A 57,671-nucleotide genomic window follows, 5' to 3' on the forward strand; every position below is an offset into this window, starting at 1 on the left:
AAACGAAAAAATTCAGGATAAAGCTAAAATCCAAATACAAACTGTATTACAATCACTAACAGAAGATCAGTTAAACGCCACAAATGCGTATGAAAATATCGCACGTCAGTGCCAAACTATTTTTCAGCAAGTTGCTAAGGAACACGTAGGAATCAGTGATAAACTTTACGTCGTTTATTTAACTACTTTACATAAAAAACCTGCCGTTGCTTGTTTTTTACTTGAGGAAAATGGAACGTTACACAATATTGACAGAGAACAAGATGGAGAGATTATAAGCTACACAAGATAACCGCTTATTTTACACCCTTCTTAGCTAAAAACTGCCTTGCGCTATCCGTAAGCCGGTAATAATAAACATGCTCATCATCTTTCGTGAATTGCTCCAATAGACCTAACTGAGAGAGTTGTCCCAGCCACGTATCAAACTGCGTAGTAGGGATTTCTCCTCCTGCCTGGTGCATCGCTCGTAAGATTGCTTCCGAACCTTTCACTCTATACCTCGTAATTTTACGATTTCCAGTGCTTGTTGCTCCGTAAAACCTTCCGAAACAAGTGCATCATAACGTGCTTTATATAATTTAGACATTTCACGCTGCATACGCATTTGCATCGGTAACGCCTTTACAAAATTGTCTAAAATCATTTCCAGTTCGATATTTGTATATTGCTTATTCGGTTCGCTCATTTTATCGCCCCTTCAAACGTGCTTCGATTTCCGCTAATACCTGATCAATCCCTTTAGGACTTAGCACGAGTTTCCCACTAGCTAGTTCAATATTTCCTTCTGAAACCTCGCCTGTAATTTGGCAAGAGTTATTAGGATTATATTTTTGTAGAATAATAGATTCACCATCTACGAAAATCTCCATCGGATCCTTTACCTGGATACCTAATGTACGGCGTAATTCCATTGGAACCACAATTCGTCCTAATGGATCAATGTTACGAATAATACCTGTCGATTTCATTTCTCTTTAGCCCCCTTTTTCGTTGCTGGTACTATCTTGAGTTTCGCGTTACATTTATGGCATTTCGTAAACCGCTTCATGAAGTACGTTTTTCATTTCTTCTTCATGCTTTGTTACATTATCTGAAATCTTGATATGTTGTTCGTGATACGTTATTTCAGCAATTCTTACCTCAACCTTTTCCTTTTCTTCAATCTAACTTTTAGTTATTTCCACATCATAAGGAACACTGCCAATCATTAAGCGTTTTGGTATATTCATATAAAATTATCCTCCTTCAATTTGGAAATTTGGTAAATCTACGATTAAACTCTTATAAATTTTCATTTCGATAAATAGATTATTAGATTCTTCCACCTATATACCGTATAATTGTCACGAAAGGGGTTATATAATGTATAAGTTTTTAGAAGAAAATTGGTCGTCTTTACTTAGATTTGGATTACCTATTGTTATCTCAATGGCATCATTCATCATCTCATTTATTACATATCGTGCTAACAAAAAATCCTTAGATGTTACTTTTGAAAAAGAACTATTTATTATCGATTCTATTAGCACGAAAAATTTTGCTATAGAAAATAAAGATGGTATTTATGTCTGCTTTTTAAAGGTAGTAAATCCTTCCCCCTCAGATATTGCTTACTTCGATTTAGTTGTGATTGATAAACATAAACCTAGCAATAGTATCGGTATTTATAATCAATTAAGTTTAAAAATTTACGATGAAGATATGTCTTACTATAAGTACGAAACACCATATGGTATTGCTAACTTAAATGTACCCCCCTCGAATTATGGCGTATTTAAATCTAATAGCTTTACTCGTTTGGATATCGCATTTACACCCGCACCAGACACTAAAGAGGTTATAATTACGTTTAAAGTAGCTATTAATTCAAGCCGCGTAAATCCGTACGCTAATTATCGTCAAAATTTTAAATATTATGCAATGAAATACCAAATTAGAGATGAGCATATGCATGTTAAACAGATAACTATTTAGCCTTTCTAAACTGGAAGGCTTTTTTACTTATTCTCCACTTCAGCTTTCAATTTATCTCGTAACCACTTATACTCTAAATCCTTTTTATCGATTTTCGCTTGGATCACTTTTGCCTGGTCCTTTGTATAACATTTACGGAAACCGTTGTATAATTTCGAAATTTCTTTCTGCAGCTGTCTCATTTCACGGTTCGAATAATAACTTACAAATTCTGTTTTACAGCTTGGACAAATGAAATAGTGCTTGTCCACACGGTTTGATAATCGCGCTACGAGCATCTGGACACGAAACACGTGCTCACATACTTCACATTTCGCTTTTACGGGTTTCATAGTTTTGGATGCTCCTTTCTTTCAAAGGATTTTTTGTTTGGTTTCTAACAAACTTCATCTTTAATTTTTCTGGTTCTAATGAACCTCTAGACGAATACACCATATACTAATTTAAATACGTTCTAGGAAAGCAGGTGTGTACTATGCCTTCTGTCGTTGGAAATCTTGTCGTTCAAAACAGTAATGGTGCTTTCAATTTAGGGGATTTTTATAACGTATCTCCAAAAGAGAATACAAAATCTTATAATGGTTCAGGGGCATCAAATGTTTCTTTTGTTGTTAATACCTTTAACGGTGTTAGTGCAACGAATACATTTGATTCTGATGTTGCTGATCAAGATCAAGTTATATCAAGTTAAAATTATTTTTTCCCTCTCCCCCTTGAATAAAACTCGATATTCCGTCAATACTGTGCATAGGCGATAGCCAAAACTCATATTAATGAACCTCTATCAGCAGTAGTTCCCTGACCTAAGCAGTTAGCTTTTGCTAGCTGCTCTTTTAATTACACATTTTTGTCTTAACACTCATATATTATTGAGAATTAAAAAATCATTTCATGTATAAAGGGAAAGTATTCTTTTTCATTACTCCACTCCCTCTTTAAATACCACTGTTTGAATAAGGTTTTTAAAGAGGGAATACATTAAAAAAATCTTGGTTACACTGTAAACAGGCTCATGAATAGCCAATTTTACTAATACCCATTCTATGTCTATTACCTTGGGCCGAGCAGTTAGCTTTTGCTAACTGCTCTTTAATTGTAAATAGCACTCAATTAACTGGCCTTACATATAATATTCTGAGTTCCTTTCTTTATAAAATAGTCGTTATAAAATGGATCTCGTCACGAGAGCACTTTACTAAGTGCTCTTTTTGTGTTCCGAATTAATATAAAATGAAATTTTCATTTAATTTTCTTATCTGCTTAATATTTTGATATCTGTTTATACTATAATTGTAACTTTTGGTTACAGCATATATCGGCTACTTCTAAAATTGTACAACGGAGCAGTTAGCTACTTCAGCTAGCTGCTTTGTTGCGTTTAATGGATTTTTTGACTATTTTTGCATATCATTTTTAAAACTGTCTATAATATAGCTGTAACTTGTGGTTACAATTTGCGTTTTCATGTGGGTTACTATGTACAACAGGCAGTTAGCTGATTCAGCTAGCTGCTTTGTTGTGCTTAATAAAGTTTTTATTTAGCTTTCTTGCATAACATTTTCAATTCTGTTCATATTATGAGTTGTAACTTGTAGTTACAACTCATAATATGTACGCTTAGTAAAATTCCTCAGCGCATTACAATGGAGCGGTTAGCTAGATTAGCTAGCTGCTTTGTTGTGTAAAATGAAGTTTTATATAAAGTTTTCTCAACACCTACTATCTGGAAAATAATTACCTTTTATGGTAACGTATTGGTAATCCCATAAAGTTCTATTGTTCCATTAAAAGGGCCCGCACCCCTAATCGGGTCCTTTTTAATGTTTTCTACTCAAATAGCGTTTTTGTTCAAATACTTCACGTCCATAAAAAAATTACATTTGGTATCACATACTCTTTTACATTAAGAGTTTTAGTCAGAAGAGCACTTATATATGGTGCTCTTTTTTGTATGGAATGTGAAATAGAGGCTTACTCTTAAAACCTTTCATGTAATTTTTATAGTTTTTCCTTACACCCATATGTCTGCTTGCTCATAAGTTGTTAAAGTATAAATATGAATTGGCTAGTTAGTTTAAAACGGAGGTGTAAAAATGAGTGAATTTAAAAAGAAATGTCACATCCCCTTTCCATGTGCCTTTCCGTTGCCTCAAATCGGGTCTACTGGATTAACAGGTGCTACTGGGCCTTCGGGACCTACTGGAGCTACCGGACCTTCAGGTGGACCTCCGGGACCTCCAGGACCTCCGGGACCTCCAGGACCTACTGGAATTCAAGGTAATCTGGGACCTACTGGGCCTCAAGGTATTTCTGGACCTCAAGGGATTCCTGGGATTTCTGGATCTATTGGTCCAACTGGACCTACTGGAATTCAAGGTATCCAAGGCATCCAAGGCATTCCTGGCATTCAAGGTCCTATTGGACCGACTGGAATAACGGGGGTCACTGGCATTCAAGGGATTCAAGGCATTCAAGGGATTCCTGGCATTCAAGGCATTCAAGGGATTCCTGGCCCGACCGGCCCTCAAGGGATTCCTGGCATTCCTGGTTCTGTCGGTCCAACTGGACCTTCTGGAGCTGTTGGACCGACCGGCCCTTCCGGTGGACCACCAGGACCAACGGGCCCGACTGGACCTTCCGGGGGACCACCAGGACCAACCGGAGTGACTGGCCCCACTGGACCTACTGGATCACCAGGACCAACCGGACTTCAAGGTATCCAAGGTATCCAAGGCATTCCTGGCCCCACTGGACCTCAAGGAAGTCAAGGGATTCAGGGGATTCAAGGTAATCCAGGGCCTATTGGTCCTATTGGACCCACTGGAATAACTGGGGCGACTGGAATTCAGGGCATCCAAGGTATTCAAGGTAATCCAGGACTTATTGGACCTATCGGCCCGACTGGCCCAACTGGGCTTCAAGGTATCCAAGGTATCCAAGGTATCCAAGGCATTCCTGGGCCTACTGGATTACCAGGAACCGCTGGAACTACCGGACCTACTGGGCCTACCGGTCTTACAGTATCTGGATTATCTCAATACGCTTATATTTTCAATACAGCAGCTCAAGTTGTTGCCTTAGAAGCACCTATTCTTTTTAATTCGAATGGTTTAATGACACCTGGTTTTACTCATACTCCTGGAACTTCTCAGATTATGGTTATTAATGCAGGAGATTATAAGATTTCTTTTTCTGTATCAGGAGTTGAACCTAATCAATTTACGCTCTTTTTAAATGGTGCTCCAGTTACCAACGCAGTTTATGGATCAGGTGCAGGTACTCAGCAAAACAATGGGCAAACAATCCTCTCTTTAGCCGCAGGTGATGTTCTTACCCTTCACAATCATACTTCAGCTGCTGCGGTCACTTTGCAAACTTTGGCAGGTGGAACACAAACAAATGTAAATGCTTCAATTGTAATTGAAAAGTTAGATTAATTTAATCATTTGTTTCTTGAAACTCTGACAGTAAATAACCTGGTGTAGATTCCTTTTTTCAATGAGCAGTTAGTTTTTGCTAGCTGCTTTTTTATATTGATTTAATAATAAAATTTAGGTCTTATTTCTTTTTTTTTTACACCATATACTTCTAACCTAGCCTCAGCTCAAAGTGTTACCTCCTATCTTAAAGAGCACTTATGCATGGTGCTCTTTTTTATTTTGTTTTCTTTTATTTCCGAATAACATTTTCAACTCTGTTCATACTATTTCTGTAACTTAAAGTTACAAACTATTTCTGTAAGCGCAGCTTTTCTTTTGTACAACAAGCAGTTAGTTTTATTAACTAGCTGCTTTGTTGTGCAAAAAAGATTTTGTTTTAAAACAGCACCTATCTAAAAAACATACATAAAATATCTTGGGTATCCTTTTTCAATATTAGTTTTGGTCAGAGAGCACTGTCAAAAGTGCTCTTTTAGTGTATTGCAATGTATCACGTCTTACATACAATAAACATAGATTGTAATGAGCACGCAAGACATAATTTTTATATAATCGCGTACATTTTTTGTACGCGATTTTTATTAAATAAGAATTTTGTTTAATTACTATTAACGTTTTAGACTTCCTTGAATACATTAATATCACAAGAAATTCTATATGGTGCTCTGGTCCAGTTACCTTGAGTTTCTTGCAGACCTTGTGTGAAGAATCCGTTTATAACAAACGGGTTCTTTTATTTTGGGTTATAAAATAACTATTTTATTAAAAATCTTTAATGAGCTAATCCTTACAATTTTGTAATACTAATGTCACTGAAATCAATTTTTTCACTATAAACTCTTTACTATAATTTTCCTTATAAAGTTATAAACACACAGTAAGGAGCGACTTAAAAATGTCTTTTTCTCAATTAAATATTGATACTTTTCGAGCAATCAATGATTTAGGGAAGTCATATTCATCCCTAAACTCAACTATGGTATTTGTGGCGGAATATATGGTGTATTTTTTAGGTTTAATTATTATGGCTTATTGGTTTACTCAATCTAGAAAAAACAAAATGATGATTATTCAAGCGATGGTTGCTTTCGTAACTGCTGAAATAATTGGAAAATTAGCAGGGAATTTGCATTTGAATTATCAACCATTTGCAGTATTACCTAATGTTAATAAACTTGTCGATCATGCAGTAGATAATTCATTTCCTAGCGACCATACGATTCTATTTTTTTCAATTTGTTTTTCATTCTGGCTTATTCGTAAAAAGGCTAGATGGTTATGGCTTGTACTTGCATTCTGCGTAGCTATTTCTCGTATTTGGGTAGGAGTTCATTATCCTTTCGATGTCATAACAGGAGCTTTAATAGGAATTATTTCAGCGCTATTTTCATATTGGTTAACACCGAAAATTACATTCATTAAACAATTGCTTAATCTTTACGAAAAAATAGAACAAAATGTAATACCATCCAAAAACAAGTCAAAAAACTTTTGATTAATCTCACAAAGCTAAAAAGATTACATATATTACCGAGTATTTTTCAATATTGTCTTGATCGAAGAGCGCTCCCCTGGGTGCTCTTTAATTTTAAAATAACGCTTTTATTAAAAAACGAACATTCAACTTAAATCGCAGCTGACAATCCAATCCAAATTCCGAACATTAATACTCTTCACTAATATTGTTTGCTTCCATCCAGTTTTCACGTTCTGCGCATGCAATCATCTCTTGCTCCGCTTCAATTTCTAGGCGTTCTTGTTCGTTCCATTCTCTCACCATATTTCTTACCTACTTTTCTTATAAAATTCAAATTTGATCTCTATCAAAATCTTCAATACCATGTAAAGTTTACGTAAAGATTGCTATGATTCAGCCTGTCAACCTCAGAAACGTTATATAATGAATTTGCAAACACCTGGTTTGCGCACAAGTACCTTTCTGTACGACATAACTCTTTTGCTAGGAGAAATCCTAGCCTTTTTTATTTGAGATCTAAAACATGGGGTTCTCAGGCTTTATCACCATTTTCGCTCTAAATCGATACCCCTTACTTTCTAAGTAACCAACAAGTGTTAATGCGCTTTTCCCAAACCTTTCTGCAATTGCATCTACCGTGTAACCTTTTTCAAATAGGTCTAAACTAATTTGTATTTCATTTTCTGTATAAGATGCTTGGCTTTCTACAGGTCTCTCGAAGATTCCAAGCTCCTCCAGTTTTTTCTTTATTGCACTTTCTGTTCGCTGGAGACGTTTCGCGATATACAAATACGTATAACAATTCGCTTTGACCATACTTTTTAGTAACAATTCATCTTGTTTGGTCCAAGGCTCCCTTTCTTTTTTCCTTCTATACGCATCCGCATCACGTTTCTCTTTCATCCATTCTGGTTCAGGTCCTAAAATCCCATATTCAACCTTTGAAAAATCAACTACCTGCTTATGTCGTTTTAACCAGTCCCAGAAATCCTTATAGTAAACAACTTTTACTTTTTGTGTTTTTACAAACAACTTTAGCCTTATAGGAAATGCGAACCTTTTATACCACGATTCAATTGTTTTATAACTTACTTGTAATACATCTGCTAGTTGGAGCACTGTAAGCCCATTGAAGTGTAGGCGGGGATCACTTAACCCTATACGATTCGCTTTTAGTTTTATGGCATTTACAGTGCGATCTAACTTCTTTGCAATACTTTTAATGCTATATGTCCCCCAGGAATCCTCGAGATACGCTACCTCTTCTTTTGTCCAAAGAATAACTTTCCCCACCATTTCGCCTCCTTTTAGTACCCGGATGCCTGACGATCATGATTGATTTTATTTTTTTCGATATATGCGTTGTAAATTTCAATAGCCGAAAATCCAAGCGCTGCACCTAAGTAAGCCAGGTCATTCATCAAGGTCATGTAATGTGCTGCAGTCCATAATTTGTTTTCATATAAATCGTTAAACACATCGATAATTTCTGTTTTTGTATTTCCTTTGCTATTACGCACTACAAAGGCATCGATATATTTATTCCATTCACGTTCTAATCCAATCGATAAAGCAAAGTGAAGTGCGTCAACAAATTCGTCTAATAACGGATTGTAGTACTCCTTATCTTCTTCCATCATTTGACCCTTGTTACGTACACCTTTTGTAATCGGCTTGTTATTTTCACTCCAAAACTTATGACCGCGCCACACATGAAGTAACTCACTTAACTCGTCACGAAATGATAATTTCTTTTCTTGAAACAAGGACACGTTTTGCAAGCTACGTTTTTCTACAATCTTGTTATCAAGATCTTTTTGAAGCTGGAATAAATGAATGATGTTCATTGTTTTGCACGCTCCCCTTTTTTAAACAAATCTATAAAACTTCTCACCATTCTTTCTACACTGGCACCAGTTAAGGAATTAACAAAGGGTGCAGTTTCTGCAAATTTTAAAGAGTCCTTTTCAGGTATTCCCGCACAAATCAACTTTTCTTTTACAGCTTCAATGATTTTTACTCTTTTCTCGTTCTTACTATTGAACTGAGCCTCCACGACCTTTACAGCCTCATCCTTATAGCAACCATGCTTTTCCATGTAGTAATACACTTCTTTCCAGAACTCGTTGTCTTTTACTACTGTCATCTCAATCGCCCCCTTCTTATCTAACAATTACAAAGCTAACAATGACCGCTACCAACATATAAGAAACAAATAACGAAATAGACTTTTTACGTGAATTTTTAAACTGTTCCCGTAATTCGTTATTTTCTTTCAATACACGTTTTGCGTAATTGTCTTTCACTTTCACCTGAGACTTGTATAAGTCAACTTCTAACTGTAAATCACGATTCTCTTGCATCACATCTTTTAATTGTTGCTCCGAATTGTCCAAGTACACTACCGCCTTTCGTAGCTCACCTTTTGCTACTTTCCTTTTTTGCCTAACCATTTCACGTTTTAATTTTTCTAGTTTCCGATCACTTTTCCGATTTTCGTACCCCTTCCCTTGCTGTCTACCACCCACAATCGCACATCCTTCCTACAGCTTTTTATTTTCTTAAATGCTCTAAAAATAGTTCATTAAAATTCTCGTTTTCTAGTTCCTCCAATCGCTTCTGTACACGTTCTAAACGTACTGGCCCCAAACCTAAGACCTCTTTTACTGCACGTAATGCTAATGTTCGACCATCTTTATACGATAAAAGGGATACTTGCTGTACTTCACCCCTGTGAAAACTTTGCCGCTCCCTTGTTCTCTTTCTCTCACGTTCACTCGCTCGGCGTTGTTGACGGTTCAAGGCGTTCATCGTCTTCCCTCCATTTTTTAAAGCAACTGCTGAATAGTAATTCTGCGTATGGATCTTGTGGTACTGGGTCTAGCACACCAGTCTTTTTATCTTTTCTTAATGAACTTACTACCCAAACCATGTTGTACGGTTCTCCAGCAATACTTCCTACAATTCTTGCCGGCTTTACACGTGGTAATGCTGTTGCATGACGCTTCGCAAATAATGATTTACGCGGTCCCTCTCCTCTTCCCACATGCTATTCCTCCCTTTGTTTAAGCCAGGACTCAACACTCATTTTCTCGCCCCATCGATAACCTACACTTCCTTCTGCCTCAATCGGAACTGGAAATCCTGGTACTGGAGGTTGCTCCATAACTTGTTTAATTTGTTTTTCTACTGCAACTACAATTTCCGGATCATCATCTATTTCAAAAATGATTTCATCGTGAATTTGTGCAATCATATCGGCACTACCATGAGCAAGTACACCTTCTTGTTTACCAATAGATTCATAAATTTCATTTTGTACTTTCTTCATAATGTCAGCCGCACTACCTTGCACTGGTGTATTCGCTGCTTGTCTTTCAGCTGAGCCACGATCTCTTCTATTCGCGCTGTTAATGCCAGGTAGTAATCTCATATATCCATAAATCGTTTGTACATAGCCTTGCTCCCGTGCTTCTAAAACAATCTTGCGTTGATACTCTGGTATGCGTTTGTACGCTGTTTTAACAGCATTTACAATCTGCGCACATTCATCTAATGTTTTACGAATCATGTACTTCGTTTTAAATGTGAACTGTAAAGCGTGTTCCGTACCGCCATAAGAAATACCGAAGTTGCCCGCCTTGGCATCTGTACGTTCTTTCTTTACAATTTCAGCCTCAGACTTTCCAGTCATTACAGATGCGGTTCTACGGTGCATATCGCCACCTGTGTTAAATAACTCAATCATGACCTCATCGCCTGATTTCCATGCCATTAAGCGAAGCTCGAACCCTGAGAAGTCAATGAAGAATAATATCTTTCCTGGTTTAGGTACAAAGAAGTTTCTTATCTTAAACTCATCATTATCTGGTCTCGGTACGTTTTGTCCGTTCGGATTAAAGCTGTTTAAGCGTCCTGTTTCTGTGAATGGACTGTACCCTGCATGGATCCGTCCACTCATAAAGTTCAAGTACTTTTCACGTCCTATGATGTGCGAAGAAAGTAATGTCGTGTATTTTTGTATTTTCTTTAGCTGGTCAATAACTTCTAGTGCCTGTTCTTTATAAGGATGCGGTTCACGTTTTGCGATACGAATCGCTCCGCGTTCTAGCTTATCTAAAGTAGGATCCTTTTCCGGATCGATATTCTCCCAATTTTCAGGTAATGAAACACCGAGGTATTTTTCCTCGTCGATATCGTTCAGCTTGTTTTCAAGCATAAATGCCATATCGATAAGCGCCTCTTGATCAAGACTCGCGCCTGTTTTTCCATATTTGGCAATCGGTATTTTTAAGTAATCAAACATTAAGCTTTTCACTTCGTTCGTTTTACCTGATTTACCGGTATTTATATCAATATTGAACGTTTCTTTCGCGATTTGTTTAATACGTTCAGCCGCTTGCTCTTGCATAATTTCCGCTTCTTGTTTCTTTTGCGTTGCAAGGTTTGGATCCCAATTCATTCCCCAATATTCCATAAGGCCGATAGCACGTGTGAATGACATTTCAATCTTATGAAGCCATTCCTCATATCGCGGAATTTGAGCTGCAATTTGAGACCAATATTCGTAATGCTGCACAGCATAATCCGAGTCTTCGGCGGAGTAAAGCAGCCCTTCACCTTTACTCGCATCAATTTCGTCAAAGAAATTGACCTTGTATTTCTTTAAAAGGGCTGAAAAGTCGTTCATCGTTACACCAAAAATGTGTTTCGTAGCTGGTTTTAAACCCCATCCGCTTGTAGGTTTTTTCGGGTTATTAATCTTTTGAGGTGCTGCGATTTGTAAACACCGTACCCACATAATCAATGGATCTGCTACTTTTCCTAAAATGTATTTACCGTACTTCGCTGCATATTTCGTTTCAAAAGACAAATTGACCGCAATCTTTAATACCTTTTCATTTTTAAATAGGTATTCATCAAGCAAATCTAGAACCAATTTCCTAGCTTCATCTCTATCCATACTTGGTTCAAATACTTGGCCAACTTTATGTGAGATTGGAACAACTCTTGACTCGTGTGCCGTCGCTGACAGCGATACCGTACAAATCTCACCTTGCCACGGATCCAATGGTGTTTTTAAATACGCTTTTTCTAAGCTCTCACTTCGGCTTTCCGCTTCTTTATCATCGATAATCCCTGTAGTACGTGCTTCTTCTATATCTTCAAACGCCTTTTTATAATGCACTCTAATTTCTTTGCTTGCTGCAGTCTCCCAGTCGAATCCTACTCTACCTGTTTGTATACAACGTTCTAAGTATTTCTTTAACTCTGAGACTGTAAGAATCGCTTTATAATCTTTCACTTGCTGCGGTTCCACTTTTGGCCAAACAATATCGAATTGTCCCGGCCTCTTCTTTTTTTCCATCTCTACCGCTAACTTTGATTCTTTTACCGGTACCTGTTTTTTACTACTTGCTAATGTTCTCGGTTTCCCGAATAAACTTCCAAGTTTCATATTTTCACTTCCAGTCATATTTATAGAGCTTGTCCATATAATTAGTAGTACTCATCTTGTATATGATCAAAGAGACCTTTCTTCATGCAATACGCAATGTATGCATTAAAGCGCGGCGTTTTGCGATAGCCACCACTTGTTAAAAGGATCATCCTCATTTTCGCTAATTGATTTACGATTGCTTTCGCTTCTTCTTTATCGATAGACAGCATTGCCTCAACATCACCAAGTCGTAAATACTTCTGCTGAGCGAACAGTTTGATAAACTCATAGAATTTCATTTCGCCTGTTAACGTATCGATTTTCTTAAGATCTGCCGTAAACTTCTGGTATCTTTCTTCTGTCATTTCTTCCTCTTTTATTGCTAAACGAGCATAGTAATTTAAGCCGCAACCTGGAGCATTGTATAAAGCTTTTAAATACTCCCCAATAAACTCAACATGTCCCGGCCAAACTTGAATTCTTTCACCTGATTCATCAACTGAATGTGTAAGAGCTGCAAGTGCAACTGCTAATCTTGCTACTTTATTCCGCTGATCTGAAGGAGAAACAAGTGGTATGTCATTCGCATTCCCATATACTTTCGCAAGGTCTGTCGCAACCTCCAGTACTTTATCAATCGTACCGTCTGTAAATAACACGTCCTCCGGCTTACGTGACCAAGCATATAAAATGTTATTTTTCAAAGTATCCTTCTGTATAATCGATGGGTACGTAGCAAGTGTTTGGTTGTACAATTCAGGATCCACATCACTCGCTCTCATAAAGACTGCAAAGTCAAAACGACGTATATCCTCGTTATTAAAAATATCTTTTAAACTTTCTGCGCCTTGAGAGTAATCAGCAAGTCGTTTCCCTTTCGGTACGTTCCCTGACATGATGGCACGTACTCTACAAGGTGTTTCAGCTGTTACAGCTCGTTTTACTTCTAGCTTTCCATCAGAACGGGCAAGTGTCATTTCACCGTAATCGTCTTTTGTAATACCTGTATCTTCATCGATCCAAATCATTTCTTTGTCCGCTAACGGCCACGCACCCCAAACGATATACCATGCGCCTTGAGCACCTGACTGTTCCATCTTGTACGTTAGACCTGTACGAGACGTACTTTCCGCATTCACTCGTGTCCCAAGTCCTGAATATTTCATTACCTTTTCAATGAGCGCCGACTTACCGGTACCTGTATCACCAACAATTTTCAATTCCACCCATCCGCGTAACGGATTTAAATCCCAAGGTACTTTAAAACGTAAAACACTATGAAGTGTTAGCAATACTGCAAGTAATGTCTCATCACGTTCTACGATGTGTGTTACGTTGTACGTTAAATCGTTACAAATTGCTCCTAGTTTTTGTTCAATTGATTCTGCTGTATAATCAGCCGGCTGAAATGTTGCTAAATCTTCTTTCACTTGTTCATTTAGCTCAAAACTTTCAACCACATCCTGAAGTGGTACCGCACTCTTTACAAGTAGTGTTGACTCCTGATTCTTTGGATGTGGGTATACATAACCTGTTAATTCATAGTACTTATTCTCACTTACGTTTAGTCCATTTACGGCGTACACTTTTCGTAGTACATAATTCCCTTTATGCTGCTCTTGCTTTTCGTCATCTTCTTCAGCCATCGGGATTACAAGCAATTCTTCAACGTTCATGTTTTCTAAAATATCGGTATTGTATTTCGGACAATTTGGAATGCCTGATATTTCTCGTAAAATGCCTTTTATATTATCGTCACCTACGCCTGTCATTTGAATAACTTCCCGATCACTTACGCCCAGGTCTTTATATCCTGTATGTGTATGGATGTCGTATAGAGGGCAATGTACCTTTTTACAACTTTCTCTGCCCCAGCAATGGTACTCAATGTTTTTCGGAATGATGTAAGGTGTATGCTTTTTCCCTGCAACCATGACACGTGTTTTTACAAGCTTTCCAGTAAGATCCGCATTGCCTGTCTCTGCTAAATGAAGTAACTTTGCATTTTCTTCTTCCTCAGCATTCTTCTTAATGCAATGACACATATCACCTGCACATGCTACACGTTCATAATCTTTGCTTCCTGGTTTCTTTTCGCCATGTAGTGAACGAATAAACGCGCAACCAAATTTGTATGTATTATCACCGCTGTATACCGCATCGATAACACTTCTCGTATTCGCAACACGTTGTTGCTTACCATACTCGTTATCCTCAGATGTAAATTTAAGCACCCAGTCTTCCAGCTCTTTCATTGTTTCTTCTCTCGTGTAACCAGCGTCTTTGAAGTAACATGCAAGCTGTACTGTTGCCTGGTTCCGGTCACCGTCTTTTTTCCATCCACCATTTAAAATATCAACTACACATGCCGGTGGTTTATCTTTCTTAAACTGGAATTCTTCTTTCGCATACTTACGAGCACTCGTTGCTGCAGCTTGTTCATATTCTTCTGTCTTATTTATTAGTAAATACCCCGTACGGGGTCTGTATTTCATTGCCTTTTTACGTTCTTCTGCCGTATAAGGTAGATCGTCAGCGTGTCTTGGCGATTTCGCTAAATCTTTAATTTCTTCCAGAGTTAATTTGTTTAACTCATTTACACTAATTTCTGTTTTAAATAGGTTTGTTTTTTGATGCATACTGTTCGGTAAACGAATCATCCGCTTTTCTGTATACACCACAAGGTCTAGTGACGTGAGTCCTAGTCTATGTACTAAGTACCCAGCCATATGTTTGAAGATTTTATGAAGGTCGTTTCTCGGTTCAATACCGAGCGCATCGGAGCTTATTAAGATGTGGAACCCTTTTGATCCAGAAAAGTAAATCCACATATCCGATTCACGAATATCCATTTCTTTCGTAAAAAATTCCACCAGCTTTATCGCATCTTTTTGGCTGACTGATGGGTCTTCCGCATGGTCAAGGTCAAAATATAGGGGAGCAATAAATGCCTCCCCCTTTACTTTTGTGTCGTTCGCAAATCGTTGAACTGTAGCAAAACAATTGAAATTGAATGCCTCTCCCGTTTGGAATTGCTTCACTTCAGAGGAAGGGATTCGTTTCCACGGAATGCTTCTACCGTTCTGATTGCTGTACCATGCGTCTACATATTGATACTCACTTGTTTTATCTTTCTTTTTTGCCATTTGTAGACGCCCTCCTTAATTATTCTGAAGCTTGTTCTGTGTCTTCTACGTTAATTCCGTAATCTTCTGGTTTAAATACACCAACAGGTTGGAAGTCGATACCGATCCATTGGTTACTAGCGTTTGTACGACTTTTACGTTCTGTTGTTACTAAGCGTGTAACAATTTTATTGACACCTAATTTAGACGGAACACCTAGAGCTTTATATTTCCCTGTATACACATTCATCGCAAAACGACCGAAAATAATTGTGTCTGTTGGGCTAAAGCTCATTAAGTAGATAAGAGGGAAGTCGTCTGGGCTTAACGTTGATACTGGAACAACTGACGCCATATAGCGAAGTTGAATATCATCTAATTCATAACGTTCTTCTGCTTGAGGGTTTTCAGCTAGCCACTGATTGAATACTACTTCAGCTTCTTCTTTTGTTTTCTCAGCTACAATCAATTGACCATCTTCTGGTGAATTTTCTTTTCCCCATACAGACCAACGTTGTTCACCATATCCAATTACTACGTCAATACTGTCACCATAGATCACATTTTCATCATCTTTTTCAATGAAATTACCTTTCGCATTTATCGTTAACCATTCACCCATACGGACAAAGTCCATATCAAGACCGTTATTCGCTTCAACGAATCCCTGCTTTGTTTCTTCTAAAATTGCTGAAATATAATTGCTACCGCTGTTTGTTTTCGCCACCGCGTTATTTTTTACCACTACTTCATTTTGATTTGTCTCTTGTGTCATGAATTTTTCCTCCCGCGCCCCTGTAGGCCATGTTTTTTCCATGCTTTACGTTTTGCTTGGCTTTTCTTTTTTCGATAAGTTACTTTTCTGTTATACGAAATCTCGTAATCTTTCGAATCGTATTCCGGAACCTCAACTATTATCGGGATTCCTCGTTGAAGGAATACACTTTTACCGGACCCTCTTGCAAACACCCTTATCACTTTTTTAACGATTTTTTGACCTGTTTCTTTCAAACCCACTTACTTCACCTCTTTCGCTGAAGCAATTAGTTCTGTGATTTCATAAAGCTCACCCACATATTCGTACTTTTCCATCGTTATCACCCCTTTCACCAAGGCATATCATTTAAGAAGTCAGCCACTGTATCGCGTTCTGTTTTCGGCTTTCTTGGTACCGTTAACCCGATTCTGCTGTATAGTATACTTTCCTACGGCTGTGATATTGGTCCTTAAATACTCCAACATTGTAGTCAACGTAATCGAACCAGTATGCTTCTTTATCCGGATTGTTCCGATCTGGACGCATGATACGTCCAATTTCTTGCTCTACTGATGAACCACTATTACTCTCACGGGAGTCACCACGTTTCGGCATTACCATGTGACCAACTACTAAATGCTGCATGTCCAGTCCTTCACGCGCTAACTGAGTGGCAAATAAAATATCTACTTCTTTTCGGTCGCAAGCTTCTAAAATGTCTTTACGTTGTTGTTTTGTTACTTGCCATTCACGAATTTCTTTTTCTGAATACTGAGCAACCTTTACCTGCCAACCGTACTTACCTTGCTTTTTATCTACCGCATGACCACTATTGATAAGCTGTTGTGCATGTTTTTCGCTTTTTGCTTTTCTCCAGGTATAACGACTAATACCTCCGTGTACTACAGCTGTTCTAACATCGATACCAAATCTTGCTTTTGCCATTCGTTTTACGAGTTCTTCAAGTACGAAACAGTAGCGAACTGATTCTGTTATAACAATAGATGGCCCTAAACTTGCAGACTCAACAATATTCTCAGCAACTAACTTCGCACGCTTTTTATCAGAAATGAGGTGCCTTATTAGATCTGTGTAATCAAGATCTTCTCCACCAGCATCCACACTATCAATCTCGTTACGGTTACTTGCCGTCTCGTAATTGAACTCGGTATATACGAATTTCACTGTCGGTTTTATCAGTCTCCCAGCTTCATACATTCCGTCTCTGCTAATCTCATACACTTTTGGACCTACACCGTTGTACATATAGATTTCTAATCCATCTTTTCGGGAAGGTGTTGCGGTGAGACCGATCACATTTTCAGCCGTTAACTTCCCAGCCGTTTCAATGAATTGTATTGCCGGAAAGTGATGGGCTTCATCCACTACTACCGTCCCGATAAAATCATTTAGTGCATCGATTATTTGTGGATTTCGCTGCAAGGTTTGCACTGTAGCAACAATTAGTTTACCGTCTCCCCAATCATGTACACCGTCACCGAAAAAGCCGATACGACCGATACCAGGCATTGTATCCTTAGCTCGCTTTGCGGATTGATACATTAAGTCTTTTGTATGCGTAAGCCATAATGCTGCTTTACCCTTTTCGTAAATGTAGCGCATGCCCATTACGGTTTTACCTGAACCAGCCGGTGCTACACCTATTCCGTTTTCTTGCATAAGTGCTTCAACCATCGGTGTCTGGTCCTCTTTTAATACAAACCCGTCATCCCATTCCCCGAAACTAACATCTCGGGCATATGAAATCTGTGAGGTAATAACTTTACTTGGGTCGTAACCTAAGTTTTTCAGTACCTCTTCTAGCTTTGACAAGAAACCTCGAGGCGTAACAATATCGCCTCTGTCATGTACAAACAATTCAAGTTTTGCTTGTACACCCCATGTAGGTCTACGTTGCTTTTTTGCTTTCAAATACGCTGGATTATCAAATGTTAGCGCCTTAGTAATTGCCGCCTTAAGAGGTGTACTAGCACCTCTTATCCGGATGTTGTGTTTTACAAAGATTTGTAGCAAGTGAGCACCTCCGATAGATCGTAAGAAGGTTCATGGTATGTAAGTCTTGGAAGTGGTAAACAGGGAACCGTCTGACTTTGAAATTCTTCAAGTTTTATATGGTTCACGTTTCGTTTTTTCATATGAATAAGAGATGTAATAAGTCTGAACGCATAAGCCTCGTCAAGCCCTTTGCTATCATTTAGAAAACTGATAAACACTAAACCTAAATTTCTATCAATAATTTGATCAAAATCCCGTAGCCCGAGAATCTGATTCGGTCTCATATAATCTAGTGAAAATCTACGACTCTCTGTACGTTTCATTTCAGCTAATATATTTACTTCAGGTGTTATTACAATCTCGTCACCTGGACGAGTTGCACCTGCACCATCTGCAATTCTCATACGCCATACATTCGGAATTTCTCTCCAGCTTCTTCTGATTTCAGCTTGGAAATCATCCCCACGTTGCTGACGTTCACGCTGTTTATTTCTCATTGCTGTTTGTTTTGGATCCATAGCAACCTCCTATGCCAAAAACTTCAGTAGATTCGCTTGTACATAAGCTTTTGCTTTTACAAGATCCGCTGATTCTTTAGCTGTTTCCCAAGCATCTTTTGTTTGATAAATTTTGATATCAATGGACGCTAACTCTTGCTCTACGTCTGTAAGTTGTTGACGTTCTTCTTTGCTGTAATGCAGGCGGTACGCATCACGTAACGTATCATTCGTGAGAGCCACTTTTTGATCATTCACGTAAGCGTATTGGTTACGTCCCTCACCTTGAATTTGCATAAATGCCTCTGCTTCTTTTAGCTCTACTGCAGTTTTCAGCTTCACTTTTTGCTTAATTAGGTCTGCTTTTTTCCCATAAGCTTCTTCACGTGCTTTACCTTTTTCAAGAACATCCTGTACTGCAGCATCAATTTGTTGTAAGGATGCTTGTAATTCAAGTGGATCTAATACTCGAACATAGTCAGTCGGTACTTTCTTACCTAAAATTTTTGTTGCCGCTGCAAGTAGCTTTTCTTTCCCATGCTCCTCTTGTAAACTAAGAATTTCATTATTTAATTCAGTCATTTTCTGGTCCCACCTCACATTGAATTTTTGGTAGTTCTACTACTAACTTTTTAAGCGTCACGTGCTCTTTAACAATTGAGTCAATTGTTATGTTCATCGTTTCTACTCGATCATGTTCCTCTTTGTTGTAACCAGCTACACTTATCATCAACGGTGAAAACTCTATTACTACAGCATTCCAATCACGTTTATTATTACTATAGTTAGGGCGTCTAAACGGGTTACCACTTGTGACCTGTACCGCCGTACCTTCGCCTAGTTCATTCTCATCAAACTGCGGTTTGTTTACAATCATGTTCGTAATCCCTCCTTTGCTTCCGCTATTTTCGTTAACGCTATTTCTACTACATCCGGATTAATACTTTCTGTCTCAGCAATACTCTCAACAATCGTATTAATATCGACTAGCACATCTTCCCCTGTTTCCGTTTGAATTAATGAGGCAAACTCTTCCATCGCATACGCTCGTTTCTTCTCAGCTTCAATCCGGCTACGGTCAAGTACTTCTTCACCAGGTTTTGCACTTTGAAGCGGAATCCGTTCTAAATCAAAAACACCTGGTGATTTTACATCGATAAGAAGAACTTGTATTGGTCTATTAATCTCAGCTTCCGAAGCCGATAAACGTGTGATACTTCCGATATTCGCAAACACTTTTCCATCCGAACGCTCGTAAACACCAAAACCTGTATGATCGTGGCCACACAAAACCAAATCCGCATCTGTTTTTACATCTTGTACTTTTGTGTACCGATCAAAAGGTGGATCATGGTCAAGTAACATACCGTGAGCTACATGTATTTTAGTTGACTCATAATCTTCAGTAACTTCTGGTGAATAACCATAACCAGCTTTATCAATTTGATCACTGTACGGTGTAAATGTTAACTGGACGTGATTACCGTCTTGGTGAAACATATGAGCTTGCCCAGGATCATTAATGACTGTAAGCTGCGGGACGATTAACTCCAGTACTCTAAGGCTTGTTCGTTCATACGTTGCAAGATTGTAGCCGTAAATATCGTGATTACCAGCTGTTGTATAAATTGGAACTGGACTCTCTTTCAATACCTTTGCGAATTCTAGTAACACGCTTGTCGTAACCTCAGGCCTATCAAACGTATCCCCAGGTTGTATAATTGCTGTCACACCTTTGTATTTAGCTAGTGCGAAAATCTCACGGAACTTCGCAATTAAAGCCTCTTTGTAGTTATCCTTACGATTACGAGGGTTTGTACCTCGTATATGTGGATCACCGAAATATAGAAACTTCATACTCTCACCTCTGCTTTTTCGTGCTTCGCGTAACGTTGTATCTAAAGTAATTCCACCTTCAACAATGTGGTGCATCAGTGAAGGTTACTTGATTCTTTTTTCTTGATAACTTGTTTTGTGATTTCACCTGTCTCAGCATCTAACGTCAAATCATCTTTACCGTTAACACCCAATTCAGAATGAATGTCAGCCCATACTGCATCGTGCCATTCCTCTAATCCTTTTGTTGCATTTTCTAATTTCTTTTTATATTTTTCTTTAATTGGTTCAAGTTCAGCCTTTAATTCCTTAGCTACAACTTCCTTAATAGCTTCCGTTTCTTTACGAATTCTACGTAACTCGCGTACTTGTTCTTCAGTTGCTTTACCTACAACTTCCTCTGTCACTTCTACACCTGCTACCGTTGCAGCTAATTCTTTTACAAAGCACTTAATACACATATCCAAATCTCCCTTTCTATAAAGCAGTTACTATGCTTTTTCCTTGTTTTTGAGTCACACCAAGTGCTACGTCACCTATCTCAGCTAAATGAGTACTGTGCGTAATTAAAATGATTTGACGTTTAAATTTCGTACTATACTCCTTCAAGAAATACGCCACATTTGGTGCGTATTCTTGACTCACGTGCTTTCCAACCTCATCTAAGAATAACGGTCCTCTTACACCACTAATTTCTCCAACAGCCAATCTGAGCGCTAAACTAACTACGTCTGCTACACCACCACCGCGATCATAATCAGGTGGCTTTAATTGTGTCCGTACATCCTCAGACTGTAGCCAATACTCTGCTACCGGTTGATTACCTTTTACGGCAATTTCAATTTCGAATCTGTAGTCTTTATCGAATACAACTGTAAGAGCTGACGTAACAATTTCTTCTATACGACGTTTTGCTTGCTGCCTTGCATAATCACTTGTCTTTTGAAGAAGAATTTGTACTAAATCAAACTCCCCAAGTTGCTCCTCAGCTTTTGCTTTTCTTGCTTCTGCGCTTTTTTGTTGCTTAACTAACAAATCACGTTGACCGATTTTCATTTTCAATTTATCGCTTGCCTGACGGATATCCGCTCTTGCTTTTAGAAGCTCGTACATAAAAATAGCCTCCTTATACCTGCGGGATGAGTCGTTCTACATGCTCCAGGTTTTCTTTAACTGATGTATCAAGCTTATTGATTTCTTCCTGGATCGTTTCAGGCGTTACCCCGTACTGCGCCATTTGTTCAGCGATTTCCGTTAATTGCTTTTCAGCTGAAGACTTTTCCGCCTCTGCTTGGATTTTTGCTGTTTCTGCTTTCTTTAAATTTGCTTTTGCAATTTCAATACGTTGTTTTAATTCCATTACTCATTTCCCCCTTCAAGTTGTTTTGATAGTAAATTTTGTAGCTCTGTTTCAAGAAACTTCTTTTGATCTCTTAAACAGGCCAACACAGTTGGTCGGATAGCAAAATCAATACTCTTTTCTCCTATACTTTCTGATTCACTCACTAATAAATTCTCATTAAATTTTTTATGAAATAGTGAGACTTTTAAAACATTAGATGTATCGTCAATAGCTTCAATAACCTCATTAATTTCCATTAATGAATTATTCAGCCTCTCAGCTGTTTGTAAAAACTCGCTCATTTTTTCCGTATCAATCACTACTAATCACCCCTCAATGAGAATGTTCAAAAGACATCGGCGATTCGCATAGCGGACAAACTCCACCAGCCTCGGTCCATGTCTCTTCCAATTCCTTTGTGTAATTTTCAATGTGCTTTTCATATAGTTCCAATGCGCTTGTACTATGACGTACTCTTTGATGCCAGATCATATAGTTTCGTAACAACTCTTTTAATTCAGCTAAATGAGTGACATTGTTCTCAGTATTAGCAATCTGTATTACCACTTCTCTCGGAACATTTAAATGTTCCGCACGACTTGTCCAGCTCATATAATAGTTGTGTATATTCTGGTATTTTTGTAAGAGCACACTTATTTGACTTAGTTGTGTAATACTTGTTTCGCATTCTTGTAGTTGATCTGACGCATTACCAGGTACAGATAACCTTTCTACATCCTTACTTGTTTTTTCGTAGCCTTGTTTAACCACGCTATGTTGTACATAGAGTTTCTTTAACTCATCCGTTTTCTTTACTTCCTCTTCAATCACAGCTACATTAATGTTTTCAATTACAGTCAACCTCTCGACCTGTAATTGAGCTTCTTGTAATACTTGACTATACTTCTTATAGTTTTGTGATAAGATAGAAAGTAAAGAATATATTTCTTCGGATTTAGTAGAATCTTGTAACAAGTTACTTACTTCTACTAATCCATCAAATTGTTTTAATGTTTCAGTCAATGTCTTCTTGGCGGTGGACAGTGACTCGTATCTTTTTTGTAAGTCCAGTAGTGTTTGCAGACGCTGCTGGTCTTTTTCTGTTTCTTCAAGTATTTGTATAAGAACCGGCACTTTTGAGAGTCTCTCATCCTCAACAAACGCTACACGGAATTTTTCAAATGCTATCTGTTGTTGAGTTTGTAGTTGCTGCAGTACATCTTTCTTTTTATGCAATTCTTCTACATGTTCCATCAAACTTTCAGCTGTTTTTAACTGCTGTACTTTATCATCCACATCCAAGTACTCGAGTAAGTTATCTGCTAATCTCTCAATTTCTTTTTCAGCTAGTAACCTCTCTTGCCTTGCTGCGTATGTATCTTTTGAAACACTTTTTACCGCGAGATCGACAGCTTCTGTTCCTGCTAACTTACCTAGAACTTTCGCACCCGATGACGGTGTCTCACTTATTAAGAAAGGTGCTTCAAGCTGGAATGCAAAGTTTAAAGCAGTAACAAAATCCCCAAATGTTTGCTTTGTGATACCAAGTAATTGTTTTACTTCTTCCGGTACCTCTGACTTCTCAAATACACTTCCTGCATCACCTGGATCCGTTTGGATTCTGTACGATGTTTTTCCTTTTCTACGGTGCTTTGAAATAATAATGCCGTTATCCATGTGAATCGCTACAGTAGCCTGTCCCACTGATTCGTTTACGAAAGCCTCACCTTGAGGTTCGTTAAATGCTACCCAGCGAACTGCTCGTATAATGGATGTTTTACCACTATCTGATGGTCCAGTAATTACATTCAGTCCGTTTCCTAAATTAAAGTGGCTATTTGTATGTGACTGGAAACCTTCTACGAAAATCTCGTTAATGTTGGCCAACACATTCACTCCTTTCCGTTAGCTTTAACATGGTGTTTACCGCTTGTTCTTCTGAGCCATTCTTGAAGTAATTTTTACTTTCGCAACATACAGCTTTTACGTCTTTTGCTTTTACTAATCGAGTCGCATAAGTCACGTACCGTTGCATGTGTATCACCTCCTTTCAATTTTTTAACTTGCCTTTACTTCTGTTTTTTTCTTTCTTGTGACCGTTACTTTAACACCTAAATATTTTTCGTATACTTCTTGAAATAGAACTTCCTTTTTCTCTGTACCGTAGTACTCGTTACGGACGTATAAGCCGGATGTCTTTTTCCCCACACTCCTCAGCCCCCTACAGTTTTTTCTACGTAATGAGGATAATGCTCTAAAAATTCTTCTTTTGGTGGAAATCCCAGTTCAAACGATTGTCTAACTTCTTTTTTACTGGCGTTTTGCAAGTAAGTAGGTAAATAAAAATGTTCCATAGGGAACCCAAGTACAATTGCGATTTGCAAGGCTAATTTTCCTCCCGGATCGCGTCTACCAGTCTCTAAATCTGCTATATGACCAGGAGTCACACTAACCTTATCCGCTAGACCGCCTGCGACATACGTTTTTTCCCACGTAAATCCGCTAACCAAGTCCTTTTCATATGTCCACCTCCAGACAACCTTTAATGATTTTTATTATACTGGCGTTTTGCAAGTAAGTAAAGTGATTTTTCAACTTTTTTATGAACACTCATCTAATTTCACTTGCAATATGCGTGTATTTACCATTGTGTAATTGTCCAATAAAGTGTTATCTTATATATAGATAACAACAAAAAAATAAAAAACGTTTTATATATTTTTATAAAATTTATAAAAAATAAAATCGATGAAAAATATAAAAGAGAATTTAACGGGGGTAAAAAGTATGGATATAGGAACTCAATTAAAATTCTTACGAAATAGACGCGGTTGGACAATGCAAGAAGTCGCAGATCGTATTGGTAAAAACGATTCTACGTATAGTGGATATGAGACAAATAAAAGAAAACCAAACGCTGAGGTTCTTGTACAGCTAGCAGACATATTTGATACTACTACAGACTTCATCTTAGGAAGAACAGAAAATCCAAACGGTCTTAACTTTAATGTAAAAGACTTTTTAGATCAAGGCAGACTTCATTCTGATGGGGTAGAAATTACGGATGAGCAAGCTGAAATTGCTAATGTTTTATTAAGACAACTCCTACAAAGAAAGCAGCAATAAGTAAAAAAGGATTAGCCAGATGCTATTCCTTTTTTTGTTGCAATATAGCTGTAATTTGTTTGTACTGTTCCGGAGTAATCTGTCCTTGCTTATACAACTCCTCCATTAGATAATTCATATCACAACTTACTTTTTCAGCTCCGAACAACTCCCTAATTAAGCGTTTTGTTTCTTGTTTGGCCGTCTCTTTTTTCACCTTATTTCCTCCCCTTCATCCTTACCAATTTGTGAAATATGTATCAAGTGGTATATTTTTTCCGAAACCTCCAAAAACGTGACACGCCTATAAAAGACGAAAGACGCTACTATAAGTAGCGTCTTTTTAACTATTCATTTATATTACATCCCACCGGGATCGACCATCATTAATTGTACTTCTTTAGTATGTACAGTAGCTTTTTCTTTACCTAAATCTTTAGTCTGATCTGCACCAGCACCGATAACCCCAATTGATAACGCAAGTGCGCATAATGTAGTGACTAAAATTTTTTTCATTTTACAACACTCCTTCAGTTATTAAAATGCGCTTTGGAAGTTGCGCATATATTATACTTCCCGTTTTTTCAAATTTTTCTAAAGATTCCCTCGCCATAATTGTATCATTTTCAATTCTAGAAAGATAGTACATTTGGAAGGCCGATAGACCTTGATCTTTTAACCTTTCAAAAATTCTATAACCATTTTGCTTATTACCATATAAACACTCATAATAAGCAAGATCACCATCACTAATAAAATCAAAATCAATATTATCTAAATTAAATCCGAACTCAATATATAAAAAGGCAAGAGTCGTTTTAAAAGAATTGTATTTTTGAGTTCCTTTCGGTGAACTTATACCTTCAAGACATTGAATAGCTTTCAAGATATATTTTTCCGCCATTAATGGATTTTCAAAAATATAACTTTCACCTAAACAACAATATGCTGTAGCTTTTACAACTGTGAAATTCAATTCGGAATTTATAATGGCATGGCACGTAGCTCTACAGCTATCAATTTCATTGGCATGCAACTGAGTGTACGCAATTCGTTCCATATGCTGCATGCGTAAACAATCTTTAATATAACCGTTATCCATCTTAGCGACATAAGCTTCTGCCGCGTCCGCGTATGATGACATAGCACTATACCTTTGTCTATCATATTCTGCTGCCATTAGTAATGTATTTAATAATACCTGACATTCCAAATCTGATGAAACACGTGTTTTGTATATTTCCTCCAGAAGACTTTGTCCTTTTTTCCGATTCATATTCCGATGGTTATATAGATTGTATACATTTAAATATTTACGTACATCTTTTTGAAGCTTCTTGAAATCCGGATCTTTTGTTTCCATTTTGAATTTTTCGATTAACATATCTATAAGATCGTATTCTCCTGCTACCTGGCAATAACTCAATGCTTTTCTTACATTCAAGCTAGTTCCACACTTTAAAATAAAATCTTTAATCCTTCTTGTTTGTTCTATGGGACTTTTATACACATGACGAACCAATTTTTCAAAAACATCAAATTTCATTTCTCCAGTTACAAAGGACAGACCATTTGTAATTGTTGTTCTACTAATACCTGTATCTTTCGCTAACTTTCTTGTACTAATATTATTTGACTGAATCGTGTTATTCAGTTCATTCATCAAAGCCCTCATCCGTATCCTCCTAAATAGAACACAAGACACAGCCCCTGATTTTCTCAACAAGAAAACGTTCCATATGGATTTAAAACTATTTGAAGTATGATATACTTGAGGCTGACTCATGGAAAGTTTTACCTACATTCGCTAGGGTAAAACGTCACAGTTGTGTTACCGCACTACTGTAACGCCGTGGGTCTTTTTGCTCTTTTTTTATTATTTTCATCTTATCATAAAATTCAGAACATTCGTTTCACTCTTTTCTCAAACAATGTTGAGAAAGTTTTTTCTAAATTTTTAAGAATCCCAACAAGAAACTTCCCCCATTATACTTCAGGGTAATGGGAGACTATTTGTCTTCTCGGTTTATAATTTTTGTCCCTATAAGCATACCGCAGATGCTGAAATTCGAGAAAAGAGCAAAGTAAAGATGGAGTCATTATTTACTTCAGCACAAGCATAATGAAATTATCTAGTCGTTTACCTACCTTTTTACTTTCAAATAAAGCTAACTGTAATTAATGATAGTTCCACCTCACTGAATATTACCCTTCACCATGAGAGCATAGCAGAATAAATTCCTAAACAAAAGCATTTCTCTTAGCTCTCAAACCGTAAACAAATCGGGAATCAGCACTTGTTCCTAAGTTCTGACTCCCTTTTATTTGTTCTTATATCTATCTGTTATACAGTTGCATGCATTCCCTTATACAAAACTGACATTGCCGCTACTATAAGAATCATACCCATAAAAGCAGGTGCGGCATGACCAAGTGATACATAGATTTGTCCTCCAATAATCGGACCAATCATTCTTGCTAAAGCTTGAATAGATTGGCTTCCACCTTGAATCCTTCCTTGTTCACTAGAACTGACAGACTTTGAAAGCATCCCGTTGAATGAAGGCCCGAAAATTGAATCCCCAAAACCATACATTAGCATTCCAACGATTAGTAGTGGATAGAGTGAAAACAAAGCTGATGCTGCAATAAAACTGTATCCTATAATCTCCGAAACCATCCCAAGAATAGCTATTTGTTTATCACTAAGCTTGATTAAAAGCTTTGGCATTATAAAACTTTGTGAAACAATGTCTTGAAAGCCCAAAATTGAAAACATAAGTCCGATTAATGCAGGTTTCCAACTGAAAGTATCCATTGTAAATTGCGTGAAAATTGCTTGTAAAGATCCGTTAGGTATCCAAAGTAAAAACGCTGAGACAAGTAACCATTTTAAATTTTTCATGGAAAGTATATTTGCTAGCTGTGCAAAAGGATTTAACCTTACAAAAGTAATCTCTTTTAACCTGTTATTTTTGTCAAGACTCTCAGGCATGTATTTCATACCATATAAAACATTTAATAAAGTTATGAACGCTCCAAAGTATAAAGGTACAGAATGACCAAACTTTGCAAGTAAGCCCCCAAGAGTTGGTCCAATAATAGTTCCCGCACCTACCACTGCACTCACCCATCCAAAGTATTTCGTTCTCTGCTCTTTCGGAATGATGTCTGCAAAATATGCGAAGATAGTACTTATGCTCCCACCTGTTATACCTTCTATTATCCGTCCAGCAAATAATACCCATAAAGCTCCTCCTATGCCAAAAACTAAGTACCCAATTGCAGAACCAAATAAGCATATTAAAAGTAATGGACGACGGCCATACTTATCGCTTAAAACCCCGAGTGCTGGAGCAGCTAAAAACACGCAGGCCGCATATACGGAAGTTAGTAGTGTAACAACTAATGCTTGTTCTTCCGGATTACTTGTATATGTCTGTACTAAGAATGGGACTACAGGCATGATGATACTGAAACCTATACCACAAAGAAATACAGAAATAAGTCCGAATAGTAAAGCATGTTTATCTATGCTTTTTTCAGTTTCCCTTTCATTTTGTGATCTAAATATAGACATTTAACTTCTCTCCTTAAAATGTTTTGTTGCTTTGTCAACAAAATGATAACTCCGTTTTGTTGATTAGTCAACAAAGATGAAATAATAAAAAAGCAGCCTATTCTCATATTAGAGTAAGGCTGCCATTTATTCTTAAAATGTTTTACGATTTAATATGTATACCTTGTTTCTTTATTTCTACATCCAAATGTCTACTATACTTTTCCACAAAGCTAATTATACTGTTGAATTCTTCTTCAGTTACTTGTTCAAATACAGCTTTATCCCGCTCTTGAAACTCTTTGTGCAGATCTTCATGGATTTTATAAATTTCTTTCCCTTGTTCGGTAAGCCTAAAATAAATTTCTTTCTTATTTTCTGACTTTTGGTAACTTTCAACAAGGCCTTTTTGTATGAGCTTCTTAGTCATTCTACTTATAGCACCGCGAGTCACATAAAAAGCCTCTGCGAGTTGCGTCACGTTAGAATCTGCATTGTTTTCAATATATTCAATGCAGTGGACTTCAGAAGACTTAAAACCTTTAAGACCTTCTTCCATCTTATCTTTATTAAGCCAAACCAGCTTATTATATAATTCCCTGAAACCGTTCATGACCTGTTCTTCTTTATTCATGACCTGCCCTCCTCACCGCTCATTAGCACATTAAAACTATTATATTAAATTTCTGCTTACGTTTCGACAATATTGAAATAATTATTGTAACATTAAAGATATGTGTAAAAATAGGCGCTTAAATAAAATAATTTTTAAACAGCAAATTTTGCAATTTTATTGCTACTTACAGTAAACAGTAGGCAAAAAGTAAGAGCTAAGACTATTTCTCTTAGCTCTTCTTTTATAAAGCTATTTCACTTCATTAGCGACAAAAAAGTGCTCACATACACTTGATATGCGCTGTAAGTCTACGTTCCCACCAGATATAACCGCTACTACTTTTTTTCCTTTTATATAGCTATCAACTTTTCCTGCAAGAAGTGCAGCAGTTGCTAATGCACCTGCACCTTCTACAACAGCTTTCCCACGTTGTAATAAATCTTTCATCGCTACTTCCAGCTCTTTTTCTGATACAGTTACAATATCATCTACTAATTCTTTTACAATTTCAAATGTTAATTCTCCTGGTATTTTAACTGCGCAACCATCTGCAATAGTAGGCGCCTCATAATGTTCTACGATTGCGCCTTTATCGTAAGATGCCTTCATTCCATGAACATTATCTGCTTGGACACCAATTATATTAATGGATGGATTAAAAGATTTCAATGCTACAGAAATACCAGAAATAATTCCGCCTCCACCTATTGGTACAATGACAGTATCTACATCCCACATATCATCAAGAATGTCTAATCCAATTGTACCTTGACCAGCCATTACCTCTACATCATCATATGGATGTAAGTATGTTTCACCTGTTTCCTTTATAATTTCTTCACATTTTGCCTTTGCATCATCAAAGGTTTCACCATGTAAAATCACTTCAGATCCATATCCTTTTGTTGCTTCAACTTTCGCCTGCGGTGCAGAAATTGGCATAACAATTTTACTCTTAATACCGAGTAAATGAGCAGATAATGCAACTCCTTGTGCATGATTACCTGCTGAACATGCAATTACACCTCTTTCTTTTTCTTGATCCGTGAGCCGCGACATTTTATTAAATGCGCCACGGAATTTAAACGAACCCGTTAATTGCATATTTTCTAATTTCAAATGAATTTCTCCGCCCGTTTTACTAGTCAAGTAAAAAGATTTTACTAATGGCGTTTTACGAGCATTTCTATCTAGAATTTTGTGAGCTTTTTTAATATCGTCTATATGTAATCGTAGTTTTCTAGTTATCATACTGACACCTCTTCCACTGTTCTATTTCTAAGTTTTCGTAAGTCGTAGCTCCTTTATACGAAAAGAAAAAGTCTTTATATATGTACCCCACTCTGAAATAAACACATTTGCAAACAATTTAACATTCTCTTCATATCACGTTCTTTATAATGATTTAAACATGCAATTTGAATCCAATTATTCTTTTGTAAATAAGATGACTCATAATGAACGATGTATCCTTGTAATGCTAATGTATCGCCTACTACTTTAGAAGAATAATCTTCGCTCAATACAATAGTAAGTATAATTGGCGCGGCATGTTTTTTAGGTGAAACAAGCTTTAACCCCATATCAGTAATAACTTCTTCAACATACTCGTATGTCTCTTTAATTTTTACAAATACCTTTTCATCTTCAAATCTCTTCAACGCTTCTTGCAATGCATAAATTAAATTCCATGATTGTGAGTATGGAATGCTTTCATTTTCTTCATACATACCAATGTCCATATAGGCCGGCACAGCCTCGTTTATTTTTACAATGTGGTTATGAAAAACGAAAGAAATTCCTGTATATGATTTAATCGCTTTACCGCTAACACCACTTGCAAAATACACATCCTTCAAGTCTAATGGTATTGCTCCAATTGAGCTTATGCAATCTACACATAGTTTTATTTGATTCTCGTTACAAAGAGTATTTAGCTCGTTTAAATCGTTTAACATTCCAGTAGATGTTTCATGATGAACAAACCAAATCCATTCATAATTTCCAGTTGTCATGATTTCTTCTAATTCGGTATAAATAAATGGATCTCCCATTTCCTTTTTATACGTATCAAAATGTAACCGTGCTCGTTTTGCATGTCCAACTAATCTATTACCAAATTCCCCATTTGTTAATACTAGTCCTTTCCCTTTTAAAGAACGTAATTGTAAAGCAATCGCATCATTTGCTAACGTCCCTGTTCCTAACATAAGCTGTACATGTTTTGCTTTTGTCATGTAAAGTAACCGTTTTTTCACATTGCCCATCATCACTTGAAATGACTTAGAGCGATGCGAAATAGGCCGCGTAGAAAATGCCTTTCGAACGTTCTCTTCAATATCTACTGGACCAGGTAAAAACGTATATTCTTTCGTCATAATCCCCCCAACACTCGACTCTTCAAACATAGCAGGGGTAACATACATTGGCTGGAAGGCTGCTTCTTCTGTACCAACTAACGTATGGAAAGATTTGAATCCCATTTGCTCATATAAAGCTAGTTCACGTGTTGTTGCAGAAATGAGTGCTAATTCATATCCATTTAGAAGCAAATAACGATGTAGAAAACGAATTAATCCTAACAACGCTCTTCCATTTCTATATTCACGTTCTACTGAAAGTAAACGAATTTCATACATTTTTTCTCCATGCTCTTGCAAATAAACATCTAAATTTGAGATTTTATAATCTAACGAGAATGGTCGTTTTCCCCGCACTGCGACCATACCTACTAATCTATCCTCATCTAAACAAATTAAATATGTATTTTCTTTATGAAACCGATCTATACGAAACCGGTCTTTCGTTTCTTCATGTTGTGGTATCTCTTCCACAAAAGTTTTATAATTTAATTTATGTATACTTTCAAATTCCCAATCTTGATCAGCAACTTTATAAATTAACCCCATGCCTTATCTCCTTTATCTATTTAATAAAAAATGATAAGTGGAGATTATCCCCACTTATTAAACATTCATTTTATTCTCGATTCACATATAGAATAAGTACAATAATCATTCCACTTAATATAGTGGTAACAATAGAATAAGAATAAAGAATCATACAAATTGGTAAACAAGCAATTGTAATTAGTCCTGGCTTCGTAAACCCTTTAAATATTAAATAAAATACAATAAAAATGCCTAAGAGGGTAAGCGCTATCAAATAATCAAATGCGATTAGTCCTCCTATAAATGTTGAAATACCTTTACCGCCCTTGCCTTTAAATAAAACTGGATAAATATGTCCAATAATAACGGCCAATAATGTTAACATTACGAATGTAGGATCTTCAAAAAGATATTTTGCAACAGTAACAACGATTGCCCCTTTAATCGCATCACCTAAAAATGTAGCGATGAAATACCCTTTTCCATATACGCGCCCCATATTTCTTGCGCCAGGATTTCCGCTTCCTTCATCCCTAATATCAACGTTATGTCTCAATTTTGTTACTATATAAGCGGTCAATATGTTTCCAATTAAATAAGAAGCCACCAAATATAAAAACTGCATACTATTAATCATGTAATCATTCACTTTCTACATGGGATTACATATACAATATTCAATTACTACGTATATTGTACGTTTTTAACATACATCCCTTTATACATTTTAACATCATATTTTTACAAATCATACAAAAATTCTCATACACTATTTTTAAAAATATATATCCCTCATTAAATAATATGTTCCTTTCACTGCCATTTCTGCTTGTGATACGAATGTAATTTCTTTCATACTATCTTCACAGCATTTCTTAAATACAGCAAATATTTCAGGAACTAAACGTAATATACTGCCACTTACTGCAATTGGCGTTGAGTGCTTAAAGTTCAACTTGTTATAAACACTTACTGTAATCCTTGCCAATTCCTTTCCAGCTTGCATCATAATTTCATGCGCATCATCATTGCCATTTCTCGCTTCCTGAATAACTAATGGCGCGATTGCTGCAATTTTATCTTTAGAAGAAGTATATACTAAGCTTTTTATATGAGACGGTGTCAAAAGTTGAAACTGCCTTTGAATGTTCAAACTCAATGGACAAAGACTGATTCCTTGATCGAACTGAATTGCCATTTTCTTTAAAGCTTGTAATGCAATCCAATATCCGCTCCCCTCATCTCCTAAAATATGTCCCCATCCACCGCTATACTGATATACTTCCCCTTTCTTTCCTATACAAATTGCACCTGTACCACCTATAGTTAATATTCCCTCCTTACCTTTTAAAGCAGCTGCATGTGCGATCATTGCATCATTAAAAATTTCAATTTTTGTTCCGTATTTCTTTTTTAAACGTAATGTTAATTCATTTGTATTCGCTCCGCTTATACCAGCTAACCCTAAACAAATACAAACGCAATGCTCATTTATTAAACTCTTCTGGCATTGATTAATTGCTTCCATAATATGCAAAAGTGCCTGATCAAAATCTATTAATACATTTCCAAATCTGCTCGTACCTCTTACAACTTCATTTCCATCTTGATCAAATGCAATTGCCTCGGTCTTCGTTCCCCCGCCATCTACTCCAATCATATACTTCATATGTTCGCCTCATTTTCATCTGCGTATGGAGGGAATGTTATATTCCCTAAAATTACGGAATTCTTAGCACCTGTTGCGCTCGGCACATTACTCGGATTACGATGATACGTTTCGTTTGCTAAAATAGCAAATGCAATTGCTTCTTTCGCTGCTGAAGAATGACCAATATCTTCTTGTATACATATGCTACATTTCTCTTCTCTTAATCCATTCCGTAACATTTCAACAAGTGTATTATTATAACTTCCACCACCACCTAAAATCACCTCATCAATTTCATAATACGGCAAAATAAACGCCTTATAATGATGAACAATTGAACATGCTGTAAACATCGTGACAGTTGCCAATATATTTTCTTTACTATGCTTTTTAAATCGATTCAATAATTCAGTCACAAACGCTTCTCCAAACTGTTCTCTACCTGTTGATTTTGGTGGTTTCATGTTCAAAAATGGATGGTTCATGCAGTATGTTAAAATTTCATCTACAACTACCCCCTCCTTTGCAATCCAACCATTTTGATCATATGGTACATGAAATAATCTTTGACATACTTCATCGATTACCATGTTGCCTGGTCCAGTATCGAAAGCAATAACACTCTCTTTACTTCGTTTACTTGGAACAACTGTAACATTACCAATCCCGCCAATATTTTGTAGTAGTCTATTTTTAGTTTGATGCCGATATAAAATAACCTCTGAATATGGTACAAGTGGTGCACCTTGTCCCCCTGCCGCCATGTCCATCGTTCGGAAATTCGAGATAACCGTCGTGTTTGTTTCATATGCTATTACTGCTGGTTCCCCAATTTGCAATGTTGAAGAAATAATATTCTCTTCTTGCTTTGACTGATGATAAATCGTTTGTCCGTGAGAGCCTATTAAATCTAATTGTCTCAAAGGAAAATTGGCCTCTTTACAAACTTCCTTTACAGCATTGGCGAAGCATAAACCAAGTTTAAAATTCAAGCTACATATAAGTTGGACATTCGAAGTTTCAATTGATAACGCTTGTTGGATCTCATTTTTCATATCATTACAAAATGGAACAGTAGTAAAATGGATGAGTTCGATTTTAGAATCTACACCACTTCCTTCTATATGAACGAGCGCTACATCTATTCCATCTAATGAAGTACCAGACATTACCCCTGCAATATACATAACGTGCATGACCTCCTATTTACTAAAAAACAATCATGTAAGTAACCAACGTACAACCAATCGAAAACAATATAAATCTAAAAAACAACTGAGCTTTCGATGCAAACGATCCATCAATGAAAGAAACAACTACCGTAAGCAAAACGCTTGCCGCAATACTTGTAACGAGCCAGATACTATGCATTTGTGATAAATTTAGCATGCCTAATAAAGGGACAAAAAGTAAATTTGCACAAATCACTCCAAATAATAATAAAAACACACCTTTATAACTAAATTTTATATTCATTCAATTTCCCCCTTTCTAATTTTAATGTGAAAGAAGTGATAGACAAAAAGTCTATCACTCAAAATAACAGCATGCAGATTAAGGATTAACCGACTCTCCGTCACCATTCTTTTCAATTTCAAGCATATTTTTGTCGTACATTTTAAAGAATGGTAAATAAATAAGGAACGATATTGCTATATTTATAAAAACTAATACAATCGCACGCCAATCTCCACCTGTTGCTAAATATGCACCGATTGGAGCAGGTAATGTCCATGGCGGCATAATATGCGTTGGTGTTACAAATCCCATTGCGGTTGCAGCATACGCTATAGTAGCTGTTACTAACGGTGTAATGACGAAAGGAATAATTAAAATTGGATTTAATACGATCGGCAAACCGAATATAACCGGTTCATTTATATTAAAAATCCCAGGGACAATACATGTTCTCGATAATGCTTTCGAATATTTTGATCGACCAAATACAATCATAGCTAACACAAGCCCTAACGTTGCACCCGAACCACCAATCCAAATAAACCATTGATAAAACGGTTCTGGTGCAATAAACGGAAAATGACTCGCTCCACTTGCTACAGCTTCACCGTTCTTTCCTAAATACACATCCCAAAGTGGCCTTGCCACAGTACCTACAACTGATACTCCGTGTATCCCGAAAGACCAGAAAAACGTAATTAAAAATACAGGTATAATAACGCCAAAGTAACTATCACCAGCTTTTACTAACGGTGCGGCTAGTTTATCTACAACGTAATGTAAATCAACTTTAAAAACGACTGTAATAAGACTCATAATAATAATAACGAATGCTGCAGGTATAAGTGCTTCAAATGAACGTGATACTGACGGTGGTACTTGTTCTGGCATTTTTATCGTTACGTTATTCTTCTTACAAAATCTTAAAATCTCAACTGATAAAATAGAGACGATCATCGTCACAAATAATCCATGACCTCCAAGATTTGTCATCGGAAGCATGAATCCTTTTTTATCAATTAACTCAGGCGTTAATGTTAAAAGTAGTGAACATACCGCAAGCTGTGCTCCTGATAAAGCATCTAATTTATAACTTTTCGCTAAATTATATCCTATTCCAAATGCTATATATAAGGACATAATAAACATAGTTAAACGATATGGTATCAATATACTTGTTTGATTCTTTAATGCCCAAACCGATATGAAACTATCTTTCGGCAGTGGTGGAAATGCTACTATTAAAAAAAAGCTTCCTACTATAATAAATGGTAACGCCGAAATAACTCCATCACGGATTGCTTGTAGATGCCTCTGCTCAGAAAGCCTTGCCATCGGGCCAGATAAGTTTTTATCAAGAAACGTGACAAACTTATTCATAACGCTTCCCCCTAACTAATTAATTCATTTACAGTTTTTAATAAAGTCGGGCCTCCAAGTGGCGTGTACGCTTGCGGTGGAATGATGCCACACGGAATAGATTCCTCCTCTGCAAATTTTTTTACAGAGTCAAATCGGTGTCTTATTTGAGGTGCCACCATTACGACATCCCAGTCATTCTTTACTTCTTCCTCTACCTCATTCGTTCCAATTGCATGCACTTCCATGTTCACACCATTTTTCTCCGCTTCTTTTTTTAAAGCGTTTACAACAATTGCACTGGACATTCCTCCAGAACAGACGAACAAAACTTTCATTTATTAATCCTCCTATACTTATAATTTATTACCCTTCAAATGAAAGGAAGTTTCACTTTACTAACAAGCATATGAAGTAGTAAATGAATTTAGTTATAATGAAAGTAAATTTCATTAAAAATATTTTTCCTATTAAATTAATGTTTCAATATGCAATTTTCTCTATTGCAAAGTCAACCTCGCCTCCTATATTATTTTAAATAATCATATGATAGGGAGGCGTATAAATGATCGTTAAACGTTTATTAATGATATGTTGTATCGTCATCTTGTTCATCCCTTTCTCTTTCATTCCCCCTCACTCTACTTATGCTGAAGTAAATACTGCATACAAAAAACATGAATTACGTGCTGTATGGATTGCATCTGTTCTGAATATTGATTGGCCCTCAAAAACTGGCTTACCCATTGAAAAACAGAAACAAGAATTTATAAGATTATTAGACGATGTAAAAAGCACTGGTATGAATGCAGTTGTTGTACAAATTAAACCAACCGCTGATGCTTTCTATCCTTCAAATTACGGTCCTTGGTCTGAATACATTACAGGAACACAAGGAAAAGATCCTGGTTATGACCCGCTTGCATTTATGATTGAAGAAACTCATAAAAGAAATATAGAATTCCACGCTTGGATTAACCCATACCGAATAACGATGAATCACACCGATATAAATCGATTATCGAATAATCACCCTGCAAGGCAACATCCCAATTGGGTTGTCTCTTATGGCGGAAAGTTATATTACAATCCCGGTATTCCAGAAGTGAAAAAATTTATAACAGAAGGTGCTTTAGAAATCGTGCAAAATTACGATATTGATGCGCTGCATATGGATGATTATTTTTATCCATATAAAGTAGCCGGTGAAGAATTTCCAGATCAGAAAACGTACGAAACATATAATAACGGTAGATTTACAAATATAGAAGATTGGCGACGTAACAATGTAAATGAACTTGTAAAAGATTTAAATACTGCTATAAAACAAGAAAAATCATATGTAAAGTTTGGCATTAGTCCGTTCGGCGTATGGAGAAATATAGCTGACGATCCGACTGGCTCTAACACAACCGCAGGCCAAAGAAACTATGATGACCTTTATGCTGACACACGTGAGTGGATACAAAAAGGATATATTGACTACATTACACCGCAAATATATTGGAATATAGGTTTCACCCCAGCTGCATATGACATATTAGTAGATTGGTGGGTTAAAGAAACAAATAACAAACCGATTCACCTATACATCGGTCAAGCGGCCTATAAAATTAATAATAACTCCGTCCCTGCTTGGTCTGATCCAGAAGAATATCCAAGACAAATTGCATTAAACCGGCTATATCCTGAAATAAAAGGTAGTATGCATTTTAGCTTAAAAGATATTAATAACAATCCACTTGGAGTTAAAGATAGACTCTCAAAAGACATATATAAATATCCTGCATTAATCCCGCCTATGCCTTGGCTTGATCATGATCCACCAAAACAACCGACTTTAAAAGGCGCCATTCCAAGAGATGAAGGTATTGCAATCGGTATCATTGACAATAGAGATAATGATTCTGCTTATTACGCTATTTACCGCGCGAATGGGAAAAATGAAGTGGATATACAAAATCCGAAAAATTTACTTACTACTGTAAGAAAAACAAAACTTGGAGAAATTTATGTAGATAAAACAGTTATTTCTGGAGAAACGTATACGTATGTCGTAACTGCAGTTGATCGATTGCATAATGAAAGTGTGGCTTCTAGTAAATCTACTATTCAAGCAAAATAAAAGTAAAAGCCCCCATTTTTTTGAATGCGGGCTCTTACTTTTATTTTCGTAGTTCACTATATTGAATATGAATTCTATTCTCAGGGTTTTTATCTACTGTGTAAAGTACAAATAAGAAGAACCATTCTAGTGGCTTCATTAAAATATAAACAAAATCAGCCGACCATTTCGTATTAATATGTTTACTAATCGGATAACCGTATTTATCATAAAAATTACGAATAACTTTATGACATTTTGGTACCCGCTCCTCAATTACATTTTCAAAAGCGTTCGCAATTAATAACTGTCGATTAACTGTAATTCTTTCCCCATGCCTAATTCCTGCTCGTAATGGCTTAACGATGTTTTTATGGCCTTTCACAGAAACTGTACATAAATAATGCCCATCGCCGGAGACAATTTGAGGACTTGGGGCAGGAATCTTAGAATAATTAAAACTACTTGTTTCCATAAACACTCTTATAAAACTATCTGGTTTTTGGCCAAACAGTATTAAAATAAATTGAACAATTAACAAGACAGGAAATAAACTTCTCATCCAGACTGTAGCCATTTTTTGATATCCAAAAGAAATACGATACAGCAATAATATAATTCTGTTGCTCTGCGTATAATCTTTCTCATTCTGAGATTGTATGAAATAACCTAATGTATTTCTTAATTTAGCTAAGAATAATAGACTAAAGGCAAGCATTCCAACTTGAATACAAAAGACTGGAATGTATCTCAATCCTCCTAATTCCGTATAAAAGGCAAAGCCTGTATGGGTAATATAGATGAATGTATATACAATGTTTACTATCATTAAAGTACTATAAAAAATATAAAATATTGGTGAAAGTTTTATTAATCCTGTTGTTAATCTCCAATACGAAACTCCACCTAAAATAACTAAGAGAACTACTATCGCAATGTAGTCATGGGCTAAAGAAGCATATTGATCAGACATCATTCCGTTCTTTTCAAATTTATGTAATGGTATTCCTGCTCTTACATCATTTGCATTCCACATAATACCTAAACCAAAGATAAAATAACTCAAACCCATTGATAATATTTCCTGCGGCTCGAACTTTAGTATACTTGAGGAATTCTCCTTCTTCGATTGGAAACTATCCCAAGCTTTACTAATAGGGTAGCCAAGAAATAAAAATAGAATTACAAATAGTATGACTAACTCAAATAGCACAATATCATACCCCTTTTATAATAATTGTTTACACAAAGTATAAAAAAACACTCTATATTTTACCATTTATTAACGTTTGTATATACAATTTCACAAAAGATTACACTCCCTCAATTCAAAAAAAACGCCTAAAAGCTGAAACATTCAACTTTTTAGGCGATCTCTTCTATTTATTCTTAAACTTCTCAGTCGCTGCTCTCATCTTCACATTTAAATCGTGATCAATTGAGTCGCGAATATCTCGCTCTACTACTTCCATTTCTTTTTGGAAATTTTCTAAGTAGATTTTCAGTTCTTCTTCCTTCTCTGGTCTTTGTGAAGGCGGTAATTGTACTACCAACGATAACATAGCCGTTAAATCTTTCAATAAGAACGTTTCAAGTTTATGTTGTTGTTCAAACATGCGTTGCTCTTGATAGTACGGAAGTGCATTCAATACTGAAATTGTAATATCATCAACCGTTCTTTGTAATGAAGGATTTATTGAGCGTTTATACGCTTGAATTGTATTTAATGCGTCTGGATAACGGTCATAAAAATACAATTTGTAAAATGATAAGTCTGTCGGTTTTACAGTTTGCTGTGTTTCTTGTCTTAAGAAATCTTTCACTTTCATCGCAGCTACATCAATATCTTCATTCGTAAGCTTTTTCGTAGTTTTTGCCATTACATGCACTTTTTTCTGCTTTTCTTTCGGTAACATCGAGAAGACTTGTTCTCTCGTACGTTGACCTGATGCACAAAATAGAGTATTTAATGTATTTTGTTCTTTCTTTCCTTCAGTGCGAATCCAACGATAAAACAGTGGATGTTGTGTAAATTCTTGTAGAAACGGTATTGATTTGTTTGATAACTTGTCTAAAGAATCTTGCGCTCTTTTATATGGCTTCGTCCATGAAAAATACAGCTTCCGTCCGAAATATACGACTAAAACAACGACAGTAAATGCTATTAAAAGCAATGTACCGAGTAGTAATAATACTGTTTGAATGAAACTCATTTGTTCACCTCCTCTAATAATCCGTTATTTCCTTGGACGCTGAATGAGTTTCTGCTTCATCTCATCATTAAATGTGTCTAGTTCAATAACGAACTTCTTACTTGACTCGATAATACGTTCTGACGATTTTTCAGATGCTTCAATTGCAGCGAACACATTTTGGAATGATTCACGTAATTTATCCATGCTAATAGCAGGGTTTTCAAGCAATTTTGTCGTTTCTTCTGTATTTTGTTTTAACGCTTGAGAATTACTTAATACCATCGATTCAATTGCTTCATTTGTCGCATTCACTGCATCGATTGTTTTCCGTTGATTTGTTAACGCTAACTGAATAGCAGCTGAAACCGTTACAACGTTTTGCGTCATCGTAATTGCATTACGAATTGCCTCTGTTAACTTTTCATTATTTTTCTTAATAATGTCTACAGATGCGATAGATTGTAATAAAACACTTTTCGCTTGCTGCATATTACGTGTACGTACAAGTATCTTTTCTAACGCATCGTTAATTAATGGAATATCTCTTTGACGTTCTGGATTTTGTTTCTCAGCTTCCAGCATGCCAGCAAGTTTTCTCCCTAAGTATACTTGCTTATCAAGAGCGTGAATTTTATCATGCGATTGCTCTTTAAGCATTTCAAGACCAACTGTATCTTCTTGTAAGTTGTCACGACCAATTAGAAGGGATCTTATAATCTCCTCAATTTGCTTATCTATAGATTGATATTTATGCACGTATGTTTCAAGTGGGTTTTTCTTGAATACTTTAAACATAATTTTCTTCATACCACTTGCTTTTAATGAATTCGGATCAAGTTCTGATACCACTTTTCGTAATTCTAACAATGTATTTGGAATTTCTTCGTTTTTTCCATTCATCATCGCTGTTACAGGACGTTTTAATGCTGACAACGTTTGTCCTGCTGCTTGTTGCTCTTTATCCCCTAAATCTCCTAGCTGAGACAATACTTTTGATAAATCTGTATTTTGCTCGCTATTTAACTTTTGTACATAAAGATCAGCTTCTTTATTTAGTTCCTCTAATTCTTCATCTTTTATAACTGTATCAACTACTACTTCTACATTATTATCTTTCACAATGGATACAGGTTCTTTTTTCTCGAGTTCAGTCAACAAAATCGCTCCTTTATTTATATGTGCGAATTTATATGCACTATATTTCATCAATTATATCGTATTTCATATACATTCTGACTGCTTGAAATCGATTTTTTTAGAAATGCCTGTTTATGCAGTCATTCCCTGTTTCTTACTATAAGTATACCTGTAATCAACATAATTTTCCTCAGACTTAAGACCTAGAGAACGACATGCTGAAGGCGGATTCTTCGTATGTTACTATAAATTATGTTCTTCCTATCCTACTGTACTCAATCTTTTGACATACACCCTTTTTCAATGTGATAATTATATTACGCTATACCCTATTTCTTCTTATGCGCTACAAATGCTCCATTTTGAAATGCCAATAAAACCGTTTCAAACATTTCATCTTCTTCTATCATTTTTATAAACTCATCTAATTCACTCGCATGAGAGGTTGCGTTATCAACAACAAGAAAACCCTTTGGTTGTAAAATGCGTTTTATATGCTCAAGCCACCACATGTATTGCGTACGCTCTGAATCTAGGAAAATAAAATCAAATGAATGATCTAATTGCGCATCTAAAAATGCCCCTGCTTCTTGATTATGAACATCAATCCTTTGTAAAAGGTTTGCCTTTTCAAAATTGACAAGTGCCTCTCCAACTCGTTCTGAAGAAAGCTCTACAGTTGTTACATTTCCATTTGTTTCTTCTACCGCATTAGCTAACCACAATGTAGAATAGCCATTAGAAGTTCCGATTTCTAAAATGTTTTTTGCGCTACACCCTTTTACTAAAATTGATAAAAATTGCCCCATCTCACGAGTAATATTCCGTAATTTTTCTTCCCGTGTTTTTTTATTTCGATCATGCTCTTCTCCATATTGTTCAAGTTGAAATAATAATGAATCTAACGTATCCATTTTTTTCATCGCCTTTCCAAAGCAATATGATGAAAAAGCTCTTGCTGCCCGTCTACTTTTTATTATATGCGAAACAAAAACCTTTTTCCTGTTATATGACAAAGATTTATAATTTTTTATAGCATATTGTTTCGTTTTTTGGTAAAGTTAATTTCTACGTGCAATTATTCCATTCATATTATTTCATATTAAAATTGCAGTTATTAAATTATATAAACCCCATTTAAATGAATCGGTATTTCAAATTCAATTAAGCGCCCTTTTCGGACGCATTTTCTTTGTTTATATATTTCCAGAAGAAAGGATGCTTACAAATGAACGTGATTAGCTTAGATGCTGCTCGAAAACGAAAGCAGCATAAAAAATTAATGATTACTATACCGATTATTACACGTATTTATGAAGAAGACGGGGAAATTAAATTTGAGGTAGCTGGCGAAAAAGATGTACCTCTTGAAATGTTAGAAAAATAATAAAAAAACGCATTTCTGAAGAAATGCGCTTTTTTATATTTTTACATTTAAATGCATAAGTTTTTCAGGGTTAACCATCATATAAATATTTGAAATTTTCTCATCCTCAAATGCAAACGAAAGAACATAAGTTACTTTATTATTTATTGTAACTATAACTCCTGGTATACCATTGACCATTTTGAAATCAACAGTGTACTCTTCTGTCAATCGTTGTGCAATCCCAAAGAACAAACGTATAATTCGATCCGCAGAATAAATCGGGTTAATAGCAGTCGTAACTTTACCACCACCATCAGCTTTGAGTATAGCATCTGTTTTTAATACTTCTAACATACCTTCCGCATCCCCACACTGTAATGATGATACAAACTTTTCAACATAAGAAGCCATTTTCTCCGTGCTTAATTTTGATTGCTTCGGTTTCTCCAACATGCTTTTTCGAGCACGTTGAAAGATTTTCCTGCAGTTCACACTACTCTTATCAACAATTGAAGCTATTTCTTCGTATTCATAACTGAAAACCTCTCTTAATATGAAAACAATCCTTTCTACCTCAGATAATTGTTGTAAAAGTAATAAATATGCGGTGGAAAGGGATTCTTTCATTATAAATGACTTTGATGGCTCATCACTCTCTTCTACAATTGGCTCTGGCAACCACATCCCTACATACACGTTACGTTTATGCGCTGCCGATCGTAATTTATCAATTGAACGATTTGTCGCCATCTTACATAAATATGCTTTCATATTTTCTATAGATTGAGGATCTTCTATATTATTTAGCGAGATAAATACATCCTGAACGATATCCTCAGCATCCATAACACTCCCAAGGATTCTGTATGCTAACGAAAATAATAATGGTTGATACGCTTCATATAACTGCTCCGTTTCCATGATGAACTGCCTCACTTTCATATTGCTTTAAAATGTGTAACGCTGCACGTTTCCCGCTTGCTACCGCAGCATCAGCTAATATTTCATCATGCCCTGCCCAATCTCCTGCAACATAAACACCTGGCATTTCAGGTATATTAGGACCCGGCTTTTCAACACGGTCAATATGAGGAAAATCATGTACTACTGTTATTTTCGGTAAATATTGCTGTGCAACAACTTCTCTTTTCCAATTTGGATGTAACAACTCCATCGTACTTTCCAACTGTTCTTTATCTTCATGAATATGATTCATCTCTAGCATAGGATTATGGTACTTAATTAGACTCACTGCAATTGATCCATCTTCACTTAATTTAGCTGCTCTCGATTGATTTGTGAAAAATATAGGTTGATCTAATCCTAATACAAATTGATGTGTAGGATTGGGTAATTGTCTCAAGCCAATATCTAATGCAGCAACAGTAACCGGTACCGATTGTTCACTCCATCTATGCAAACTTGTTCCTTCTGCACCTTTTATTATTTTACAAGCCTCTTTTGGCGGAGTCGTCACGATGACTGTACCTACTTCAAAAACCTCATCATCAACACAATGTATTCTTTGTTTATCTTCATAATGCTCTATTTCCAAAACATGCTTTTTAGCCAAAAATTTTACCCCGACATCATTCGCTAAATCTCTTAATTTTGTTATTATCGTCTCCCAACCACCATCTACATAAAGCACTCCTGCTTTTATAGAAAGCTGTATTTGCTTTAGTACAGATGATGCTAATTGTATTGTAGGAGCAAACGTATATGTTGTTGTCCGGCATAGCGCATAAAATATATTGCGAACCATTGGATCTTTTATTTCATTTTCTGCCCATGTAGTTAGACTCATTTTCGGAACTTCTCCTACATCTAAATTTCCTAAACGAATCATAAGACGTGAGAATTGTACTTTTGCAGACCACGAAAGTAGTGGTGTTGATAAAATTGAGCGAAAATCTGTTGGGATGGTGAATATATCCCCTTTCCATATTCCATGTGCTTTTGTAGATGGTATTCCACCTGGAAGATTCAAACCGAGCTCATTAAAAGTTATAAACGCTGCTCCGCCTCTATATAAAGCATGTGCACCAAGATTCATGCAGATTCCATTTTTATTTATAGTCATCCCTCGGCCACCGAATTGACTGGATTTTTCTAATACAATCACTTTCTTTCCAGCTTTCGCTAAATATATAGATGCTGTTAATCCAGCAAGCCCACCGCCAATAATTGCTACATCAAATGTATTCATAATAAAATCCCTCCTTATCGTTCTACATACAAGACGAACGATTAAGGAGGGATGTGACATGAAAATAAATTTTTATTACCCTACTTTATTTCATTACTTTTTAATTCGGTCATATTGCATACGAAATAACTCAATTGCAAATGGAATATCCTCTTCACTCTTTATATAATAACTGATCCATCCTGATTCAGGTAATACGTGATGTGGTTTTACCAATCCTTGCTTCACTAATTCATCTCGCTTTAACTTCGGAAATGGTAAATCAGCTAATTTATCACCATGAAGATGGCCAAGTTCTTTCTTACCATAATTTATTTCAATACCACCAAATCGATGCGGTTTTTCAGAAACACCCGCCCAGCTGAGTACTTCATTTCTAATCATTTCACTAAATGACATGAACATTCACTCCTTATAAATGATTGATGTACTTTTAAATTAACATTTTCATTACTTTTTTCCATCAATCCAAAGTATGAATGGGAATACGAATATAGTTTAGTATTAACACCTTATTCTTTATGAAATAAGTGAATTTATTAAGCTGCCGACAACAGCACAAAACAAAGACTAGACTCATATCCTAATTTTGTAACCTAACTTCCCTATAGAAAGGCGGGTAATACAATTGACTGCCAACATCGACTATACCTCTCCCTCAACCAATTTTACTTATGATGTAAATAAAAGTAATTTTTTTCGGAAAGATGCCCAAAATTATATAAATGTACTCGGTATTAAACAATTAAATACTTTAGAAAATACTTCTTTATTAGATATTTATTTAAGTACAGGAAATGTTGTAGAACCACATATTCATCAAAATGCAGCTGAACTTGTTTATTGTATTTCAGGGTCTGCTGTTGTTTCTTTACTTAATCCATTTACGAATCAAATTTTAAACTTACCGATAAAACCGGGGCAAGTTGCCAACATTCCACAAGCGTGGTGGCATTATGAAATTGCTACAGCAGATAATACTCATTTATTAGCTATTTTCAATGCCCCAGCGCCAGAAGTTATTTTCGGTTCTGATATTTTAAGATTAACTCCGGCTCATATGATGGCCCATACTTACTGCCTCAATGAACAACAATGGAAACAAGCGGTTTCCCCTATTCAATCAACTACTGTAATTGGTCCTCCGGCAAACTGCAATCAAAACCGTGAAACGAAAAATTATCCAACCCAGCCCCTCGCTCAACAACATAATCCGCATCACCAAGATTCTTATTACTTTCCTCTTTACTGGGGCTATTAATTTGTAAATTTTCAAAAAAACACAGTTTATCTCCTAGGAAAATACCGAGGAGATTTTTTTATTGTATCTTCTCTTCCTATTAAAAATAGTAACAATTGATAGTGTACATACATATAATATTTATATATTAAATTGGAGGTGATAGTACTATGAGTAATTATAACTATCGAAAAAACTACTCTTATAATAAAAATAGTAGCTCTTCAGCATCCTCTCAATCTTCCAATTCTCAATCTTCCAATTCCCAATCGCAAAGAGACTTAGCCGAGCAAGGCTATGTAAAGAAAAAAGGATGTAACTGCAATAAAAATAAATAGTTTATTTTATGGATGAATTCTTTTTTAAAAGAATTCATCTTTTTTTGCTGATCGGAAATTTTTAAAGTTACATAACTTATGCCTTAAATGAGAAAGGGTAAATTATACTTTTTTATACGAACTTAATAAAGAGTAATTATTCAATTGATTTATTACTTATTTCCTCAAAAAATATAGTCCTTCCTAAATTTATTAGGAAGGACTATATACAAACCCCTGTTTAATTTCCTACTAAACATTGTAACAAATTAAACGATATTAATACCTGCACTTACAAATCCAGCAACTGCAGCTATTGGACTTGCTGCTGTTAATGAAACATATAACAGTATTTTATCCCCAGCTGCTACTGGAATAGCTTCAGGTATGATTCCTGATGCTGTAGAACCAATCGCTATTGCGGCAAATGCTGGTGTTAATAAAAGAGGTGCGCCTTGTACTGTAAACGTATTGCTTGCTGCAGGTGCAGTTAATATTTGTATTTGCACTTGAACAGGTGATAATGGAGCTAATGCAGCTGTTGCACTAAAGAAACCAGCTAATGACGTAATAACCCCTGCGCGTGGTGCTACAAATGCATAATCACCTACACCTAATGCTAATGTGATACTTGTTCCACCAGTTAAAGCTACACCAGGCTGACTAAATCCAAATCCAAGAAGAGTTCCTGTATTAGCTATTAACGCGTTAACTAACGCAGATGGTGTTGTACCTGAAGCAAATGGAATAATAGCTCCGCCACCAGTTGCACCAGTTGCTCCTGTTAAACCTGTTGCTCCTGTTGGACCTGTTGCTCCTGTTGGACCTGTCGCTCCTGTTAAGCCTGTTGCTCCTGTTAAACCTGTTGCTCCTGTTAAACCTGTTGCTCCCGTTGGGCCTGTCGCTCCTGTTAAGCCTGTTGCTCCTGTTAAACCTGTTGCTCCTGTTAAACCTGTTGCTCCACCAGTACCTGCTGGACCTGTCGCTCCTGTTGGGCCTGTTGGACCTGTCGCTCCGCCTCCTGGACCTGTTGGACCTGTTGGACCTGTTGCTCCGCCTCCTGGACCTGTTGGACCTGTTGGACCTGTTGCTCCGCCTCCTGGAGTAGCACCAATTAATTGAGTTAATAAGTTTAATAAAAGTTGTAAACTTGCAGGGTCAATAATTAAAGAGAAGAAGAATGGTGCAAGAGCACTGTAGAATTGTTGTAATAAAGAAAGTAATTGACTTAGATTTGGGTTAGGAGATTGTAGTAAATTAATAATACTTTGAATTAATTGTTTTAAGAAATTCCCTTCTGGGGAAGGTGCTAATTCATTTAGTAAGTTCAATAGTTGAGTAAACAAATTGAGTAAAGCTAATCTGTTTGCATCACTTGGATTTGCAAAAAACGCTGCAATAGCCGCTATTAAAGAGTTTAGTAAAGTAATTAATCTACCTAATTGCTCACTAGTAATTGGAACTGTTTGTGGATTGTTACAGCAATCTGGAGTGAAAACAATCGGATTATTGCAGTGGTTATGACCAAAACAATTATTGTTTGTCATTTATGTCCTCCTTACTTGTTTTATATTTGAGTTTTTCCTATTATAAGGATCATAAAGTTGTAAAAAAATATGTTATATATTGACTTAAAATAGGAAACATGAAATATAATTAAACTTACAAACGCTATTTAATTATGTTCATGACTCACATATTAATTATATGTTTTTAATAATTGACTGCTTAGATTAAATACCTAAACTTACGGGTTTATTTTATTTTTCCACGTTTATCTCTTAGGTTTAAATACACATATTAATTTGAATATACTCAACAATTAACAGTGCTATTTTTTTATATAAATATACATTATTTCTTTACTAAGATTGTGTTCTCTTTTTAAGCATGAAGCCGTTTGTATTATAGAGAACTCTCATATAATATATTGAAAAATTCATTTTATATTTTATTCCAATACACTGTGAAAAGGATTGAAGTTAAAATTCCTATCATTCAACCATTTATGACAGCTAGAAATTGAATGTACCTTCACTTAATTTTAACTATTTAAATATAAAACAAAAAAAGACAGATTCCTTTTCATTAAGGATCTGTCCTTTTAATTAATAATGATAAATTGTAATATAATTGAAGATCCTTGCGATGGAGGTTGAGTATCCAATAAAGTTAATTTACCAGTACTCACCTCATATAATGGCTGTGGTTGCATTATTCCATTAATAAATAAATTAATATATGAAACTTCACTAGGCGATAATATATTCGTTGTACCATATTGAGGTATCCCATCGGCATCTGTATATATAAGTTTCTCTCCATCTGCAAAAGTATAATATAACAAATTGGTTGTTGTGATAGGACCAATACCCCCAGTAGGGCCTGTTGCTCCGGTCGGCCCCGTTTCTCCGGTTGGGCCTGTTATTCCGGTTGGGCCTGTTTCTCCTGTCGAGCCTGTTTCTCCGGTTGGGCCTGTTATTCCGGTTGGCCCCGTTTCTCCGGTCGGCCCCGTTATTCCAGTCGGGCCTGTTGCTCCGGTCGGTCCCGTTTCTCCGGTTGGGCCTGTTATTCCGGTTGGGCCTGTTTCTCCGGTCGGGCCTGTTTCTCCGGTTGGTCCCGTTATTCCGGGCGATCCCGTTATTCCAGTTGGTCCCGTTGCTCCGGTTAGCCCGGTTACTCCAGTTGGTCCCATTATTCCGGTTGCTCCTGTTGCTCCGGACGGCCCCGTTGCTCCGGTTGGTCCCGTTATTCCGGTTAGCCCGGTTATTCCAATTGGTCCTGTTGCTCCGGTCGGTCCTGTTATTCCGGTTGCTCCTGTTATTCCGGGCGGCCCCGTTATTCCGCTTGGTCCCGTTATTCCAATTGGTCCCGTTGCTCCGGTCGGTCCTGTTACTCCAGTCGGTCCTGTTATTCCAGTCGGTCCTGTTATTCCAGTCGGTCCTGTTATTCCAGTCGGTCCTGTTATTCCAGTCGGTCCTGTTATTCCAGTCGGTCCTGTTATTCCAGTCGGTCCTGTTACTCCGGTTGCTCCCGTTATTCCGGTTGCTCCTGTTATTCCGGTCGGTCCCGTTATTCCAGTCGGTCCTGTTACTCCGGTTGCTCCCGTTATTCCGGTTGCTCCTGTTATCCCTGTCGCTCCGGTCGGTCCCGTTATTCCAGTTGGTCCTGTTGCTCCGGTTGGAATATAAATTGGTGGAAGAATCGGAAATGTAGGTCCAATATTTTCTGGTCCTATCATCCCCTTATTCAATGATAATTTGTCATTGCGTTTCAAGTTAATACCTCATTCCACATGTTTTTTAACTCATACATATCATTTAGACCTTATCATTAAAGAATAACTTTATAACTATTCTCTTTTCTTCTCATAATAATTATTACATGTATTAAACATTTTACCGTTGCTATAGCCACTATTATTAATATAATAAATTGATCATTCTATTTAAAAAGTAGTAAATCTATAACATTCTTATTTAAAAAGATGAGGTGATTTATATTCAAGATAATAATGAAATTAGAAAAAAGGAACTAATGTCAATGGCTCTTGACATTATTTTCCCTTACAGGCTTACGGGGCCTACCGGGAATACTGGATCTACTGGAAGTACTGGACCTACCGGGAGTACTGGGCCTACCGGAAGTACTGGACCTACCGGAAGTACTGGTTCAATCGTTACAACAAACTCTATGTTCGCTAATAATACATCAGGTGGTTCTGTTTCAGTCGTATTAGGAGGAACAAACATTCCACTGGCAAATAACCAAAGTCTCGGTAATTTTACAGTTAACGCTTCAAATGACGTATTTACAATTCCTGTAACTGGAAGATATCATTTAACCTATCAAGTTAATACGACAACCGCTCTACTTGCTGGAACTAGACTACTATTAAACGCTTCTACGCCAATTCCTGGCTCTATTTTTTCTCCCGCTTTATCCACTTCAAATTATAGTAATAACTTAATTACTAATTTAAATGCTGGTAATACAATCTCACTACAATTATTTGGTATATTATCCGTCGTGAATTTAGTTGGAGGCGGATCAACAGGTGCCTCTCTTACAATTATACGAATTGATTAAAAAAATGATTCATTGTTTTTATAATAAACAATCTAAATACTCAATTGATAAATATTACGATAGTGATTAAGTAATAAAAATAAATTTTACTATATCCATAGTAGAAAACATCTATACTAAATTTTCCGTATATATATTATCAATTTACACTCACCCATGTCGATGTTACATTAAAGATGAAGATTGTTTCTTCTTTACAGACCATCTCAATATGTATTTGAGGAACATCTCCAATCCTATACGCGAGAGCAATACTATATTGACACTCAATTGAGTGTCTTTTTTTATATTCAAAAAATAAAAATCAGACTACTTTATATACTAATCCATCCACATACCCTATGTGGTTTAAAACTTTTAAGAGGAAACCTTCTAACAATAGGTTTCCTTCCATATCATATTAAATAAGAAGCAGGTTAAATACGGAGGTGATTTTGATTAAGACTACTTTAATTTCTCATTTTTACAATGAAGAATATTTACTTCCATGGTGGTTAATGCACCATACAAAGCTATTTGATCATGGCATTCTTATTAATCGTGGATCCACTGATCGTTCAGTTGAAATCTGTAAAACATTCGCTCCTAATTGGGAAATACGAAACTCAAAATCACTCGAATTTGATGCTTATTTAGTTGATCAAGAAGTTATGGAAATTGAAAGAGAAATTACAGGATGGAAAATGGTATTGAATACGACAGAATTCCTGTGCTGTTATAATAAAGAACAATTTTTTAAATCACTTAGCACTATGGGCGGCAATATGTTTTCAATAAGAATGATTATGATGATTGATGAACCGACTTATGGCTACACTAATCCAAGATATAGTTCTCCGCTTGTTAAACAACGTTATCACGGCATAATAATTCAACCTAATCCAAATCAACTATATCTTAACGGTAGATTAATTCACAATAATTCGCACGGGAACTATAGAGTCGGGAGACATGGTTCGCATTATCCTTATAGCATTTACATGGAACCTGCTTTTATTTTTAAATTTTTTTACAGTCCATGGAACGATCCAATGAAAAAACGAAAATTACAAATTGGGCCGACTCTTTCTCAACATAGTGTACGACGTGGATTAGGTTCTCATCACTTAACAACAATTGAAAAATTAGAAAAAAAATACAAATACTATGCAACCTTAACTACGGATCTCCGGTTATTCCCAGAATACCAAATTATATTTCCTGATCTTTGTCCTTAATGTCATGAATATTTAGTTTCGACATCTATCCGTTTTTTATTAACATACCAACTCCAACTAAATACTTTTCTCTAGTAGAAATCTGAGCTAGAACTCTTGCTGCACGCAAATTCCTCTTATTTAATCTCGTATCACTAGCCTATAATCTTTCATACCATTTCATTCAGCACTTGATGTTGGATCAGAAATAAAAAATGGTAATTCATTTGGAAAATTTTCAAATTCAGATTATATACCTTCTAAAACAAAGAATTCAAACAATAGAACCTAAACTAATGTTTTAAGTTATGGCTTTATTTTTTTTTATTATTCACTTTAAAATCTTTTTATAATAATATTGAAAAATACGGTATAATATAAATTACTGTTCTTTAGGAGGATTACAATGGCTGATAAGTATAAATTTTTCATTCTCATTGTTACCGCATTTTTTTCATTCTTTTCTTTAATAAAAGATTTTCGCAACACTTCAAAAAGTTTCTTTTGGGGTAGTTTTATCATTCTTACAAGCTTCATGATACTATTAATACATGCTCTAGATTTAACTCAAATACTTTTTTATCCAAAGCAAATTGCGCTTGAATTTATTACAATACCACGGAAATTATTTTTACCATCTGTCACTGAGGCCGCCAGTCTCCCTCCAACACTAAGATAATAATTTGATTAAGAGCTCTTTCTAAAAGAGCTCTCTTTTTTTACATAAACATACCATATACAAAATCCAACCTTAACCACTTAATTACTTATAAGAACCTAACTTATAAAACGCATAATAATTATACTTATTTACTAGTATACAAGCCGTATCTCTTAGTAGAAGCACAGCATATTATACGATACAGGACAAAACTTTCAAAACACTTGTCCGAGTTAATTTTCAAAAAGGGGTGAACATAAATGCCTATCGTTAAACCTTTTATAGCTGGAAGACGATTTGTAAGCACAGCAGCAACAGGAACTGCTGCTGGAGCAGATTTAACTTTTGCTAACACAGACTTCACTGATGACACTGGTGCTGTAACAACATTCCCTGCTTCTTATGCCTTTTTAACACTTTATATTAATGGTGTTATTCAAACAGGTGATACTATTACTGGTGTGACTACTACAGCTGCTACTATTGTAGGAGGAGCAGTCCTAGATGGAGGCACTCCTATCGCAATTGAATTTACTATAACGTAACTTTAGTTGTCTTTTTAGAGGTTTCATTAAAAGAAACCTCTAATTTTAAAAATTTACATCAATTTTAGTAGCAACTACATAATACAAGTGCATATACTAAATAGAATAATAGAAATTTATACTCACTCTCAAAAAGAGCACTTATCTATAGTGATCTTTTATATAGCACAATATTTTTTCGCCTATTTGCTCTTGGAGAACCTACTAAGCAGTTAGCTAAATTAGCTAACTGCTTTTTCGATATTGTATTTATTATTCATAGCTCTATCCATAATAGTAACGCTTGTGCACTATCTACTATAAATTTTCATATATTGTATTATGCTTGTCCAAAATGTGAAGTTAATACTCACACAATCTAAATACAAGAAAGGAGTGAAAATATGCGCTCATCCATTCGTAAATTCACTAATTTTAATTGTGAAGCACAAGCACCTAGTACACTACCTGCCCTAGGTTTTGCCTTCAATGCTACTTCACCTCAATTTGCAACATTATTTACACCACTACTATTACCTAGTACAGGCCCAAATCCTAACATTACTGTCCCTGTAATCAATGATACAATTAGTACTGGAACTGGTATTAAAATTCAAGTAGCTGGTATTTATCAAATTAGCTATACATTAACGATTAGTCTTGATAACGTTCCAGTAGCCCCAGAAGCAGCACGCTTTTTCTTGACATTAAATTCATCGACTAATGTTATTGCAGGATCCGGAACCGCAGTCCGTTCTAATATTATCGGAACTGGTGAAGTCGATGTATCAAGTGGCGTCATTCTAATTAACTTAAACCCAGGTGATTTAATTCAAATTGTCCCCGTTGAAGTAATAGGTACAGTAGATATTCGTTCTGCAGCGTTAACAGTTGCGCAAATTCGTTAATAAAGTGAAGCTTTAATCATTGGGGTTTAGTTCATCCCTCCATGATTATTAGCCCTCACCAATTGGGTTGCCCGTTAATGCGGGATAAAAACAAAAGACTTGGCTAACTAACATTTAATGTTCCTTATACACACTAAAATATATTTTTATAGATTTGACACACATTTATATCAAACAAGCATATTTTATTGTATGTTGACTATATAGTCATACAAATCTAAAGCGTTCATAAAAGCACACTTATATGTGTGCTTTATTTTTAATTAAAACCTACAACATTCTCAAACAATATCCATATATTATCTTGATTCCTCTCTAAATATATAGTTTGTCTCAGAGCGCTTTTAACAGCCCTCTTTTTATTTAAATTCCAATTTTTAAAGTTCGATTTTATGCTTTACGTTATACACATGCTATACTACTTTTGAAACAAGATATACATCTAAAGACTGCAAGTGAACACTTCTGTCATAAAGATATGTTCATAATATTAAATCGCTATTCACATGTTTTACCTGGAATGCAGGCGGATGCTGTTAAACTATGTATTGAAAGACCATTAGAATAATATTTCCAAATATAAAAAAATGCGGTTTCTCCTCTCAAGAGAAACCGCAACATATCAATGCTTTTACTATATTTTAAACTGGCTCGTATACAAATCAAAGTAGAATCCTTTATCTTCCATGAGAGATTCATGATTCCCTCTTTCTAAAATTCTTCCATCCTTTATAACAAGGATTTGATCTGCTTTTTCAATTGTTTTAAGTCGATGAGCAATCACAAAACTTGTGCGACCTCTCATTAAATTATTTAGTCCTGCTTGTATTTGTAATTCTGTTCTTGTGTCAATATTAGATGTCGCTTCATCTAGAATTAATATATCTGCATCTGCTAAAATTGCTCGTGCAATCGCAAGAAGTTGTTTTTGCCCTTGACTTAAATTCGATCCTTCTGAAGCAATTTCTGTTTCATATTGATTTGGCAAATGCTTAATAAAAGAATGTGCAGATGCTGCCTTAGCTGCAGTGATAACTTCTTCATCAGTAGCATCTAAGCGTCCATAACGGATATTATCCATAATCGAACCAGCAAATAAATACGTATCCTGTAAAACTACTCCTATTTTACTTCGTAAAGAATTAATATCATAATCTTTTATATCTTTTCCATCAATATGAATTTGTCCTTGCTGTATATCGTAAAAGCGAGTTAACAAATTAATGATTGTTGTTTTCCCTGATCCAGTCGGACCAACTAAAGCAATTGTCTCTCCTGGCTGCGCTTTAAGACTCACTTCTTTTAAAATTGTTTTATTTTCTGCGTAGCCAAATGAAACATTCTTAAGTGCAACATGCCCTTGTAAATTTTGTACAACGAATGCGTCTTTTTTATTTTGAATTTCTGGTACCTCATCCATAATCTCAAAAACACGTTCTCCACCAGCAACTGCCGCTTGAATTGTATTCATTAAAGTCGCAAATTGACTTAGCGGCCTTGAGAATTGACGAGAATAATTAATAAAAGCCGCAATAACTCCTACTGTTGTCATTCCGTTTAAGACCATAACTGATCCGGTCCCAATGACAAGCCCCATACCTAAGTTATTAATAAAGTTCATACTTGGAAAAATAAAAGCTGAAAATATATCAGCCTTCGTAGCTGAAACTCTTAGCTGTTCATTAATTTTATTGAAATTTTGTACAGTTTCTTTTTCTTTTCCATACAACGTTGTAACATCCGCACCTGTAATTGCTTCCTCAATAAATCCATTTAGTTCACCTAAATCTTTTTGACGCTTCGCAAAGTTTTTACCACTATATGCAACTAGTTTTTTTGTAACGTAAAACATAATAGGTACTGTAATTAAAGTTACAATTGCTAAAATCCAATTTAAGGCGAACATTGCAATCGTTACACCTATAAAAGTTAATGCTGATGAAATAATTTGTACAACACTTTGTGTCAAAGCTTGGTTCAAATTATCTATATCATTTGTCACACGGCTCATTAAATCACCTTGAGAACGCACATCAAAGAACCGTAAAGAAAGCGTTTGGATTTTCTCAAAAATATCTTGTCGTATTTTTTGAATTGTTTTTAATGCAACGTTAATCATGACAAATGTTTGTAACCATGTTAAAAGTACAGTTACACCGTAAATCGCGATAAGTAACATACACATTCTTGCTGTACCACTTAAATCTTTCGGTACAATATATTGATCTATAATGACTCCCATAAAATAGGGACCTAATAATCCAAGTAAAGTAGTAACAACGACTAGAAATATAACAAACATTAGAGCAGCTTTTTGATAGCCCATATAGTTCCATATCCGCATTACAGTTCCTTGGGCATTTTTAGCTTTTCCCATCTTTGGTGTGTTTCGTCCACCTTTATTAGCAAATTGCCCTTGAAAATTACGCATGTTCTTCCCCACCTTCTTTATGCAAATTACCACCTTGGGAAAGATAAATTTCCTGATAAACCTCACTTCGTTCTAACAATTGTTCATGTGTACCATTGCCAACTAATTCACCATTATCTAATACAAGTATTTTATCCGCATCCATTATGGAAGAAATTTTGGACGCAATTAATAAAGTCGTTGTGCCTTTATATTTTGTTTTTAAAGCTGTTTGAATAGTAGCCTCTGATTTTGCATCAACTGCTGATGTAGAATCATCTAATATGAGAATCGGTGGTTTTCTCACAAGTGCCCTTGCAATTGATACACGTTGTTTTTGTCCACCTGATAGATTTGTCGCACCTTGTGTTAAATTATATTGATAAGATTCTTCCAGCTTATTAATAAACTCAGTCGCACAAGCTGATGCAGCTGCTACTTCCAGCTCATCATGTGTTGCATTTTCTTTACCATAACGTAAATTCTCTTCTATACTACCTGAGAACAACAAAGCCTTCTGAGGTACAAACCCTATTGAAGCACGGAGTTTTTGCAAATCATATGTTTTAACATCTATTCCATCTATACATATTTCACCTTGATCCACATCATATAGACGTGGTAACAGTTTCGCTAAGGTAGATTTACCACTTCCAGTTGATCCAATAATCCCTACTTTTTCACCTTTTTGTATGCTAAACGAAATATCTTTTAAAACGTATTCATTATTTTTCGTATAGCTATAACTAACATTTTTAAATTCGAT

64 protein-coding genes and 2 pseudogenes (2 of these 66 only partly in view) are annotated in these 57,671 nt (G+C 36.0%); 15 read left to right on the plus strand and 51 right to left on the minus strand.

The features are described from left to right. Positions 1 to 292, plus strand: partial view of an Ntn hydrolase family protein gene (locus tag EBQ15_RS08515; RefSeq protein ID WP_000172503.1) — the 3' portion only. The gene continues 434 nt to the left of window position 1, outside the view; only the last 292 of its 726 coding nucleotides appear in the window; the start codon falls outside the window, past its left edge; the stop codon is at positions 290 to 292. Between the two features lie 4 nt (positions 293 to 296). Here the strand turns inward: EBQ15_RS08515 and EBQ15_RS08520 are convergent, their stop codons facing one another. Genes EBQ15_RS08520 through EBQ15_RS08530 form a run of 3 tightly spaced genes read right to left on the minus strand, consistent with a single transcriptional unit; the run spans position 297 to position 971 of the window. Then, entirely contained in the window at positions 297 to 464 is a 168-nt protein-coding gene (locus EBQ15_RS08520) for a hypothetical protein (RefSeq protein ID WP_001999813.1), read from the minus strand. A 26-nt stretch (positions 465 to 490) separates the two neighbouring features. Further along, positions 491 to 688: a hypothetical protein gene (locus EBQ15_RS08525; RefSeq protein ID WP_001294614.1), complete on the minus strand. Its 198-nt coding sequence runs from the start codon at positions 686 to 688 to the stop codon at positions 491 to 493. Position 689: 1 nt separating this feature from the next. Next, positions 690 to 971: an AbrB/MazE/SpoVT family DNA-binding domain-containing protein gene (locus EBQ15_RS08530; protein WP_000843026.1), complete on the minus strand. Its 282-nt coding sequence runs from the start codon at positions 969 to 971 to the stop codon at positions 690 to 692. A gap of 394 nt (positions 972 to 1,365) precedes the next feature. Here EBQ15_RS08530 and EBQ15_RS08540 point away from each other — a divergent pair, with 394 nt between their 5' ends. Next, positions 1,366 to 1,977 (plus strand): hypothetical protein, encoded by a 612-nt coding sequence (locus EBQ15_RS08540; protein WP_000276397.1) that lies wholly within the window; start codon positions 1,366 to 1,368, stop codon positions 1,975 to 1,977. 23 nt (positions 1,978 to 2,000) lie between these two features. Here EBQ15_RS08540 and EBQ15_RS08545 read toward each other — a convergent pair whose 3' ends face one another. Further along, positions 2,001 to 2,309 (minus strand): hypothetical protein, encoded by a 309-nt coding sequence (locus EBQ15_RS08545; RefSeq protein ID WP_000805622.1) that lies wholly within the window; start codon positions 2,307 to 2,309, stop codon positions 2,001 to 2,003. Between the two features lie 143 nt (positions 2,310 to 2,452). On the opposite strand from EBQ15_RS08545, the gene gerPF reads away from it, so the two are divergent. From gerPF to EBQ15_RS08565, 3 genes are all read left to right on the plus strand, one after another. Next, complete coding sequence (gerPF, locus tag EBQ15_RS08550) at positions 2,453 to 2,668, plus strand: spore germination protein GerPF (protein ID WP_001141564.1); 216 nt, start codon at positions 2,453 to 2,455, stop codon at positions 2,666 to 2,668. A 1,402-nt stretch (positions 2,669 to 4,070) separates the two neighbouring features. After that, positions 4,071 to 5,414 carry a BclA C-terminal domain-containing protein gene (locus EBQ15_RS08555; RefSeq protein ID WP_001288629.1) on the plus strand — a complete coding sequence of 448 codons (1,344 nt, stop codon included), beginning with the start codon at positions 4,071 to 4,073 and terminating at the stop codon, positions 5,412 to 5,414. Between the two features lie 898 nt (positions 5,415 to 6,312). Further along, the gene (locus tag EBQ15_RS08565; RefSeq protein WP_000010619.1) at positions 6,313 to 6,912 is read left to right on the plus strand and encodes an undecaprenyl-diphosphatase; all 600 of its coding nucleotides are present in this window, start codon (positions 6,313 to 6,315) and stop codon (positions 6,910 to 6,912) included. A gap of 498 nt (positions 6,913 to 7,410) precedes the next feature. On the opposite strand, the gene EBQ15_RS08570 is transcribed toward EBQ15_RS08565, so the two are convergent. The 23 genes and pseudogenes from EBQ15_RS08570 to EBQ15_RS08670 all read right to left on the minus strand — a co-directional run bounded on the left by EBQ15_RS08570 (position 7,411) and on the right by EBQ15_RS08670 (position 24,417). Further along, positions 7,411 to 8,190: a hypothetical protein gene (locus tag EBQ15_RS08570; RefSeq protein WP_001999808.1), complete on the minus strand. Its 780-nt coding sequence runs from the start codon at positions 8,188 to 8,190 to the stop codon at positions 7,411 to 7,413. Between the two features lie 11 nt (positions 8,191 to 8,201). Then, positions 8,202 to 8,741 (minus strand): dUTP diphosphatase, encoded by a 540-nt coding sequence (locus tag EBQ15_RS08575; protein WP_001021292.1) that lies wholly within the window; start codon positions 8,739 to 8,741, stop codon positions 8,202 to 8,204. Continuing rightward, positions 8,738 to 9,040, minus strand: a complete 303-nt coding sequence (locus EBQ15_RS08580; protein ID WP_000219343.1) for a hypothetical protein — start codon at positions 9,038 to 9,040, stop codon at positions 8,738 to 8,740. Before EBQ15_RS08580 ends, EBQ15_RS08575 begins: the two co-directional genes overlap by 4 nt. A gap of 16 nt (positions 9,041 to 9,056) precedes the next feature. Further along, positions 9,057 to 9,422: a hypothetical protein gene (locus tag EBQ15_RS08585; RefSeq protein WP_000509445.1), complete on the minus strand. Its 366-nt coding sequence runs from the start codon at positions 9,420 to 9,422 to the stop codon at positions 9,057 to 9,059. Positions 9,423 to 9,447: 25 nt separating this feature from the next. Further along, entirely contained in the window at positions 9,448 to 9,705 is a 258-nt protein-coding gene (locus tag EBQ15_RS08590; RefSeq protein WP_000993003.1) for a hypothetical protein, read from the minus strand. After that, positions 9,668 to 9,940, minus strand: a complete 273-nt coding sequence (locus tag EBQ15_RS08595) for a hypothetical protein (RefSeq protein WP_000532403.1) — start codon at positions 9,938 to 9,940, stop codon at positions 9,668 to 9,670. Before EBQ15_RS08595 ends, EBQ15_RS08590 begins: the two co-directional genes overlap by 38 nt. Before the next feature lie 3 nt (positions 9,941 to 9,943). Continuing rightward, positions 9,944 to 12,370 carry a bifunctional 3'-5' exonuclease/DNA polymerase gene (locus EBQ15_RS08600; RefSeq protein ID WP_001999806.1) on the minus strand — a complete coding sequence of 809 codons (2,427 nt, stop codon included), beginning with the start codon at positions 12,368 to 12,370 and terminating at the stop codon, positions 9,944 to 9,946. Between the two features lie 23 nt (positions 12,371 to 12,393). Then, positions 12,394 to 15,480: a DNA primase small subunit domain-containing protein gene (locus tag EBQ15_RS08605; protein WP_001074795.1), complete on the minus strand. Its 3,087-nt coding sequence runs from the start codon at positions 15,478 to 15,480 to the stop codon at positions 12,394 to 12,396. Between the two features lie 19 nt (positions 15,481 to 15,499). Then, positions 15,500 to 16,234, minus strand: coding sequence for a hypothetical protein (locus EBQ15_RS08610; protein WP_000191308.1), 735 nt, complete (start codon positions 16,232 to 16,234; stop codon positions 15,500 to 15,502). Continuing rightward, complete coding sequence (locus tag EBQ15_RS08615; RefSeq protein WP_000523225.1) at positions 16,231 to 16,476, minus strand: hypothetical protein; 246 nt, start codon at positions 16,474 to 16,476, stop codon at positions 16,231 to 16,233. The genes EBQ15_RS08610 and EBQ15_RS08615 overlap by 4 nt, the downstream gene beginning before the upstream one ends. Before the next feature lie 89 nt (positions 16,477 to 16,565). Next, a pseudogene (locus EBQ15_RS08620) lies at positions 16,566 to 18,148 on the minus strand (DEAD/DEAH box helicase). An 83-nt stretch (positions 18,149 to 18,231) separates the two neighbouring features. After that, positions 18,232 to 18,750: a M48 family metalloprotease gene (locus EBQ15_RS08625; RefSeq protein WP_000371314.1), complete on the minus strand. Its 519-nt coding sequence runs from the start codon at positions 18,748 to 18,750 to the stop codon at positions 18,232 to 18,234. 9 nt (positions 18,751 to 18,759) lie between these two features. Further along, complete coding sequence (locus EBQ15_RS08630) at positions 18,760 to 19,311, minus strand: hypothetical protein (protein WP_000137796.1); 552 nt, start codon at positions 19,309 to 19,311, stop codon at positions 18,760 to 18,762. Then, entirely contained in the window at positions 19,304 to 19,606 is a 303-nt protein-coding gene (locus EBQ15_RS08635) for a hypothetical protein (RefSeq protein WP_000636795.1), read from the minus strand. The genes EBQ15_RS08630 and EBQ15_RS08635 overlap by 8 nt, the downstream gene beginning before the upstream one ends. Then, positions 19,603 to 20,661: a metallophosphoesterase family protein gene (locus tag EBQ15_RS08640; RefSeq protein ID WP_000546453.1), complete on the minus strand. Its 1,059-nt coding sequence runs from the start codon at positions 20,659 to 20,661 to the stop codon at positions 19,603 to 19,605. The genes EBQ15_RS08635 and EBQ15_RS08640 overlap by 4 nt, the downstream gene beginning before the upstream one ends. Continuing rightward, on the minus strand, positions 20,661 to 21,026 hold the full coding sequence (locus EBQ15_RS08645) for a hypothetical protein (protein ID WP_000334954.1): 366 nt from the start codon (positions 21,024 to 21,026) through the stop codon (positions 20,661 to 20,663). The genes EBQ15_RS08640 and EBQ15_RS08645 overlap by 1 nt, the downstream gene beginning before the upstream one ends. 16 nt (positions 21,027 to 21,042) lie before the next feature. Then, positions 21,043 to 21,678, minus strand: a complete 636-nt coding sequence (locus EBQ15_RS08650; RefSeq protein ID WP_000273132.1) for a chromosome segregation ATPase — start codon at positions 21,676 to 21,678, stop codon at positions 21,043 to 21,045. A 13-nt stretch (positions 21,679 to 21,691) separates the two neighbouring features. Beyond that, complete coding sequence (locus EBQ15_RS08655) at positions 21,692 to 21,925, minus strand: hypothetical protein (RefSeq protein ID WP_000421150.1); 234 nt, start codon at positions 21,923 to 21,925, stop codon at positions 21,692 to 21,694. Beyond that, positions 21,925 to 22,227, minus strand: coding sequence for a hypothetical protein (locus EBQ15_RS08660; RefSeq protein ID WP_000567355.1), 303 nt, complete (start codon positions 22,225 to 22,227; stop codon positions 21,925 to 21,927). The genes EBQ15_RS08655 and EBQ15_RS08660 overlap by 1 nt, the downstream gene beginning before the upstream one ends. A gap of 13 nt (positions 22,228 to 22,240) precedes the next feature. Then, positions 22,241 to 23,797 (minus strand): AAA family ATPase, encoded by a 1,557-nt coding sequence (locus tag EBQ15_RS08665; RefSeq protein WP_033682832.1) that lies wholly within the window; start codon positions 23,795 to 23,797, stop codon positions 22,241 to 22,243. Further along, positions 23,781 to 23,942, minus strand: coding sequence for a hypothetical protein (locus EBQ15_RS31085; protein WP_001190218.1), 162 nt, complete (start codon positions 23,940 to 23,942; stop codon positions 23,781 to 23,783). The genes EBQ15_RS08665 and EBQ15_RS31085 overlap by 17 nt, the downstream gene beginning before the upstream one ends. 23 nt (positions 23,943 to 23,965) lie before the next feature. Beyond that, positions 23,966 to 24,115, minus strand: a complete 150-nt coding sequence (locus EBQ15_RS31090; protein WP_000516901.1) for a hypothetical protein — start codon at positions 24,113 to 24,115, stop codon at positions 23,966 to 23,968. Positions 24,116 to 24,120: 5 nt separating this feature from the next. Further along, complete coding sequence (locus EBQ15_RS08670) at positions 24,121 to 24,417, minus strand: helix-turn-helix transcriptional regulator (RefSeq protein WP_001999802.1); 297 nt, start codon at positions 24,415 to 24,417, stop codon at positions 24,121 to 24,123. 277 nt (positions 24,418 to 24,694) lie between these two features. Between EBQ15_RS08670 and EBQ15_RS08675 the strand changes: the two genes are divergently transcribed. After that, entirely contained in the window at positions 24,695 to 25,033 is a 339-nt protein-coding gene (locus EBQ15_RS08675; RefSeq protein ID WP_000351123.1) for a helix-turn-helix domain-containing protein, read from the plus strand. Positions 25,034 to 25,055: 22 nt separating this feature from the next. Here the strand turns inward: EBQ15_RS08675 and EBQ15_RS31095 are convergent, their stop codons facing one another. The 3 genes from EBQ15_RS31095 to EBQ15_RS08680 all read right to left on the minus strand — a co-directional run bounded on the left by EBQ15_RS31095 (position 25,056) and on the right by EBQ15_RS08680 (position 26,687). After that, entirely contained in the window at positions 25,056 to 25,229 is a 174-nt protein-coding gene (locus EBQ15_RS31095; protein ID WP_000712297.1) for a hypothetical protein, read from the minus strand. A 143-nt stretch (positions 25,230 to 25,372) separates the two neighbouring features. Further along, positions 25,373 to 25,528, minus strand: a complete 156-nt coding sequence (locus tag EBQ15_RS31100; protein ID WP_000723157.1) for a hypothetical protein — start codon at positions 25,526 to 25,528, stop codon at positions 25,373 to 25,375. Position 25,529: 1 nt separating this feature from the next. After that, positions 25,530 to 26,687, minus strand: coding sequence for an AimR family lysis-lysogeny pheromone receptor (locus EBQ15_RS08680; protein ID WP_001202303.1), 1,158 nt, complete (start codon positions 26,685 to 26,687; stop codon positions 25,530 to 25,532). A gap of 379 nt (positions 26,688 to 27,066) precedes the next feature. Here EBQ15_RS08680 and EBQ15_RS31990 point away from each other — a divergent pair. After that, positions 27,067 to 27,135 (plus strand): annotated as a pseudogene (locus tag EBQ15_RS31990) (YkvA family protein); the annotation flags it as partial. 221 nt (positions 27,136 to 27,356) lie between these two features. Here EBQ15_RS31990 and EBQ15_RS08685 read toward each other — a convergent pair. The 10 genes from EBQ15_RS08685 to EBQ15_RS08730 all read right to left on the minus strand — a co-directional run bounded on the left by EBQ15_RS08685 (position 27,357) and on the right by EBQ15_RS08730 (position 36,884). After that, positions 27,357 to 28,592 (minus strand): MFS transporter, encoded by a 1,236-nt coding sequence (locus EBQ15_RS08685; protein WP_000021828.1) that lies wholly within the window; start codon positions 28,590 to 28,592, stop codon positions 27,357 to 27,359. 142 nt (positions 28,593 to 28,734) lie between these two features. Next, positions 28,735 to 29,205: a MarR family transcriptional regulator gene (locus EBQ15_RS08690; RefSeq protein WP_001030903.1), complete on the minus strand. Its 471-nt coding sequence runs from the start codon at positions 29,203 to 29,205 to the stop codon at positions 28,735 to 28,737. A 231-nt stretch (positions 29,206 to 29,436) separates the two neighbouring features. After that, positions 29,437 to 30,438: a bifunctional threonine ammonia-lyase/L-serine ammonia-lyase TdcB gene (gene tdcB / locus EBQ15_RS08695; protein WP_000632968.1), complete on the minus strand. Its 1,002-nt coding sequence runs from the start codon at positions 30,436 to 30,438 to the stop codon at positions 29,437 to 29,439. A gap of 74 nt (positions 30,439 to 30,512) precedes the next feature. Next, positions 30,513 to 32,096, minus strand: a complete 1,584-nt coding sequence (locus EBQ15_RS08700; RefSeq protein WP_000523049.1) for an aminotransferase class V-fold PLP-dependent enzyme — start codon at positions 32,094 to 32,096, stop codon at positions 30,513 to 30,515. A gap of 70 nt (positions 32,097 to 32,166) precedes the next feature. Next, complete coding sequence (plsY, locus tag EBQ15_RS08705) at positions 32,167 to 32,715, minus strand: glycerol-3-phosphate 1-O-acyltransferase PlsY (RefSeq protein WP_000610876.1); 549 nt, start codon at positions 32,713 to 32,715, stop codon at positions 32,167 to 32,169. Between the two features lie 138 nt (positions 32,716 to 32,853). Further along, positions 32,854 to 33,747 carry a BadF/BadG/BcrA/BcrD ATPase family protein gene (locus EBQ15_RS08710; protein ID WP_000876614.1) on the minus strand — a complete coding sequence of 298 codons (894 nt, stop codon included), beginning with the start codon at positions 33,745 to 33,747 and terminating at the stop codon, positions 32,854 to 32,856. Further along, positions 33,744 to 34,916, minus strand: a complete 1,173-nt coding sequence (gene anmK, locus EBQ15_RS08715) for an anhydro-N-acetylmuramic acid kinase AnmK (protein ID WP_000274973.1) — start codon at positions 34,914 to 34,916, stop codon at positions 33,744 to 33,746. The genes EBQ15_RS08710 and anmK overlap by 4 nt, the downstream gene beginning before the upstream one ends. A 22-nt stretch (positions 34,917 to 34,938) precedes the next feature. Continuing rightward, positions 34,939 to 35,205: a hypothetical protein gene (locus tag EBQ15_RS08720; protein ID WP_001021966.1), complete on the minus strand. Its 267-nt coding sequence runs from the start codon at positions 35,203 to 35,205 to the stop codon at positions 34,939 to 34,941. A gap of 78 nt (positions 35,206 to 35,283) precedes the next feature. Continuing rightward, complete coding sequence (locus tag EBQ15_RS08725) at positions 35,284 to 36,567, minus strand: PTS sugar transporter subunit IIC (RefSeq protein WP_001032289.1); 1,284 nt, start codon at positions 36,565 to 36,567, stop codon at positions 35,284 to 35,286. 11 nt (positions 36,568 to 36,578) lie between these two features. Then, positions 36,579 to 36,884: a PTS sugar transporter subunit IIB gene (locus EBQ15_RS08730; protein ID WP_000865905.1), complete on the minus strand. Its 306-nt coding sequence runs from the start codon at positions 36,882 to 36,884 to the stop codon at positions 36,579 to 36,581. Positions 36,885 to 37,111: 227 nt separating this feature from the next. On the opposite strand from EBQ15_RS08730, the gene EBQ15_RS08735 reads away from it, so the two are divergent. Then, entirely contained in the window at positions 37,112 to 38,671 is a 1,560-nt protein-coding gene (locus tag EBQ15_RS08735; protein WP_000636011.1) for a glycoside hydrolase family 10-like protein, read from the plus strand. A gap of 40 nt (positions 38,672 to 38,711) precedes the next feature. Here EBQ15_RS08735 and EBQ15_RS08740 read toward each other — a convergent pair whose 3' ends face one another. The 4 genes from EBQ15_RS08740 to EBQ15_RS08755 form a co-directional block, all read right to left on the minus strand. Next, positions 38,712 to 39,863: a DUF6688 domain-containing protein gene (locus tag EBQ15_RS08740; RefSeq protein WP_000895916.1), complete on the minus strand. Its 1,152-nt coding sequence runs from the start codon at positions 39,861 to 39,863 to the stop codon at positions 38,712 to 38,714. Between the two features lie 166 nt (positions 39,864 to 40,029). Further along, positions 40,030 to 40,863, minus strand: a complete 834-nt coding sequence (locus EBQ15_RS08745) for a DUF3974 domain-containing protein (RefSeq protein ID WP_000008376.1) — start codon at positions 40,861 to 40,863, stop codon at positions 40,030 to 40,032. 24 nt (positions 40,864 to 40,887) lie between these two features. Then, positions 40,888 to 42,000, minus strand: coding sequence for a toxic anion resistance protein (locus EBQ15_RS08750; RefSeq protein WP_000137408.1), 1,113 nt, complete (start codon positions 41,998 to 42,000; stop codon positions 40,888 to 40,890). A gap of 311 nt (positions 42,001 to 42,311) precedes the next feature. Beyond that, on the minus strand, positions 42,312 to 42,905 hold the full coding sequence (locus EBQ15_RS08755) for an O-methyltransferase (protein WP_001999789.1): 594 nt from the start codon (positions 42,903 to 42,905) through the stop codon (positions 42,312 to 42,314). 305 nt (positions 42,906 to 43,210) lie between these two features. Here EBQ15_RS08755 and EBQ15_RS31105 point away from each other — a divergent pair, with 305 nt between their 5' ends. Continuing rightward, on the plus strand, positions 43,211 to 43,369 hold the full coding sequence (locus tag EBQ15_RS31105; RefSeq protein ID WP_001100984.1) for a hypothetical protein: 159 nt from the start codon (positions 43,211 to 43,213) through the stop codon (positions 43,367 to 43,369). Positions 43,370 to 43,402: 33 nt separating this feature from the next. On the opposite strand, the gene EBQ15_RS08760 is transcribed toward EBQ15_RS31105, so the two are convergent. The 3 genes from EBQ15_RS08760 to EBQ15_RS08770 form a co-directional block, all read right to left on the minus strand. Beyond that, positions 43,403 to 44,272: a sigma-70 family RNA polymerase sigma factor gene (locus tag EBQ15_RS08760; RefSeq protein WP_000447142.1), complete on the minus strand. Its 870-nt coding sequence runs from the start codon at positions 44,270 to 44,272 to the stop codon at positions 43,403 to 43,405. After that, entirely contained in the window at positions 44,250 to 45,560 is a 1,311-nt protein-coding gene (locus tag EBQ15_RS08765) for a phytoene desaturase family protein (RefSeq protein WP_001091200.1), read from the minus strand. The genes EBQ15_RS08760 and EBQ15_RS08765 overlap by 23 nt, the downstream gene beginning before the upstream one ends. Before the next feature lie 93 nt (positions 45,561 to 45,653). After that, positions 45,654 to 45,959: a luciferase domain-containing protein gene (locus EBQ15_RS08770; RefSeq protein WP_000010317.1), complete on the minus strand. Its 306-nt coding sequence runs from the start codon at positions 45,957 to 45,959 to the stop codon at positions 45,654 to 45,656. A 229-nt stretch (positions 45,960 to 46,188) separates the two neighbouring features. Between EBQ15_RS08770 and EBQ15_RS08775 the strand changes: the two genes are divergently transcribed. Next, positions 46,189 to 46,821, plus strand: a complete 633-nt coding sequence (locus EBQ15_RS08775; RefSeq protein WP_000126321.1) for a cupin domain-containing protein — start codon at positions 46,189 to 46,191, stop codon at positions 46,819 to 46,821. 565 nt (positions 46,822 to 47,386) lie between these two features. Here the strand turns inward: EBQ15_RS08775 and EBQ15_RS08780 are convergent. Both EBQ15_RS08780 and EBQ15_RS08785 read right to left on the minus strand, forming a co-directional pair. After that, the gene (locus tag EBQ15_RS08780; RefSeq protein WP_000183798.1) at positions 47,387 to 48,664 is read right to left on the minus strand and encodes an exosporium glycoprotein BclB-related protein; all 1,278 of its coding nucleotides are present in this window, start codon (positions 48,662 to 48,664) and stop codon (positions 47,387 to 47,389) included. Between the two features lie 557 nt (positions 48,665 to 49,221). Continuing rightward, positions 49,222 to 50,394, minus strand: a complete 1,173-nt coding sequence (locus EBQ15_RS08785; RefSeq protein WP_125653112.1) for a DUF4183 domain-containing protein — start codon at positions 50,392 to 50,394, stop codon at positions 49,222 to 49,224. 215 nt (positions 50,395 to 50,609) lie between these two features. On the opposite strand from EBQ15_RS08785, the gene EBQ15_RS08790 reads away from it, so the two are divergent. The 5 genes from EBQ15_RS08790 (at position 50,610) to exsF (ending at position 54,495) form a co-directional block, all read left to right on the plus strand. Beyond that, a complete protein-coding gene (locus tag EBQ15_RS08790) occupies positions 50,610 to 51,206 on the plus strand; it encodes a BclA C-terminal domain-containing protein (protein WP_001999784.1) in 597 nt (198 codons plus the stop codon). A 434-nt stretch (positions 51,207 to 51,640) separates the two neighbouring features. Further along, a complete protein-coding gene (locus EBQ15_RS08795) occupies positions 51,641 to 52,423 on the plus strand; it encodes a glycosyltransferase family 2 protein (protein WP_000598287.1) in 783 nt (260 codons plus the stop codon). 385 nt (positions 52,424 to 52,808) lie between these two features. After that, positions 52,809 to 53,081: a hypothetical protein gene (locus tag EBQ15_RS08800; protein WP_000774116.1), complete on the plus strand. Its 273-nt coding sequence runs from the start codon at positions 52,809 to 52,811 to the stop codon at positions 53,079 to 53,081. 242 nt (positions 53,082 to 53,323) lie between these two features. Next, positions 53,324 to 53,608 carry a DUF4183 domain-containing protein gene (locus tag EBQ15_RS08805; RefSeq protein WP_001123247.1) on the plus strand — a complete coding sequence of 95 codons (285 nt, stop codon included), beginning with the start codon at positions 53,324 to 53,326 and terminating at the stop codon, positions 53,606 to 53,608. Positions 53,609 to 53,991: 383 nt separating this feature from the next. Beyond that, positions 53,992 to 54,495 (plus strand): exosporium protein ExsF, encoded by a 504-nt coding sequence (gene exsF, locus EBQ15_RS08810; RefSeq protein ID WP_001257881.1) that lies wholly within the window; start codon positions 53,992 to 53,994, stop codon positions 54,493 to 54,495. 634 nt (positions 54,496 to 55,129) lie between these two features. Here the strand turns inward: exsF and EBQ15_RS08820 are convergent. Then, the gene (locus tag EBQ15_RS08820) at positions 55,130 to 56,926 is read right to left on the minus strand and encodes an ABC transporter ATP-binding protein (protein ID WP_001243551.1); all 1,797 of its coding nucleotides are present in this window, start codon (positions 56,924 to 56,926) and stop codon (positions 55,130 to 55,132) included. Next, a protein-coding gene (locus tag EBQ15_RS08825; RefSeq protein WP_000834760.1) for an ABC transporter ATP-binding protein crosses the window boundary here: on the minus strand, positions 56,919 to 57,671 show its 3' end. The gene runs 1,002 nt beyond the window's last position; only the last 753 of its 1,755 coding nucleotides appear in the window; its start codon lies off the right edge, out of view; the stop codon is at positions 56,919 to 56,921. Before EBQ15_RS08825 ends, EBQ15_RS08820 begins: the two co-directional genes overlap by 8 nt.

Origin of the sequence: Bacillus sp. 2D03 (genome assembly GCF_003946765.1) — a bacterium.
Lineage (GTDB): Bacteria > Bacillota > Bacilli > Bacillales > Bacillaceae_G > Bacillus_A > Bacillus_A cereus.

What these genes read in the sequence shown, in the direction of transcription:
- EBQ15_RS08685 (WP_000021828.1), bottom strand. Translation starts at nt 28,592, where the DNA reads ATGTCTATATTTAGATCACAAAATGAAAGGGAAACTGAAAAAAGCATA.
- EBQ15_RS08820 (WP_001243551.1), bottom strand. Translation starts at nt 56,926, where the DNA reads ATGCGTAATTTTCAAGGGCAATTTGCTAATAAAGGTGGACGAAACACA.
- EBQ15_RS08635 (WP_000636795.1), bottom strand. Translation starts at nt 19,606, where the DNA reads ATGATTGTAAACAAACCGCAGTTTGATGAGAATGAACTAGGCGAAGGT.
- EBQ15_RS08520 (WP_001999813.1), bottom strand. Translation starts at nt 464, where the DNA reads ATGCACCAGGCAGGAGGAGAAATCCCTACTACGCAGTTTGATACGTGG.
- EBQ15_RS08680 (WP_001202303.1), bottom strand. Translation starts at nt 26,687, where the DNA reads ATGAGGGCTTTGATGAATGAACTGAATAACACGATTCAGTCAAATAAT.
- EBQ15_RS08735 (WP_000636011.1), top strand. Translation starts at nt 37,112, where the DNA reads ATGATCGTTAAACGTTTATTAATGATATGTTGTATCGTCATCTTGTTC.
- EBQ15_RS08650 (WP_000273132.1), bottom strand. Translation starts at nt 21,678, where the DNA reads ATGTACGAGCTTCTAAAAGCAAGAGCGGATATCCGTCAGGCAAGCGAT.
- plsY (WP_000610876.1), bottom strand. Translation starts at nt 32,715, where the DNA reads ATGATTAATAGTATGCAGTTTTTATATTTGGTGGCTTCTTATTTAATT.
- exsF (WP_001257881.1), top strand. Translation starts at nt 53,992, where the DNA reads ATGCGCTCATCCATTCGTAAATTCACTAATTTTAATTGTGAAGCACAA.
- EBQ15_RS08630 (WP_000137796.1), bottom strand. Translation starts at nt 19,311, where the DNA reads ATGACTGAATTAAATAATGAAATTCTTAGTTTACAAGAGGAGCATGGG.
- EBQ15_RS08760 (WP_000447142.1), bottom strand. Translation starts at nt 44,272, where the DNA reads ATGGAAACGGAGCAGTTATATGAAGCGTATCAACCATTATTATTTTCG.
- EBQ15_RS08565 (WP_000010619.1), top strand. Translation starts at nt 6,313, where the DNA reads ATGTCTTTTTCTCAATTAAATATTGATACTTTTCGAGCAATCAATGAT.
- EBQ15_RS08525 (WP_001294614.1), bottom strand. Translation starts at nt 688, where the DNA reads ATGAGCGAACCGAATAAGCAATATACAAATATCGAACTGGAAATGATT.
- EBQ15_RS08720 (WP_001021966.1), bottom strand. Translation starts at nt 35,205, where the DNA reads ATGAATATAAAATTTAGTTATAAAGGTGTGTTTTTATTATTATTTGGA.
- anmK (WP_000274973.1), bottom strand. Translation starts at nt 34,916, where the DNA reads ATGTATATTGCAGGGGTAATGTCTGGTACTTCATTAGATGGAATAGAT.
- EBQ15_RS08655 (WP_000421150.1), bottom strand. Translation starts at nt 21,925, where the DNA reads ATGGAATTAAAACAACGTATTGAAATTGCAAAAGCAAATTTAAAGAAA.
- EBQ15_RS08610 (WP_000191308.1), bottom strand. Translation starts at nt 16,234, where the DNA reads ATGACACAAGAGACAAATCAAAATGAAGTAGTGGTAAAAAATAACGCG.
- EBQ15_RS08765 (WP_001091200.1), bottom strand. Translation starts at nt 45,560, where the DNA reads ATGAATACATTTGATGTAGCAATTATTGGCGGTGGGCTTGCTGGATTA.
- tdcB (WP_000632968.1), bottom strand. Translation starts at nt 30,438, where the DNA reads ATGATAACTAGAAAACTACGATTACATATAGACGATATTAAAAAAGCT.
- EBQ15_RS08780 (WP_000183798.1), bottom strand. Translation starts at nt 48,664, where the DNA reads ATGACAAACAATAATTGTTTTGGTCATAACCACTGCAATAATCCGATT.
- EBQ15_RS08725 (WP_001032289.1), bottom strand. Translation starts at nt 36,567, where the DNA reads ATGAATAAGTTTGTCACGTTTCTTGATAAAAACTTATCTGGCCCGATG.
- EBQ15_RS08625 (WP_000371314.1), bottom strand. Translation starts at nt 18,750, where the DNA reads ATGGATCCAAAACAAACAGCAATGAGAAATAAACAGCGTGAACGTCAG.
- EBQ15_RS08600 (WP_001999806.1), bottom strand. Translation starts at nt 12,370, where the DNA reads ATGACTGGAAGTGAAAATATGAAACTTGGAAGTTTATTCGGGAAACCG.
- EBQ15_RS08770 (WP_000010317.1), bottom strand. Translation starts at nt 45,959, where the DNA reads ATGTCATTTAGTGAAATGATTAGAAATGAAGTACTCAGCTGGGCGGGT.
- gerPF (WP_001141564.1), top strand. Translation starts at nt 2,453, where the DNA reads ATGCCTTCTGTCGTTGGAAATCTTGTCGTTCAAAACAGTAATGGTGCT.
- EBQ15_RS08540 (WP_000276397.1), top strand. Translation starts at nt 1,366, where the DNA reads ATGTATAAGTTTTTAGAAGAAAATTGGTCGTCTTTACTTAGATTTGGA.
- EBQ15_RS08710 (WP_000876614.1), bottom strand. Translation starts at nt 33,747, where the DNA reads ATGAAGTATATGATTGGAGTAGATGGCGGGGGAACGAAGACCGAGGCA.
- EBQ15_RS08700 (WP_000523049.1), bottom strand. Translation starts at nt 32,096, where the DNA reads ATGGGGTTAATTTATAAAGTTGCTGATCAAGATTGGGAATTTGAAAGT.
- EBQ15_RS08800 (WP_000774116.1), top strand. Translation starts at nt 52,809, where the DNA reads ATGGCTGATAAGTATAAATTTTTCATTCTCATTGTTACCGCATTTTTT.
- EBQ15_RS08730 (WP_000865905.1), bottom strand. Translation starts at nt 36,884, where the DNA reads ATGAAAGTTTTGTTCGTCTGTTCTGGAGGAATGTCCAGTGCAATTGTT.
- EBQ15_RS31105 (WP_001100984.1), top strand. Translation starts at nt 43,211, where the DNA reads ATGAACGTGATTAGCTTAGATGCTGCTCGAAAACGAAAGCAGCATAAA.
- EBQ15_RS08590 (WP_000993003.1), bottom strand. Translation starts at nt 9,705, where the DNA reads ATGAACGCCTTGAACCGTCAACAACGCCGAGCGAGTGAACGTGAGAGA.
- EBQ15_RS31085 (WP_001190218.1), bottom strand. Translation starts at nt 23,942, where the DNA reads ATGCAACGGTACGTGACTTATGCGACTCGATTAGTAAAAGCAAAAGAC.
- EBQ15_RS08580 (WP_000219343.1), bottom strand. Translation starts at nt 9,040, where the DNA reads ATGACAGTAGTAAAAGACAACGAGTTCTGGAAAGAAGTGTATTACTAC.
- EBQ15_RS08805 (WP_001123247.1), top strand. Translation starts at nt 53,324, where the DNA reads ATGCCTATCGTTAAACCTTTTATAGCTGGAAGACGATTTGTAAGCACA.
- EBQ15_RS08640 (WP_000546453.1), bottom strand. Translation starts at nt 20,661, where the DNA reads ATGCACCACATTGTTGAAGGTGGAATTACTTTAGATACAACGTTACGC.
- EBQ15_RS08675 (WP_000351123.1), top strand. Translation starts at nt 24,695, where the DNA reads ATGGATATAGGAACTCAATTAAAATTCTTACGAAATAGACGCGGTTGG.
- EBQ15_RS08555 (WP_001288629.1), top strand. Translation starts at nt 4,071, where the DNA reads ATGAGTGAATTTAAAAAGAAATGTCACATCCCCTTTCCATGTGCCTTT.
- EBQ15_RS08755 (WP_001999789.1), bottom strand. Translation starts at nt 42,905, where the DNA reads ATGAAAAAAATGGATACGTTAGATTCATTATTATTTCAACTTGAACAA.
- EBQ15_RS08645 (WP_000334954.1), bottom strand. Translation starts at nt 21,026, where the DNA reads ATGTGTATTAAGTGCTTTGTAAAAGAATTAGCTGCAACGGTAGCAGGT.
- EBQ15_RS08690 (WP_001030903.1), bottom strand. Translation starts at nt 29,205, where the DNA reads ATGAATAAAGAAGAACAGGTCATGAACGGTTTCAGGGAATTATATAAT.
- EBQ15_RS31100 (WP_000723157.1), bottom strand. Translation starts at nt 25,528, where the DNA reads ATGAAAAAAATTTTAGTCACTACATTATGCGCACTTGCGTTATCAATT.
- EBQ15_RS08745 (WP_000008376.1), bottom strand. Translation starts at nt 40,863, where the DNA reads ATGAGTTTCATTCAAACAGTATTATTACTACTCGGTACATTGCTTTTA.
- EBQ15_RS08575 (WP_001021292.1), bottom strand. Translation starts at nt 8,741, where the DNA reads ATGAACATCATTCATTTATTCCAGCTTCAAAAAGATCTTGATAACAAG.
- EBQ15_RS08570 (WP_001999808.1), bottom strand. Translation starts at nt 8,190, where the DNA reads ATGGTGGGGAAAGTTATTCTTTGGACAAAAGAAGAGGTAGCGTATCTC.
- EBQ15_RS08545 (WP_000805622.1), bottom strand. Translation starts at nt 2,309, where the DNA reads ATGAAACCCGTAAAAGCGAAATGTGAAGTATGTGAGCACGTGTTTCGT.
- EBQ15_RS08530 (WP_000843026.1), bottom strand. Translation starts at nt 971, where the DNA reads ATGAAATCGACAGGTATTATTCGTAACATTGATCCATTAGGACGAATT.
- EBQ15_RS08605 (WP_001074795.1), bottom strand. Translation starts at nt 15,480, where the DNA reads ATGGCAAAAAAGAAAGATAAAACAAGTGAGTATCAATATGTAGACGCA.